At 39.2% G+C, this 44,049-nt stretch carries 41 protein-coding genes, 1 tRNA gene and 1 pseudogene; 12 read left to right on the top strand and 31 right to left on the bottom strand.

The window, feature by feature from the left end:
- Positions 1-754: 754 nt before the first annotated feature.
- Entirely contained in the window at positions 755-886 is a 132-nt protein-coding gene (locus FNW02_RS39695; RefSeq protein WP_263627836.1) for a hypothetical protein, read from the bottom strand.
- Between the two features lie 27 nt (positions 887-913).
- Here FNW02_RS39695 and FNW02_RS30565 point away from each other — a divergent pair, with 27 nt between their 5' ends.
- The gene (locus FNW02_RS30565) at positions 914-2,131 is read left to right on the top strand and encodes a DUF3466 family protein (protein WP_191761209.1); all 1,218 of its coding nucleotides are present in this window, start codon (positions 914-916) and stop codon (positions 2,129-2,131) included.
- Positions 2,132-2,170: 39 nt separating this feature from the next.
- On the opposite strand, the gene FNW02_RS30560 is transcribed toward FNW02_RS30565, so the two are convergent.
- A complete protein-coding gene (locus FNW02_RS30560; protein WP_191761208.1) occupies positions 2,171-2,329 on the bottom strand; it encodes a hypothetical protein in 159 nt (52 codons plus the stop codon).
- Between FNW02_RS30560 and FNW02_RS30555 the strand changes: the two genes are divergently transcribed.
- Together FNW02_RS30555 and FNW02_RS30550 are read left to right on the top strand one after the other, a co-directional pair.
- A complete protein-coding gene (locus FNW02_RS30555; RefSeq protein WP_191761207.1) occupies positions 2,328-3,065 on the top strand; it encodes an RNA methyltransferase in 738 nt (245 codons plus the stop codon). The two genes, FNW02_RS30560 and FNW02_RS30555, sit on opposite strands and share 2 nt — an antisense overlap.
- A gap of 174 nt (positions 3,066-3,239) precedes the next feature.
- Complete coding sequence (locus tag FNW02_RS30550) at positions 3,240-4,802, top strand: serine hydrolase (RefSeq protein WP_191761206.1); 1,563 nt, start codon at positions 3,240-3,242, stop codon at positions 4,800-4,802.
- Between the two features lie 37 nt (positions 4,803-4,839).
- Here the strand turns inward: FNW02_RS30550 and dprA are convergent, their stop codons facing one another.
- Positions 4,840-5,958, bottom strand: coding sequence for a DNA-processing protein DprA (gene dprA / locus FNW02_RS30545; RefSeq protein WP_191761205.1), 1,119 nt, complete (start codon positions 5,956-5,958; stop codon positions 4,840-4,842).
- 216 nt (positions 5,959-6,174) lie between these two features.
- Between dprA and FNW02_RS39690 the strand changes: the two genes are divergently transcribed.
- The 3 genes from FNW02_RS39690 (at position 6,175) to FNW02_RS30535 (ending at position 7,087) form a co-directional block, all read left to right on the top strand.
- The gene (locus FNW02_RS39690; protein WP_263627835.1) at positions 6,175-6,303 is read left to right on the top strand and encodes a hypothetical protein; all 129 of its coding nucleotides are present in this window, start codon (positions 6,175-6,177) and stop codon (positions 6,301-6,303) included.
- Positions 6,304-6,416: 113 nt separating this feature from the next.
- The gene (locus FNW02_RS30540; protein ID WP_191761204.1) at positions 6,417-6,776 is read left to right on the top strand and encodes a type II toxin-antitoxin system prevent-host-death family antitoxin; all 360 of its coding nucleotides are present in this window, start codon (positions 6,417-6,419) and stop codon (positions 6,774-6,776) included.
- On the top strand, positions 6,773-7,087 hold the full coding sequence (locus FNW02_RS30535; RefSeq protein ID WP_191761203.1) for a type II toxin-antitoxin system RelE/ParE family toxin: 315 nt from the start codon (positions 6,773-6,775) through the stop codon (positions 7,085-7,087). The genes FNW02_RS30540 and FNW02_RS30535 overlap by 4 nt, the downstream gene beginning before the upstream one ends.
- Positions 7,088-7,251: 164 nt before the next feature.
- Here the strand turns inward: FNW02_RS30535 and FNW02_RS30530 are convergent, their stop codons facing one another.
- The 3 genes from FNW02_RS30530 to FNW02_RS30520 all read right to left on the bottom strand — a co-directional run bounded on the left by FNW02_RS30530 (position 7,252) and on the right by FNW02_RS30520 (position 9,584).
- Positions 7,252-7,941, bottom strand: a complete 690-nt coding sequence (locus tag FNW02_RS30530) for a YdcF family protein (protein ID WP_191761202.1) — start codon at positions 7,939-7,941, stop codon at positions 7,252-7,254.
- Complete coding sequence (locus FNW02_RS30525) at positions 7,941-8,597, bottom strand: DUF2301 domain-containing membrane protein (protein WP_191761201.1); 657 nt, start codon at positions 8,595-8,597, stop codon at positions 7,941-7,943. The genes FNW02_RS30530 and FNW02_RS30525 overlap by 1 nt, the downstream gene beginning before the upstream one ends.
- 186 nt (positions 8,598-8,783) lie before the next feature.
- Complete coding sequence (locus FNW02_RS30520; RefSeq protein WP_191761200.1) at positions 8,784-9,584, bottom strand: SAM hydrolase/SAM-dependent halogenase family protein; 801 nt, start codon at positions 9,582-9,584, stop codon at positions 8,784-8,786.
- Positions 9,585-9,694: 110 nt separating this feature from the next.
- Between FNW02_RS30520 and pirA the strand changes: the two genes are divergently transcribed.
- Entirely contained in the window at positions 9,695-9,850 is a 156-nt protein-coding gene (gene pirA / locus FNW02_RS30515) for an arginine synthesis PII-interacting regulator PirA (protein WP_191761199.1), read from the top strand.
- Between the two features lie 218 nt (positions 9,851-10,068).
- Here pirA and FNW02_RS30510 read toward each other — a convergent pair whose 3' ends face one another.
- From FNW02_RS30510 to FNW02_RS30425, 18 genes are all read right to left on the bottom strand, one after another.
- A complete protein-coding gene (locus tag FNW02_RS30510; protein WP_191761198.1) occupies positions 10,069-11,136 on the bottom strand; it encodes an acyltransferase family protein in 1,068 nt (355 codons plus the stop codon).
- 149 nt (positions 11,137-11,285) lie between these two features.
- Complete coding sequence (locus FNW02_RS30505; protein WP_191761197.1) at positions 11,286-12,713, bottom strand: sugar transferase; 1,428 nt, start codon at positions 12,711-12,713, stop codon at positions 11,286-11,288.
- A gap of 303 nt (positions 12,714-13,016) precedes the next feature.
- Complete coding sequence (locus FNW02_RS30500) at positions 13,017-13,769, bottom strand: WecB/TagA/CpsF family glycosyltransferase (RefSeq protein WP_191761196.1); 753 nt, start codon at positions 13,767-13,769, stop codon at positions 13,017-13,019.
- 134 nt (positions 13,770-13,903) lie between these two features.
- On the bottom strand, positions 13,904-15,052 hold the full coding sequence (locus tag FNW02_RS30495; protein ID WP_191761195.1) for a glycosyltransferase family 4 protein: 1,149 nt from the start codon (positions 15,050-15,052) through the stop codon (positions 13,904-13,906).
- Positions 15,053-15,122: 70 nt separating this feature from the next.
- The gene (locus tag FNW02_RS30490) at positions 15,123-16,292 is read right to left on the bottom strand and encodes a hypothetical protein (RefSeq protein ID WP_191761194.1); all 1,170 of its coding nucleotides are present in this window, start codon (positions 16,290-16,292) and stop codon (positions 15,123-15,125) included.
- Between the two features lie 120 nt (positions 16,293-16,412).
- Entirely contained in the window at positions 16,413-17,300 is an 888-nt protein-coding gene (locus tag FNW02_RS30485) for a glycosyltransferase family 2 protein (protein WP_191761193.1), read from the bottom strand.
- Positions 17,301-17,379: 79 nt separating this feature from the next.
- A complete protein-coding gene (locus tag FNW02_RS30480) occupies positions 17,380-18,396 on the bottom strand; it encodes a hypothetical protein (RefSeq protein ID WP_191761192.1) in 1,017 nt (338 codons plus the stop codon).
- Between the two features lie 51 nt (positions 18,397-18,447).
- Positions 18,448-19,671: an O-antigen ligase family protein gene (locus FNW02_RS30475; RefSeq protein ID WP_191761191.1), complete on the bottom strand. Its 1,224-nt coding sequence runs from the start codon at positions 19,669-19,671 to the stop codon at positions 18,448-18,450.
- Positions 19,672-19,770: 99 nt separating this feature from the next.
- Positions 19,771-21,027 (bottom strand): glycosyltransferase family 4 protein, encoded by a 1,257-nt coding sequence (locus FNW02_RS30470; RefSeq protein WP_191761190.1) that lies wholly within the window; start codon positions 21,025-21,027, stop codon positions 19,771-19,773.
- 60 nt (positions 21,028-21,087) lie between these two features.
- On the bottom strand, positions 21,088-21,696 hold the full coding sequence (locus FNW02_RS39075) for an acyltransferase (RefSeq protein ID WP_263627834.1): 609 nt from the start codon (positions 21,694-21,696) through the stop codon (positions 21,088-21,090).
- 30 nt (positions 21,697-21,726) lie between these two features.
- Positions 21,727-22,566: a class I SAM-dependent methyltransferase gene (locus FNW02_RS30460; RefSeq protein WP_191761189.1), complete on the bottom strand. Its 840-nt coding sequence runs from the start codon at positions 22,564-22,566 to the stop codon at positions 21,727-21,729.
- Positions 22,567-22,624: 58 nt separating this feature from the next.
- Positions 22,625-23,542 carry a glycosyltransferase family 2 protein gene (locus tag FNW02_RS30455; RefSeq protein ID WP_191761188.1) on the bottom strand — a complete coding sequence of 306 codons (918 nt, stop codon included), beginning with the start codon at positions 23,540-23,542 and terminating at the stop codon, positions 22,625-22,627.
- Between the two features lie 17 nt (positions 23,543-23,559).
- Positions 23,560-24,657, bottom strand: coding sequence for a glycosyltransferase family 4 protein (locus FNW02_RS30450; RefSeq protein ID WP_191761187.1), 1,098 nt, complete (start codon positions 24,655-24,657; stop codon positions 23,560-23,562).
- Positions 24,658-24,731: 74 nt separating this feature from the next.
- Positions 24,732-25,940 (bottom strand): polysaccharide pyruvyl transferase family protein, encoded by a 1,209-nt coding sequence (locus FNW02_RS30445; RefSeq protein WP_191761186.1) that lies wholly within the window; start codon positions 25,938-25,940, stop codon positions 24,732-24,734.
- Between the two features lie 54 nt (positions 25,941-25,994).
- Positions 25,995-27,458, bottom strand: a complete 1,464-nt coding sequence (locus FNW02_RS30440; protein ID WP_191761185.1) for a Coenzyme F420 hydrogenase/dehydrogenase, beta subunit C-terminal domain — start codon at positions 27,456-27,458, stop codon at positions 25,995-25,997.
- Between the two features lie 52 nt (positions 27,459-27,510).
- Positions 27,511-28,998, bottom strand: coding sequence for a lipopolysaccharide biosynthesis protein (locus tag FNW02_RS30435; protein WP_191761184.1), 1,488 nt, complete (start codon positions 28,996-28,998; stop codon positions 27,511-27,513).
- Positions 28,999-29,029: 31 nt separating this feature from the next.
- A complete protein-coding gene (locus tag FNW02_RS30430) occupies positions 29,030-31,225 on the bottom strand; it encodes a GumC family protein (protein ID WP_191761183.1) in 2,196 nt (731 codons plus the stop codon).
- Between the two features lie 63 nt (positions 31,226-31,288).
- Entirely contained in the window at positions 31,289-31,705 is a 417-nt protein-coding gene (locus tag FNW02_RS30425) for a hypothetical protein (protein ID WP_191761182.1), read from the bottom strand.
- A gap of 1,507 nt (positions 31,706-33,212) precedes the next feature.
- Between FNW02_RS30425 and FNW02_RS40245 the strand changes: the two genes are divergently transcribed.
- Positions 33,213-33,470 (top strand): zinc ribbon domain-containing protein, encoded by a 258-nt coding sequence (locus tag FNW02_RS40245; protein ID WP_431356828.1) that lies wholly within the window; start codon positions 33,213-33,215, stop codon positions 33,468-33,470.
- Positions 33,471-33,757: 287 nt separating this feature from the next.
- On the opposite strand, the gene FNW02_RS30415 is transcribed toward FNW02_RS40245, so the two are convergent.
- Positions 33,758-33,830: transfer RNA gene (locus FNW02_RS30415), tRNA-Phe, on the bottom strand.
- 77 nt (positions 33,831-33,907) lie between these two features.
- The gene (locus tag FNW02_RS30410) at positions 33,908-34,777 is read right to left on the bottom strand and encodes a metal ABC transporter permease (RefSeq protein WP_191761181.1); all 870 of its coding nucleotides are present in this window, start codon (positions 34,775-34,777) and stop codon (positions 33,908-33,910) included.
- Positions 34,778-34,911: 134 nt separating this feature from the next.
- Here FNW02_RS30410 and FNW02_RS30405 point away from each other — a divergent pair, with 134 nt between their 5' ends.
- The gene (locus FNW02_RS30405) at positions 34,912-35,292 is read left to right on the top strand and encodes an ArsR/SmtB family transcription factor (protein WP_191761180.1); all 381 of its coding nucleotides are present in this window, start codon (positions 34,912-34,914) and stop codon (positions 35,290-35,292) included.
- 24 nt (positions 35,293-35,316) lie between these two features.
- On the opposite strand, the gene FNW02_RS30400 is transcribed toward FNW02_RS30405, so the two are convergent.
- Both FNW02_RS30400 and FNW02_RS30395 read right to left on the bottom strand, forming a co-directional pair.
- The gene (locus tag FNW02_RS30400; RefSeq protein ID WP_191761179.1) at positions 35,317-36,111 is read right to left on the bottom strand and encodes a metal ABC transporter ATP-binding protein; all 795 of its coding nucleotides are present in this window, start codon (positions 36,109-36,111) and stop codon (positions 35,317-35,319) included.
- A gap of 41 nt (positions 36,112-36,152) precedes the next feature.
- Positions 36,153-37,172, bottom strand: a complete 1,020-nt coding sequence (locus FNW02_RS30395; RefSeq protein ID WP_191761178.1) for a metal ABC transporter solute-binding protein, Zn/Mn family — start codon at positions 37,170-37,172, stop codon at positions 36,153-36,155.
- A 735-nt stretch (positions 37,173-37,907) separates the two neighbouring features.
- Between FNW02_RS30395 and FNW02_RS30390 the strand changes: the two genes are divergently transcribed.
- Positions 37,908-39,503 carry an iron uptake porin gene (locus tag FNW02_RS30390; protein ID WP_191761177.1) on the top strand — a complete coding sequence of 532 codons (1,596 nt, stop codon included), beginning with the start codon at positions 37,908-37,910 and terminating at the stop codon, positions 39,501-39,503.
- Positions 39,504-39,646: 143 nt separating this feature from the next.
- Here FNW02_RS30390 and FNW02_RS30385 read toward each other — a convergent pair whose 3' ends face one another.
- On the bottom strand, positions 39,647-40,360 hold the full coding sequence (locus FNW02_RS30385; RefSeq protein ID WP_191761176.1) for an Npun_F0296 family exosortase-dependent surface protein: 714 nt from the start codon (positions 40,358-40,360) through the stop codon (positions 39,647-39,649).
- Positions 40,361-40,982: 622 nt separating this feature from the next.
- Positions 40,983-41,906 (bottom strand): nucleoside hydrolase, encoded by a 924-nt coding sequence (locus FNW02_RS30380; RefSeq protein ID WP_191761175.1) that lies wholly within the window; start codon positions 41,904-41,906, stop codon positions 40,983-40,985.
- A gap of 15 nt (positions 41,907-41,921) precedes the next feature.
- Between FNW02_RS30380 and FNW02_RS30375 the strand changes: the two genes are divergently transcribed.
- On the top strand, positions 41,922-42,353 hold the full coding sequence (locus FNW02_RS30375) for a nucleoside deaminase (protein ID WP_191761174.1): 432 nt from the start codon (positions 41,922-41,924) through the stop codon (positions 42,351-42,353).
- 66 nt (positions 42,354-42,419) lie between these two features.
- Here the strand turns inward: FNW02_RS30375 and rbsK are convergent, their stop codons facing one another.
- Complete coding sequence (gene rbsK, locus FNW02_RS30370; RefSeq protein WP_191761173.1) at positions 42,420-43,355, bottom strand: ribokinase; 936 nt, start codon at positions 43,353-43,355, stop codon at positions 42,420-42,422.
- Between the two features lie 340 nt (positions 43,356-43,695).
- Here rbsK and FNW02_RS30365 point away from each other — a divergent pair.
- Positions 43,696-43,926, top strand: a pseudogene (locus FNW02_RS30365) (phytoene desaturase family protein); the annotation flags it as partial.
- Positions 43,927-44,049: the final 123 nt, after the last annotated feature.

The raw sequence follows: 44,049 nt of genomic DNA, 5'->3' as shown, positions 1-44,049 counted from the left end.
TGGGAGAAACAACGTAATAAGCAAAAAGCCAGTGTGTATTGGGGTTTCCAAACCAAAGACGCTCGCCGGAAAATGCAGCATTTATATCCGAGCTTAACCTAGCAAAGTTTGCTTGGTAGACTACTAGCTACACAATTTGGACACTCTGACAACAAGCGTAAATGATGGCGATCGCATCCCTGCGTTACCTTACAGCTATTTTTAGGTAAATGTACTACGTTTTTTTAATCTCACGCAGAGGCGCAGCGAAAAGTTTCCCGCCGTAGGAAACTTTTAAAGACAGAGCCACAGAGAGAAATCAAGAGTGTGGTCTAAAAACATGAAAATTGCTGTAAATTGCCATTCAATCTTGTGACAAGGCGATTCAGCGTCCTGCTGCTTGAGTTAATCCAGTAGGGATTAAATCATTTACCCGTAATATTTACTAATCGCTACGACCACTAGCAATAGCTCAGCACTAACAGAAAAACCACGGTGATTTTCAGGTTTTTAAGTAACTTATATTTTTAATATTTTTATACTATATATATTACGCTAAAGCAGTAAAACTACGGCTATTAAAATGCTCATAGCATAGTATATTCATGCTTTTTAAAAAAATTGGACGATTCATGATAGGGAGTATTTTATTACCCTATTATCCCAAAATTCTACATTTAACAATTGTGAAAAGTTTAACAAGTAAGTAAATTTTTCATGAACAGAGAAATTTTACTGAATACTAAATTTTATAATTCAGTTGTTATGAAGCTTTTTATCCACAGTGTGAGCGAAAGGAACTGGTAAATTTACCAGGTATTGCACCCGATAAATAGCGATCGCCATCTTCAATAAAACCAGAATTAAGCAAAATTGGTCTTGTTAGTATCTGGATTTTTGATTGCAAGTTGACATTTTACAAGGAGTAAGTTGTATGGTTCTAATAAATACATTAAAAACAACAGTAACAAAGTTACCAATTTTATGTGGGATGGCTGCCCTGATGACACTGGGGATAAACCCCTCAGCAATGGCAGCAATTCTCTATGACCTCACCGACGTCGGACAGGGTAGTGCTTATGGTCTCAATGATGTAGGTCAGGTGGTAGGAGCATTTTCTACTGGCAAGGGAAATCACGCTTTTGTGTGGAGTAAGAGTAGTGGCATGACTGACCTCGGTATCCTCCCTGGTGGCTCTTATAGCATTGCTAATGACATCAATGATGTGGGTCAGGTAGTGGGGCGATCGGGTAGTACTAAGGGTGAGCGTGCCTTTCTATGGAGCAAGAGCAGTGGCATGACCAACCTCGGTACTCTAGGTGGTAGGAGTGTAGCCACAGCTATCAATAATGCAGGTCAAGTGGTGGGAAGTTCAAACCTTGGATTAACCGATGACTCTCCACCGCCGACCTCTCGCGCCTTTTTGTGGAGTCAAAGCACTGGTATGACTAATCTCGGTACGTTAAGTGGCGAGGATCTCGGTAATTACAGTTTCGGTGCGGACATCAATGATGCAGGTCAGGTGGTAGGAACCACTACTGCTAACAATTCAGGATTTGAAAATGCCTTTGTATGGACTAGCAGCGGTGGTATGACCCTCATATCTAGATCTAAAGATGATGGCGCTAGTAGCGCTGCTATTGCTATCAATAATGTCGGAGACGTAGCGGGTAGCATCTATGACTATACTGGCCCTTATATCAGTAGCGCCGTTGTGTGGAGCGATGGTGATGAGATTGACCTTGGTTCTACTATCCCAGTCCCAGGTACAGACGAGAATTTTTATACTGGTATAGCCGCCTATGACATCAATGATGCAGGTCAGGTAATAGGAAATGGCTTCTTTTACCGTTATACAGATGGCCCCTTTGTTTGGACTAGTGATACTGGCGTCAGAGATCTCAATACATTGATCGACCCTAGTCTAGGTTGGAGGCTATCTGTTGTGAGAGCCATTAATAACAAAGGGCAAATTGTCGGAACAGGCACGGATAAGGACGGTAATGCAAGAGCTTTCTTGCTGACTCCAAAGTCTGCCGAACCTGTACCGGAACCGTTGACAATAGGCGCTACGTTATTGGCAGGAGCAGGGTTAACCTCTCTACGCTATCGTCAGCGTCAGTTGCATCGTTCGACAAATGTTGCAAAATAATTTGTAGCTAAAAATGCTGTGTTCTGGCATGCGACTATTCTACACAGCGACAAAATTGATATTCGTGGCGATCGCACCATACATGATCGCCACGAATATACCCGTCGTGTCACGTTTACAACTAGGAGAAAGACACACTTCTTTGAAAGCACCCTTATAATTATTATTTCTGAAGTGCGATCGCAGGAGGCAAAACATGAGCTTGGCTGGGTTAAGAATTGTGTTGGTAGAGCCAGCTGGGCCTTTAAATGTCGGGGCGATCGCACGGGTAATGAAAAATTTCGGGCTACATCATTTAGTATTAGTAAATCCACAATGCGATCCGCTGTCGGTGGAAGCTTTAAAGATGGCAGTCCATGCTAAAGAAATTTTAGAATCTGCGGTATTGGTAGCAACTTTACCAGAAGCGTTGCAAGGATGTGTACGGGCGATCGCCACTACCGGGCGCGTTCGGAGTTGGGAAATGCCCTTAGAAAACCCTCGCACTGCGCTACCTTGGTTACTGGAGGAACCAGAAAAACCCGCAGCCCTAATTTTTGGCAGGGAAGACCGGGGATTGAGCAATGAAGAATTAAACTATGCTCAGCGGTTTGTTTGCATTCCCACAAGTCAGGATTATCTATCTCTGAATTTGGCTACTGCTGTGGCAATCTGCTGTTATGAACTGGCACAATGTGCAGAGCTACCTAAGACTCAGATATCCCAGCCGGATCTCGCACCTTTGGATGTTGTGGAAGCATACTACCAGCAACTAGAATCGCTACTGTTGAAAATAGGTTATCTTTATCCGCATACGGCAGCTAGTCGTATGGAAAAATTCCGCCAACTGTATAACCGCGCTCACCTGGAAACAGGCGAAGTAGCAATGCTCCGCGGGATTGTACATCAGGTTGAATGGGCGCTTAAAAACCAGCATAATAGTGAAAACTTGTAATTCATTGTTTAATATGTATCCAATCATCCCCAAAACAATGAACATGGCTTAAACTTATAAACACCAAAATGCTACCTAGTAGCAGAGGGCGATTTGAGTATCAAAGTGTTTGAAGATTGAGTTTTGGGTCAGGAGTCTGCAAAGAAAAAGTTGAGCGGGTAACAAGGAGTAGCGGTGTCAGAGTCGAGTGACAAACTAACAGCTTTCTCGCGGCGTCAACCCTTAAATAGTCGCCAGCGTCCACTCATTCAAAAAGTAGGACAGAAGAAAGTGAAAAACCAGCAGCAGAGTGCTGCTGGTGGAGATGTAGGATTAACACGCCCAAAAAATGGTATCAGTCCTCCCTCAATCCCCACTGGTACACGCAGGGTCAAGGGGTTAGTCATGCCAGCAGCAGTAAAACCAATTCCGACTGCGAAGGGAAAGATTCCACCCTTGAAACCGGGTGCTTTCAAGTCAAAAATAGGGCGTGTAGAAAAGCAGTTGTTGCCGAAAAAAGGCAGACCAGTATCGCGTAAAACGCGGTTAAAGCCAATGGCAAGAACTATGTTGTATATCCTGCGATTATTAATTGTGGGAGTTGGTATTGGCGCGATCATCGGCACAGTGTTGTCAATATTAGACCCTGCTAATCGCATCAATACAACTTCGTCGGGGCAATCTAATACTAATGTTGGTGTTGGGCGATCGCAACCACAACCTAGCCAAAGCCCATCAAATTCCAGCTTATACCTCTCCCAAGAAATTACTCCCTTGAAAAATGCTGTACAAAATCTGGCAGCAGCTAACTCAGATCTAACACCTGGAGCGTTCTTAGTAGATTTGGATACTGGGGCTTATGTGGATGTGAATGGTTCTGCTAGTTTTCCGGCGGCTAGCACGATTAAAGTGCCGATTCTGGTTGCTTTTTTCCAAGATGTGGATGCAGGGAAAATCCGCCTAGATGAAATGCTGACCATGCAACAGGAAATGATGGCTGGCGGCTCAGGAAATCTGCAATACAAACCAGCAGGAACGCAGTACTCAGCTTTGGAAGTCGCAACTAAAATGATTACAATCAGCGACAACACAGCCACAAATATATTGATTGCCCATATGGGAGGTATGGAGGTACTGAACCAACGTTTTCGCAGTTGGGGATTGACAACCACAACAATTCGTAATCAACTTCCAGATTTACAAGGAACAAACACTACCAGTCCCAAGGAATTAGGGAATTTGATCGCTATTGTGAATCAAGGTAATTTGGTGAGTATGCGATCGCGTGATCAAATCCTTGATATCATGCGCCGAACCGAGAAAGATAATTTACTGCCATCCGGTTTAGGCGCAGGTGCAAGAATATACCACAAAACGGGCGATATTGGGACAATGCTGGCAGATGCCGGTTTGGTTGATATCCCAACTGGTAAGCGCTACATAGCTGCTGTTATGGTACAACGCCCCACCAACGATCCTCGTGCGGAAAAATTGATTAGCTCAATTTCTCGTGCTGCTTACGAACAGTTTAGCCAAAATGCTGTCACACCCAGTAATACGACAAGTCCTATACCCGGAGCTAGTTATCAACCCCCAATCATAACTCCTGCTGTACCCAACAGGACAACAACTAACATACCCACCAGCGGTTATCAGTCTCCAATAATCGCTCCTCCACCCAACAGCATGGGAAGTACTACACCCGCAAACGGTTATCCATCGCCAGTGACAAATCCCCAATATTATCCCCCAAGATAATTTAAGATTTGAGATTGTAGAATTATATTTTTGTCTTTTAACTTTTCTGATACCGCATTCCTGGGAGTTGGGAAACTAAACCCATAAGTTCCAACTGTAATAAAGCGCTGGAAACTGAGCCAGCAGCCATGCTTGTTTGTTGAACAATAATATCGAAAGTTAAAGCATCAAAAGTTAACACATCTATTATTCTTTGCAGTTCTGGCGATAAATTAGGCAAACTCAACTGTTCAGATGTGGGGGATACTTCCACTAGATCAAGTTGGGGGACTGCTCCCAACATGGTTAACAGTTCGTCTATTTCTTTAAGAATAAAAGAAGCTCCTTGATTAAGTAACTTTAAACAACCTTGAGCCGGGTTATCATCTAGTCTTCCAGGTAGTGCATAGACATCTCGACCAAATTCATTTGCATAGGTAGCTGTAATTAAAGCGCCAGATTTCAAAGGTGCTTCCATTACCAAGATGGCACGGCATAAACCTGCAATAATCCGATTACGGCGAGGAAAGTGAGTGCGATCAGGTGGTGTTTTTGCTGGATATTCACTTACGACTAACCCAGCAGTCAAAATCTGTTTGTACAGTTCTCGATTTTTGTGTGGATAGATGACATCTACACCAGTACCTAAAACTGCGATCGTGCGTCCACCTGCTTTCATCGCGGCGCTATGACTTTCTGTATCAATTCCTTGCGCCATCCCAGAAACAACTGTAAAACCATTTTTAGCCAAAGCTGTGCTGATTTGGCGAGTCCAACGGATACCATACTCAGATGGTTGACGTGTTCCCACAATCCCAACTAGTGGTTTTTGTCCCAGATTTTCTTGTAGTTCAACTTCACCGCGATAGTACAAAATCGGCGGTGGACTGGGAGTTTCCAGCAACAAACGCGGATAATCTGTATCTGCTGGTGTCCAGAAATGCGAGTTTTCTTGCTGGTGCTTGGTGAATATGTTTTCTGGGTGCAGACGCGATCGCTGTTGTACTACTTTTTCCAATGTCTGAAAACCAAAACCCTCAACTTCTCCTAACTGAGCCTTGCTAGCTTTCCAAGCTATTGCTAGCGTACCGAAATGCTGTTGCAGCCGTCGCAGCAATACCGGCCCAATCCCAGAAATTTGCGACCAAGCTAGCCAATATGCGCCCTCTTCCACCACAATTCCATCCTCACGCCTACTGGTTTGAGTATTCCCAAATTTAGAACTTGAAAAAGGTAGTCTTTGCCCTTAATGTTTTGCTGGCAAAGTTTGTTTAGTTTGGATGCGATCGCCTATCTGTCACCTACCCACAGGTATACCAAATCACAATACAACTAACTACTTATTGATAAATCTTACTATTATATCCTATAAATTATTAACCAAGTATTGACCATGACTCTGACCGTAAAACTGCAAGAATGGGACGAAACAGCCCAAAGTATTACATCTAGTCAAGGGTTGGAGCCATTTGAGTATGTATCCCAATTACCCCAACAATTCGGTCGAATGTTTGTTGGGTAAAAAATCAATTTCCGCTTCCTAAGTAGCCATTTTGGCATAGATGCTGATTGACAAAAACAGATACGAGCCATAGCATCTAATAAGATGTTTTATAAAATATATTATTCAATGCTATGGAAGTTAGAATTAATCTTGAAAATATTCAAACTCTCACCGACTTTAAACGAAACGCCAAGGACTATGTAGAACGGATAAAGCTTACAAAATCTCCTTTGGTGCTGACGGTGAACGGGAAAGCAGAGGTTGTAGTTCAGGAAGCGCAAGCGTTTCAAGACATGATGGATAGCCTTGAACGTCTGGAGGAAGAATTGAAAACGCTCAAACTTGAGATGTTACGACGAGAAATAGCCATTGGAATTGAGCAGCTTGATAGTGGTCAGTATACCGAATACGATGAAGAATCGCTCCCAGCTTTTTTTGAGGAAATCAAAACAAGAGGACGCAAGAGATTGGCGGAAAACGACGCTCCATGAAGCGATTTAAAATTTCTAATCAAGCAGCACTTGACCTTGAGAATATCTGGAGCTACGTTGCCAAAAATAACCCACGGGCTGCTGACAACCTTTTTGATAAGCTGCGAGAAAAGTTTGCCAAACTTGCCAAATTTCCGCAAATGGGAGAAGGACGCGAAAACTTAGCTTTTTCCCTCCGCAGTTTTCCTGTTGGAAGTTACCTTATTTTTTACCGCACTCTAGATGGAGGAATTGAAATCGTGCGTATTATTCATGGTTCACAAGACATAGAACAAATCTTTAAAGAAGTTGAGGATATAGAGGATATTTAAAGCTTTTAGCACGCTAAATGTCAATTTTTGTTAGTCTACTTCGATCAAGGATGTGCGATCGCCTAGCTTTGATATAGAAAGTGCTGCAAATTGTTGACTTCCCCTATCACGGAACAGCCAAGCGGATGATTATATCGCTGTCTAGTTCGTGCTCTGCTGTTTTCTTATGCTTTCCAATTTAAAAACCGTGCATAAATATAAGCGATGGTTTCAGACATGATTGTTCGCACACCTTCGCTAGAAACCCACCACTTACTTGGATCGTAATTATTATTTTTGGCTGCAATTACACCTACTTGAATTTTGGGAGCAAGTATTTGTTTAAATAATAGCCAACTTCTGCGGGAATGAACGTCCCAGGAGAGAAGATTAATTGATTCTATTTTGACATCTGAATTAGATAGCCAGCGGCGAAATTCGGCAGCAGATGCATAACTGCGATCCTTGATAACAGAAGGTGTAGGAACGGCTATGACTTTCTCTGATGCTAAACCGAGCTTTTTGAAGGTAGCGGCTGAAACTTCTGCAAAGTTTTTGTATCCAATCAAATAACTTCCTCTCTCTATGCTGCTTCCTGTAGTAATAATTAGGTGATAAGAACCATTATTAAATTCAGTCAAAGCTTGTTGTATTCCATAGTCTGGTACCCATCCTTCAACAACTAATGCATCCGCTGTTTTGATGGGAGAATTTACGGCTAGAAATGGGTGGATATGAGTAATTGTCAAGAATGTTAAATAAGCAGTAATAACCAGAAATATCAACCATCCCTGAGCCGTAAGTGTCCAGATTTGTTGGCGTTTTAGCAGATGGAATTTAGGAAGTTTTAAAGACTGGCGATATCTTTTCTGCATTAAACCTTTTCTAAGCTTTGTTTTTTCAAATAAGCAAATACAGATTTATCACCAATATCAGGAGGAATTTCTTGCAGTGCTTTACGCAAAGCGAATACTATAAACAAAATTGCCCAAACTCCTAATAAAATCTGTTCGGCTTGAGTTGGTAAAATACCCACTAAATGTCCTAACAATAGTAGCGGTACAGTAATAGTTAATACCTTGGTTTCTAGACGATTAAAGCAAAAAGCTTCTTTGAAATAAATGCCTGTCAAAGCAACGAAAGTAAAACCAACTCCGAATAAGGTAAGGGGGTGATTATAAACAGTAATAGCCAATGGTTCACTACTCGATAGTGCGAAGGCTATAGCTGCAATGCTACCGATCGCCCAAAAAAGCTGCAACAATCGGTGTAGTGATGCCATATAAATATGAATGGTCAATAAACTGACGCCGAGAGCGAGACTAAAGCAGGCATATAAAAGCGTCAGTGTCGTAAAAATATTCGGATTATTGTTGAGCAAAACCAAAACGCTGCCGATGGCAAAGCTAAGTGCAGCTACCATTAAACCAGCACGGTAGATAATTACGCCAGTGCGATCGCTCTGAGTAATTGTAAATTCTCCGAACTGACCTTGATAGACTTCTGGTGTGGATAGTGTTTGCGTAGTCATATAAAAGCAATGAGTAAGGATAGCCAGTAGTTTGCGCCGCTGGTACGCAGACAGTGGTAATGATTCCCTTGTTAAGTGCGAAGGGAATTTTCTGACTGGTTACTTTTATTATGATGGGCAATAAGACTAACGTAGCATCACAATATTTCTTCGCCTGCAACAGGCACTTTCGATCTGAGTGATTTCTCACAAAAACAAGACTTGTAATGCATCTTGCCAGTTTATCTGTAACTGTAAATGAGCATTACCACTATTAATGGAAATTTCTACCCAGCCATGACTGCCAACTAAAGCGATCGCTTCTCCAACATTGACATCAGTGTAAGTTTCACACCCAGGTATAGTCAATCCAGCAGCTTGCACACACCAGATTTTGCTTTGTACGTAACTCCCTGGAATGTTGCTTACTAAGTTACCAAAGTGGTCAATGTATTGGATGCAACCCGCCACACCTGTTGTTGTTTCGTTACAATAGTTTATATCTAGTTGTACTAAATCTGTGGGATTGATTTCTCGTCCAAGCTGTTTGAGAGGAACACCACTAGCAAGATTGGCTCCTACTGGTGCAAAGATATCTCTAGCGTGAAAAGTCTTGCTTGGTTGACGCGTTCTCCAATAATTAGGGTTTGTAAGTTCAACGGCGGCGAGCGCGGGGCTTTGACTTAGTACCCCACTGAAGATACCATTATCTGGGCCTACTAAAAAACCTTGAGCAAATTCTACTGCGATCGCCCGTCGTCTGCCTCCCACACCTGGATCTACCACAGCCACATGTACTGTTCCAACTGGGAAATATGCATAAGCATTCATTAAGCAAAACCTTGCTGCGGCGATGTTTTGCGGTGAAATCTGGTGCGTCAAGTCCACCACAGTTAAATTGGGGTTGATTTGAGCTATGACTCCTTTGATCACGCCTACATACACATCGCGATCGCCAAAATCGCTTAGCAGGGTGAGGAGTGGTTGATTTATCTGCTTTTCAGACATAGCTGGCTCAGCAAATTACAATAAATAATATTTTTCTGTAACAACAGCTACTAAATTTATGTTATGTTAGGATTACGAGACATAAAGATAAAATTAAAGAGGTAATCATTATGGCTAACAGCAGACTGCAAGCTACAAGAAAAGCAAAAGAAGTTCACAGAGTGAATATTCAAAGAAGCCTAGAGCACCGCTTACAAGTTGCTAGAGCACAGGGTGACGAAAGCCTGATTCGTCAGCTAGAAGCTGAAATGAAGTATTTCAGCTAACCCAAGTTTTTATTGTTCATAGTTTTGTTGTGTTTGACCCGCTAAAGCGGGTTTTTTTGTTTTTAGGGTGGGAAACTAGTGGTCTGTTGCAAAAGTTTTGAGAGGTTCGTAGTAAGCTAGTGCTTAAAAAATCAAGGACTAAAGTCCTTACTACAAACACGTATGACCATGAAAATTAATGAGACAAACCACTAGTTCCATGCCCTTTTTGTCTAATACTATTTAGTCTCACCGATGGAATATCGGAAAAGTTTACTTCTTTTGTGTAAGAACCTGTAAATCAATATAGGCCCTAATGTGGAAGCAATATATCCAAGAGTAAATTGTATTAATGGGTAAGTTATGCCAATTTTGACCAAAATGATTCTAGTAGTCGAGCCAACAAGGATATGAAGTAAATAGATACTCATACTAAGCAGGCCGAAGTAAACAAAAATGTCTGCAATCGATTGTGAAAATCGAGTCAACCACTTAAACATAGGAAATGGTTGATTCCAAGTGGAAAGTATATACATCAAGGTAAAACCTATGATGCCATTCATAAACTTTGTAACTAAGCCATATTCTCTACCTAATAAATAATTAATGCTAAGCATCAAAAAAGTACAAGTTAATAAGAGTAAGAAAGTTAAAATAGACGGTGTTTTCTCTAATCTGAAACGAATGTTTTTGATATATGGTGCAATAGCAATTCCAAAAGCATAGAAGATATTAAAATAGCAAATTTCTCCCAGCGGTTCTTTCAGGTTAAATGAAAGTGCAAACAGGGCAATTGAAATTGCGTAATAAACTAATTGGGAACCAAGTTTTTTGATTGTAATAAAAGATAAAAGTGTGGATAATAATAATGCATGAAAAAACCAGAAAATAAAGTTAGGATAAATTACTGATTGAATCAAGCCAATGAAAGAGAATTTAATACTACCAGATAAAGAGCGAAAAATATAATAAATGGGGGCCCAACAAACTAAAGGAATAAGTATCCTAGTAAATTTAGAATTTATAAATTTGGCATAACTATTGTTGCTGCTACTAAAAATACTAAAGGAAATGCCAGAAATAATAAAAAATATTGGCATGTGAAAAGTGTAAATAAAATTATATATCCACCCCATGTATGGTATATCTTGCTCATACAATTGACGAATACCGGAATCTCGATTTCCAATTACATGGCCTAGAGCTACAAGAGCGATCGCAATCCCTCGGATAAAATATAAATCTTTTGACAGTGTTGCTTTGATATTAGAATTAGCTTCTTGTTTAACAACTAAAGATTTTTCCATTTTTTTATCTATCAGTGAAAAATACCGATTTTAAAGTTTAATATTTCAACACTAGAAATCTGATGATGATAATTTACTTATTTAGAAGAATATGCGATCGCTTCTTTATAAATAGTTAGCGATCGCATCTTATAGTTCTACTTGGTTAATTAGTAAGCGCCAGTCTTTTGCAGTACAACACTTACAGTTTTCAGCAAAATTTTCAGGTCTAGCCAAAGCGACCAGTTTTCAATGTAGGTGATATCTAATTTCACCCCATCTTCAAAGTTTTCAATGTCAGAGCGACCAGAAACCTGCCACAATCCGGTGATCCCAGGCAGAACTTCTTGTCTAATAAAGTGAGTTGTTTGGAACCTTTCTACATCTCTAACAGGAAGAGGACGGGGCCCAACTAGGCTCATTTCCCCAATTAAAACATTAAACAGTTGTGGTAATTCGTCTAGACTGTAACGACGCAGGAATTTGCCAACTCGTGTCACACGAGGGTCATCTTTGAGTTTAAACAAAACGCCATCTTTAATTTCATTCTTTGCTTCTAGAGAAGCTTGTAACTTTTCTGCATTTGCAACCATTGTGCGGAATTTCCAGATTTTGAATTCCTTACAATGCAGACCAATTCGCTTCTGCTTGAACAAGATTGGCCCAGGAGAATCTAACTTAATCAGTAAGGAAATCAACAAATAGATAGGTGCTAGCAGCAATAATAAAATAGTTGCACAACAAAGGTCAAAGCCACGCTTAACCCAAAAATCACTACCTGCAATAATTGGTGCAGGAATTGTCAGACATGGTACTTCACCAATCATCCACAATACAGTTTTAGGCGGTAAAACTTCCCTTTCTGTTGGCAAAATGCGGAGGGTAATACCAGCACTCATGAAATGCCAGGAAATGTACAGGCGGTTTTTAATCGCATTCCAAGAAACGAAAGCCTCAACAATACCTTGATTGCGAAGGAACTCTAAAGTTGACTCTCGCTTATATCTATCTAAAGAGCTAGCCTCAGCCACTCCCATCAAGTTGTAGCAATTCTCTTTTTCAATTAATCTGATGCTACTTTGTTGATCTTCTGCATCTGTGATCAGAAAAACGGGATAACGAATTGCTCCTTTTGTTCGCACCAAGTTGGTAGCAACATCAAAGCTCAAACGAGCCACACAGATGAAGGCTACAGAAAACAACCAAAATAGGATAAAACTTGAGCGTGAGACATAACGACTTGGTTCGTAGAGAAACGCAATCAGCAAGAGGAAAAATTCTGACAGAGAAACTGCTTTGATCAGGCGAGCATAATTACGGCGGTGAATGCCTGCCTCATATAGGCCTTGAGCTGCCATCATTCCTATTGCTACTGCGAGAGTTAGCAATTGAAAAGATGATCTTTCAGTCCAAGGAGAATCTAATGGGGTTCCATAAAATATTGCTAACTTCCATGCCAAGGTTAGAGACATAGCATCAAGTAGGATAAGTGTGATTATCCGAAGTACTCTCAGAGCTAATCCTCTCTGTATCCTTGTGCCTTTAGCTGATCTTAAGTCTGGCTTGAAATCTATTAATGGGAGGTATCTGGATGTCATTATTCCTATACTCTCTGCGTTTCAGATGGAACTGCACTCTGGATTTGATAGATGATTCAGTCATGATTGACTGGCAAAGTCTATTGAAGTAGACTGCAATGCTTTACAAAGCTAGTTTCAACGTTTTAGAGCATGATCAAACGCTTTCGTTATAGCATTCCATACCAACTAGAGTTTGAGCTTTGAATCTAGTAGTAAGGGATGCACTGGCAGAGAAATATATGTGGAATAGACATAGCGCTATCGCTACCCCCAGTTAATACTGCAATCATGAGAATTTGCCGCCTAGTCACTAATAGGTTATTAAGCACTGAGAATTTCCTGTAATAAGAGTCTGACTACAAACCAAGGCTCTAGTAAGTAACGCCTCCAGAGTCTTCGTGGCTCACTAAACAGGCGATACAACCACTCCAAGCCCAACTTACCCATCCAGCGAGGTGGAGTGGGAACGGCTCCAGCTACATAGTCAATACAGGCTCCACTAGTAAGAATGGCATTGGTTTGGATATGCTCTAGGTTGTCTAGAATCCAGTGTTCTTGGCGTGGCATACCCATACCTACCATTAATATGTGGGGTTGATAATCGTTAATTGCTGCTAGGGTGGCAAGGTTTTCTTGATTAACTCCTGTATTGATGTAGCCGTGAGCTGTAGCAATCTGTAAACCAGCAAACTTCTCCCGCAAAATCCTAGCTCCTTTTTCTGCTACTCCTGGCTTGGAGCCAAGATAGAATACACGCCAGCCTTGCTGAGCTGCTTCAGACATTAAAGGCCATACCCAGTCAGCATAAGTAACTCTTTGCTCTCGCTTTAGTGGGAAACCAAGCAATTTTCCTAAAAACACCAAAGGCATACCATCGATATGAACATAGTCTGCTTTGGCATAAAAAGCTCGCATTTTATGGCTGTGATGATAAAGATAAAGACTATGGAGGTTGTGATTGGCAATGATCCATTTTTTATCTTGATCGATAGATTCTGTAATCAATAAATTTAGTTCAGGTATGGCAAGTGCGTCTACTTGAACACCAAGAAATTTGTATGGCGATCGCTTCATGGTAATTTGTTCTAAATTAGCAAAGGCAAAAAAAATGCCCTTAGAAAAGTTTTGGATAAACTTTGTTCTAAGGACTACTTAAATAAATTTTTTCTACTTGATAACTTTTAATAAACAACAGCTTTTCTCAATTATTACTTAACTGCCTGTAAAAGCACCTCAGCAACCATTTGTGCTTTTGCACTCCAAGAATATTTATCTTGAATTAGGCTGTGTGCAGTTTCTACAAGTGGCTCATATTTATTTAGATTCAAAGTTGCCTCCAAAACTGTGTTAGCTACCTCTTGGGCAGAGTCTCCTGAAATTAACAGATGTTTTTGATGATGAAATTCCTCTAAACCTCTCAAGCCTTCGGGTGTAGATATAACTAACTTTTTACTAGCAAAATAATCTAGTGCTTTATTACGTGCTCCGCCAGCAACCGCATGCTTGGGGAATGGCAGAAGACCTATATCTGCATATTTGAGATGTGTAATAAAATCATTTCGGTTTGGCAAAAAGCCTACAAATGTTATGTTTGATGGTAGTATTTCTTCTATTTCCTTAGCATCACGCCCAATCACAACAAAATGTACTTTTTCTTGATGATTTTCTAGATATTTAGCTGCCTCAATAGTCATAGATACAGACATATCGTTGCTTGGAAACTGAAATGTTTTAGGAGCCACAACAACAACTATTTTTGCTGGTCGCAGCGCATGATATGGATCTATTTCAGGAGTATTTTTAATATTTATTATGTCTTCAGTAACACCATTTCCTATGCAATAAATTTTATGAGACTTTTTACCGTACCACTGCTTAATTAGTTGTGGAGTTGACTCACCAGCGGCAATAATTGGATTACCAGAAAATATAAGTACACCCTGAGCAATATATGTTTTAATAAGTTGTAAAAATTCCTTGAATGGATTAGCAACAGAAAATAAGCGGCTCCAGTACTCAAAAGCAGAAAAAGTGTGGAAATCTAATACAAGAGAGCAGTTTTTCTGTTTCTTAAAGGTGAGTGAAATTAGAGCAGCTAATCCTGGCAGTGTTTCTTGAGCATATATTATATCTGGACAAAAATCTTCTATACAATTTTGTACTGCTCTAATATATGAACTCAAACTTCTTGAACCAACAGATACAGAGGGTGCATAATCAACTGCGGAACAATTTAAGCCCAGGTGATATACCTCAAAATATTTGAGGAGATATTGTCCAAGGTAAAAAGGTCTAGTAAACGCACCAAATGGTTGAGTTGAATCAAGAGTAGAGACTATCAATAAACGTTTACCCATATTAAGTAGATATCCTCATTTATTAAAAAAATGTGTTCCTAAACTATGGGTTTTACCACAGCAAAATAAACTAATTTAAGATTTTAGGCTTATTCAATACTTCATCGAAAAATTGAGCAACATTCCTACTTTGAGATTCAAAACAATAAGATGTATGAACTTTCTCCATATTCAAGCGAAGTGAAGTCAGCATTTGTTTATTGCGAAGAGATTGTACTAAGTCCTCAACATCAGAAAAAGTAAATCCGAAAGGCATATCCTTCCAATACTCTTTAACAAACTTACTGGTTTGAGTCACAGCTAATGGGGTAGTAGAGGTTAGAGAAGAAGCAAAGCGAGTAGATAAACCTGAAGTAACCCAATTACGCATTGTACTGTTGTACTCGTTGTACATAACTAGATGAGCGTCAAATTGCGAAATATATTCAGCAAATTGGCCTTCAAATATCTCATCATTAGAAAAATCGGGGTATAGGTGAAGATTAGGAATATTTTTTGTATCTGCTTGCGATGGCAGAAAAATATGAATATTTTGCTCTGCTAATTGCTGAAAAAACGAACCCAGAGCATCCCGACAACTATGAGCTTTAAAACCGAAATAAGAGTTTTTATGCCATAGTTCACTAGCTCGTCCAGTAAAGATAACATGAGGGTTATCATTAAATCGATAGAGTGGTGGTGTATTATTAGATTTAATCTTGGTGTTTGAGAAATAGGCTTTTTTAAAAAATGGCTCAACCATTACTAAATAAGGTTTATTCTCTGTATTAGGAATAGCTTTTATAAACATATTTCTTTGTGTATGTGAATAAAATATATAACTTTCAATCAGCGAACTAACATTACGATAACGCCAATTCATGCGAATTTCAGTTAATTTATTAACGGCATTGGGATAAGTATTAACGCAATGAACAATTTTAGCTCTAGAGTATATTTTTTTCACCATTTGCAGGGGTTTTAAAATCAATGCCCCCTCCCAAGAAAATAAGATATCTGGTTTCCCTCCAAGGAAATTCTCTACCTTTTGTTGCTTCTCTGTGGAGAAATCATCCCAGATATGAAATATAGGAATTTCATTTTCCTTAAATCCCCAATTCTTAACTTCACTCTGGGTTGCCGCAGACTTTTTCCAGTCTAAAACTGCAACGTTTAAGCCTAAACTTTTAAGCCCTTGTATCCAATTTGTACAAGTTGGATTTGCTAGAAAAGCTATAACAAGAATTTTGATTTCAGACATTTTTTTATCTATTTAATCAGAATTTATGCAAAATTAGGTTATTTAGTAAAAGATTGGAAAAAATCCTAAGTTAAGGATATTATCTTTGAATCAACAACGAATCAAGTATTTTTTGTTTATTCAATTAATTTCCTCCCTGAAAGTAGAAGATACATTTAAATTTTTATAACCCATTACCGCACGTAAATAAGGCAAGAACCAATAAAGAAACCAAAACGAGCCAGAATGCCGCATGGTAAAAACAGTCCATGCCTTTATCGGAAAACTTTTGATGTCAAACGCTCTTTTTAAGCGTTCATTAATCGGGAGATTAGCATCCACCCAACTCCCTCTAACAGAGTTTTTCGAGCAAGTACCTACATATCCTGGTGCTATCCATATTGAACACCCTAGCTTACGTGCTCTAAGTCCATAATCCAGATCCCCTAGATTATGAATAAAAGCTGGATCTAAATTACCTACTCTTTCTGCAACAGAACGGGGAATAAGGATGCAGTTTCCATACATAGTGTCGCATTCTTGAAGTTCCTGACTAGGCTGCACAAATTCGTACTTATTCGAGTACCAATGCTTGGAACGGACAGCGCCACCGTAAGTCGGTTTCCCTGTAACTGCGTCTTGGGTTGAACCAACAATTATAGAATTTGGATTATTATGTTCTGTGAGGTAATGGTGGGTAGCAAGCAGTTTACTCAAAGCATTTGATTCAATTATAGTGTCATCATTAAGCCAAAGATAATAGTCATAATTTTTTTTCAAAGCCTCAGCAAAAGCTAATCTCATACCTCCAACCCAAAATAAATTTCCATCACCTTTAAGAACTTGAACTTGTGGATAAGAAGATTTGATTGCATCTGAAGTACCGTCAGAACTACCATCATCGGTTAAATAAATATCAAAAGGTTTCGTTTGCTGATATAACGCACACAGACAAGCGAGAGTTGTATCACGCCTGTTATAACAAGTCATGATGACTGCCAATTTATGCTTTATAAGTTCATTAGTCATAGGTTAAATCTGGCCTAAATAGACTTGGAATGCAAAACAAACCAAATGTTGAAAACAGAAATTTTATTACTTAGATACTTTAAAGGTTGGTAATGCGTTTTATCAAACCACTTAAATTCACATCAATATTAAAGCTACGTAATTTCTTCTCGATTCTTATAAGTTCCAACACATGTCGATGCAATACTGATTTATATGGCATGTTATGTTTAACTATTCTTTCTATTAACCATTGATATTTCTCTGAGGAACTATCAAAATTACTTAAGTTTGTTAGTTGTTTATGCCAATCTTTATAAGCAAACATATTGAAATAATGAATTGATACAGTTTCGTCAAAACTATTTAGTTTATATTCTTTAGCTAAACGATTGTGCAAAGGCAAAGGATAGCTGTAGGATGGAGAAAATGTATATAAACTTTCTGCCATTGAGCAGGCAGTAGCAGATAGTACAGCCATCTCTGTAAAATAATTTCCTTGAGGTGGCTCAAGCTTTTGTTGCATAACTTTCTCAAAATTATTTTTCCAAGCTGTAAAAAATCCCGCTTCTTTTCTTGCAGCTACTATCCCACTATTCCAATAGCCTCTAATTTTCTTGTTAGCAATTGGGGTTTGAACAAATATTTCTTGCTTGATATCAAGTAATTTATAAAGTTTTTGCCAGTAATCGTCTTGAATATCATTTTTACCTTCAGAGCCAATACCTTTTCCATATTCAGGACGTAGCCCTATATTGTAATCTAGTGGTAATAAAAACTCTTTTGGCTCAGCAAAAAAGCATTTGTCGCTATCTAAAAAAACTAAAAACTTTGCATCTATATTCTCTTCCGCGTAAGCAGAAGTTACAATTTTATTTGCTAAGTAATAGTCATGATACTCTATGTTCAGTATGATTTGTTGATGACAAACTTCTAAGGAATCAAATAGCTTTGTAGTTTGGCTAGAAATAGGCTCGCCTTTCCGAGGATGGAAACTAGATATAGGAGTATCTTTCAACTTACCACCGAATTTGCGGATACTTTCTACCAATAGTAAAGATTGCTGCTCTAGACGACCAGGTTCAGTACAAATTAAAAAAACTATATGATTTGACATATTTATTATATGAAATCTCAAATAACTAATTTAATTAAAAAAATTATATGTTTAATTATTCACATGAGTTAGAGTTTTATTTTTTATCTGTTCAAGCTCTAAAATAAGGGATAGCGATATTGATATATAATAAACCCATAAAAAATTAGGAGTTAACAGTGTATTAAGTTCAAAAATATTGAAACATAGCATCAAAAATATCATATTAAACATCCAAAAACATTCTATTTTCTTACTTATGAACAATAAATATATAGCCTTGAAAATAACTTTTAAAAAATTCAATAATAACAATATTAATCCCACTATACCCAATTGAAGAAACATATCAATAAAACCATTATGAGAATGATTTGCATTCACTTCTTGACGTATCCATAAACCTTTGGCAACTTCTAAAGATATAGGCGAACTCCAAAAACCAGCGTATCCATATCCAAACCAAGGTTGACCACAGCCAACTTCAATTGCTCTTTGCCATAGAGGTAAGCGTCCGTTGAACTCTAGGTCTTTACCCATTATGTCAACCACTATGGTTTCTAGATTACCTAGAATTAACATAGCTACAGTACTGTTAAGCATAAAAGCAATAGCCAAAATTGTTTCCCGAATTCTGAATTTTTGCTTGGCTATTTTATAAAGAGGCATAATATATATGCACAGTAAAAGGAATCCTATACCTGTTCTACTAGTACTCATCCATAGCAGTAATAACATAATGAATAGTATTACTAGCTTGAGCCACCAATACTTTCTACTAACTAATAAATCTATGAGAAAAACCATAGAGCCTACAGTCATAGCTCTAGCTAAATATTGCTTGTGTGCATATATACCTTGCCACACAAAAACATTATTTGAGATAGCAGTTCCATAGGATGGCATTGCTACAGCAAACACTAGACTTAGAATTGCTGCTATACCTATTACCCAACTTAGCAAGCGCATTTGTTCTCTAGGAGAGTAACGTACAGCTAAATACGTACCGAGCAAAGTTGTACGAAATAAAGCTTTAAGTTGAGTTGCGGTTTCTTGTGTATTCTCAGTCCACAAGATTGAAGAACAGGCAAAGAAGCATAATATTATTAAAGACCAATCTCTTGTAGCGACATATGCTACTCTTCCCAGTGGTTGTCTAATAATTAATAATGCTACCGTTGGATAACTGGCAATTTTAACAAGTTGATCTAATAGTGGATGCAGTCTACAATCGCTAGTTAAAATTAATAAAATCACACTAAATGTTTCTAGCCATTTTATTATGGAGTTTTTCAAACTTTATTCTCCAATTAATTTCTTTTTAAGAAAAATACATATAAGAAAAAATCATTTTATTATTTTTTATAAGTTTCAATTATTTGAATTTATTCCAAATTAATTTGAGACTATAAGTTCATTAAAGATAGATAAGTAGCGATTTGCTTGAATCTCCGATGTGAATTCTTGTTCTGCTTTTTGGCGGGCCCAGTAAGATAGTTTTTGATACCTATCATGATTTTCTAGTATCCAAACAATACCTTGAGCTAAATCCTCAACTTTATAAGCTTGAGCTAAATAACCATTTTTTTGATGCTCAATCATATCTGGCATACCGCCAATATTGAAGGCGACACAGGGGATACCACAAGCAGTTGCCTCCATCACAGTATTCGCCAAGTTTTCCTGAGTAGAAGGTAGAACAAATATATCTGCTGCTGAATACAATAAAGCTAAAGATAAATCATCATTCAACGTACCTAGATAATGAGACTTAAAACCAAATTCAGGAGGATTATTAGGCTGAGATGAGCCGAAAATAACTATCTCTAACCTATCTAACCAGCCAGCTTTGCTAAGATGTTGCAGAGATGCTTGCAGCAAATGAAATCCCTTACGTTTATCACTGGTTGACTGTAGCGAACCGAATAAAATTAGTTGTTTATCTTGAGGTAAATTTAGTAGTTCTCGTGCTATCTCTTTATTAATAGGTTTATACGTTTGAGTATTAATCCCATTTGGAATTACTTCAATTCGTAGATCCTTAAAAAGTGAGCTGGCACTAGCACACTTAGCTAACCAGAAGCTAGGCGTAACTATAGTCAAGTTAAGATTTTTCCAAGCTTTAGCTTTGCGTTGCCACACCCAACGAGATAAATCCCAATCTTGAGAACTATGAAGTTGCGGACATTTACCACAAGCATCAGTGTAGCGAGTACAGTCTTGACTGTAGTGGCATCCCCCTGTAAAAGCCCACATATCATGGAGAGTCCAAACGATTGGTTTAGCTAATTTAGCTACTGATTCAATCAGTAAGTATCCATTATTGACCCAATGTATATTGATGATATTTGGATTCAATTGGCTAATTCTAGAAACGAGGGTATCTGGAAGCCATTGAGGTGAATGAGTAGCCTGATCCCGATTAATGTAAAACTTTAACGGTAGCTGGTCTAAAGTTAATCTCAAACCAGTAACAGCTTGTGCAATTCCAGAAGAAGCTTGTGAGCCAATGACATCTCTATCATCACTTTTCTTAAGTTGCACAAGCATCTGTGTAGGTATATCAAGATTCTGAAGACCTTGATGTAATCGATAGGCAGCACGAGCTGCTCCACCTTCAATATCAGAACTATTAAGCAATAAAACTTTCATTATTAATTTAATTATCTATAAAAAGTCGTATTTTGTAATTCCAAATTATCCGTTAGTTTCCTATAGTTTATAACTAAGACTTTCAGACTTATAACAATTGATATCCTTAATTTTTTTAGCTGGTACACCAGCCCACACCTCATTAGCTGGAATAGATTTAGTAACGACACTTCCAGCCCCAATTACTGAATTTTTTCCAATACGACAACCAGGAAGAATAGTTACACCGCAACCAATCCAAACATTTTCATCTACAAATATACCCGTTTTATTTTCATCCCAAGGTAAGTCTCTATATGGCTTTTCAGACGATATTGTATGATTACAAGCAATTAGAGATACATGCTGTGCAATAATGCAATTTTGCCCTATGTATATTTCTCCCCCAGCAGCACGAATATTAGCATGTGAACCAATAACAGCACGTTTTTCGATAATTAATCGTCCTGAAGTATTGCTAAATGGAGATTTAGCTACAACAACAACTTCTACAAATTCTCCTATATTAACTTCCGGGCTAATCTTGATAGCATTGATATCGTCATATTGCAAAACTACAGATAAAGGTATATCTATACCTTGATTTTGCTGTAGGATATGCAGGTAGTTCAGCCAATTTCTCACTAATTTTTGAAATATTTTAATGAATATTTTTACAAATTGCAACATAAACATAAGTTTTCATAGTACCTAAAATATCTAGTTTTTATTTTGTAAAAACAGCTTTTTCAAACCTTGATAACTCGATTGAGATCTACTCAAAAAAGGGAATAAAGCTTTTGATATTTTTTCTTGAGTGCGGATTTTTTTCCAATTGACTGGTTCTTGCCTTATCTTCTTATATATAGTGGCGTGACTACCATTGCAGGAACCAATAGTATCAAGTCCCATAAGATTAGTAAATTGATTAAAGCTATAGCGAAGATGAAAAGTTTCAGGTAGATGGCACTTAATTACGGGATAAAAACAATTGGCAATTACTAAATAACCATCAATTTTAACGCTCTCGATCATTTCAGCCAATAAGCTTAAAGGGTCAGGAACGTGTTCTAGAACATCTGTGCAGACTAGACAGTCATATTGTTTTTTTAGAGAACTAATGAAATTAACGCTAGAGTAGGCTTTTATCTTCTCAAGAGCAAGCTGACTAGGGTGCGGTTCGTAAATATCAACTACTACCTCTTGATTTTTATCTGCAATTAAACGAGCCAGTGTACCAAAACCGCCGCCATAATCTAGAACCGATATAATGTCGTTACTATTTACATTAATCCAATTAGCGATCGCGTGGCGGTGGAGAATGGAAACATCATGCTGCTCAATAAATAAACCATTCAGTAGCCAAACTGGATGACTGTAAAATAAACTAACTTTTTCTGGCTCATTTATGTTATTACATCCTAAACTATCCCAAACGTCATCCATTAGCTGCCAAATTTCTTCAACTTCCATTGGTTGACGTTCAACATCTAAAAGTATGTTTTCAATTTCTTTCTGGATATCATCTGACAGATTGGGTGAGTCTATGTTCTTTTTCATGGTATTTTTTAACCGTTTAAATTCCAATAAATGATTTAATACTTATTAAACTATGTGATTAATTAGATAACTTATTAGCAAAATGTTTAATTTTTTGTTGAAGAACTACAGATATTCTAGAATCATAAAAATTGTTTCTTTGAGTAAAGAGATCTGCTTGAGAATTGCGAATCATAAATAGTGGATGCCGAAGCGGAAAATCTATAGATCCTACTGGCATATTGGCAAAATCATTATAATTTTTAACTGTGTGAGTTGCCTCTAAAGAATATCCAATATTAGAGACTAAATTGACGTTAGGAAGAATACTTAAGCCGTTTTGAATCCAGCAGCTAAATGTCCATGCATAAGCCCAACTATTGATCTTCTCTTCATAGGTATATTGAAAAATATTCTGCCAAAATTTGACCGCAGAAAGGTCTAATAGAATGTCTTTTAGCCAGTCTTCATCGCGAATTTTAGGCCACAGCTTCATTTGATGATCATAGTGTTGCCATGCTCGTCGCCAAGTAGCCCATCCCCAACAGTGATTGTAGCGTGAAAAATAGTAACTATCTTGATTCCGAACTCGACCATATTGAAAATTATTACCCGCTACAACCATGATTCTATTGTCATCTCGGTATTTATCGAGCAATTCATCACAAAATTGGAAGAAAGTAGAATGCGGTAAACAATCATCCTCAAGAATTATGGCTTCTTCAACCTGACTAAAGACCCAATCTAAGCCACTAGAAACACGCAATCTACACCCTAAATTAATGTCAGAGTAGTTAGTTATAACTTCGCAATTCCAATCAACTTGCTCAATAATTGCACGCGTAGCTTCGCAATTTTCTGTCTCCCCAGGACGGTCGGCACGTGGCCCATCTGCAATTACAAAAAGTTTTGGTGGTTTTGCCTGACGAATTGCTTCAAATACTTTTTCAGTAGTATTTGGTCGTTTAAAAATTATTAAAACTACTGGAGTTCTCATAATTAATACTTTAATGGCTAATCTTTAATACCTAAACATTGTTGATAAACATTTAAAGTTTGCTCAGAGACATAATTCCAATTCCATTTCTCGGCAATTTTGAGATTATATTTTCCCATCTCTGCTAACCTAAATTTATTGTCTACAGTGCATTTCATTGCCTGTAATAACCCATTATCATGATTTGAATTATAGAGAAAAGAACCAGATTCATCCAATACATCATTAAAGAATCCCATGTTTGGAGCAATGCAAGCTCGACCGTATGACATTCCTAATATAGCGACACCGGAAGTGGTAAATACTTTATAAGGAACTACAAAACAATCACATGCATTTATATAAACTTGAATTTCATCATTTGGAACTACTTGATGAAAAAATAAAATGTTATCATGACCCTGAATTTTTTCCAGTATTATTTCTTCTAATTCAGTCTCGTAACACTTCCCTGCAACTAACAGATATGTTTCAGGCTGTTGTAGCTTTTTAAAAGCTTCAATTGCTTCTAAAACTCCTTTATAACGATAAATACTACCAAAAATCAGAAAGGTTAGACCTTCTAAGGATATACCTAAAATTTTTCGAGCTTCTATCTGACTAATTGTATTTTCGTAAGTGCCTATATAATTACCATGTGGGATTACAAAAACTTTATTTTTATTTTTTAGCTTAAATGCTTTAGTAATTTCATTTTTAGTTGTTTCACAATGAGTAATAATAGCATCAATAAATTTACCAATAACTGCTGATTGGGTTGAAGAAATATTTTTCTGACCATCATCCATCTTGTCATGCCATTCGTGTACAGTCCAAACCACTTTTACATGTAGCAGGTTGAGGATAAATATCTGACTAATAAATATTAAAAGTTTTATTAATTGGGAAAAGGAATTTTTACCAAGAATGAAAGGATGCAAGGTATGAAAGTGTAAAATATCAAACTTACCTTGTCTCAAAACTAATGGTAGAAAAAAGATTCGTCCAAAAACGTTTTCTACTTTGGGTAAACATTCTTTCACCTCAACTCCTTGAGAGTTTAAGTTATTAATTAATAGAGTTTTATAGGGATTACCAAACCAATCAGATACAAAAATTATCTTCAACTGCTTCATGTGAATTATTTATTATTAAATCACTGCGTTTGTTGTAACGAGTAATCAATTGAGCTAATTGAAAAAAATCATTTTTACTTCAAGATTTCCATAATCATATCGAAGTTATTCACAGCATCTTGTGTCACTCTGGGTAACGCCTCTTTAAGTTGTTCAGTGACCTCTTGACGACGATGCCAAGCGGTACGGATCGTCGCACAGGCTGAGTCAGAATCGATAAACTGTTCAATTGAGATTAGTAAGCCATTGTTGACTGACTCATTTCCTAGTAGATCAGTCATAATCCCTTCAGCTTTAACGGAATAACCGACGACAACAGTGCAGATATTGCTGGAAAGTCCAGCGATCGCAGCATGCATACGTTCAGCAATCAATAGATCACAGTTACTAATTAACCCCTTAAACTCTGAGGCAGAGTGATCTGCACCCGCAAGATGAATCCTAGGGTGAAAATCAAGGCTTTTATGTAGATTGGTAGCAATGAAGCGATCGTCATTACCCAAGCTGGTACTTTGTGCATGAGGGATGAGCAGCACTTGGGCATCGAATTCATTAAGGATCATATTGATCACCTGAAGCCAACTCTTTAAGTGCTGCTCGTCATCACAGTTTGAGAATCTAGTTATACCTTGACTAGGAGCAATTGCAACAACTGGGCGGTCTTGCGTAACCCCGTAAGATTTTAGTAAGTTATTGACCTTATCTGGTGGTGGTGGTTGAAGCAGAAATGCTACATCAGCGGTATGTTTTACTAGATTTGGCGAAAGACCCAGGTCTTTCGTCAAATACTTGTAGGAAAATTCTTCTCTAACAGTAATCAACTTGGAACGACGAGCAACACCTAACCATTTCTGTGCATCATCATTAGTCTTAAATGCGATTGATTGGCCTAGAAAGACTACAGGGACTTCAGCGTGTAATGCTAATTCCAAAGGGCGGAGGTGAAAGCCAAGCGCTCCAGGATAATCAGAAGTAAATAGATCTCCACCAGAAGCAATAACAATTGATGCTTCCTTAAATAGACAGTATTCAGGGGCTAGGGACTTGTTAAATTTGGAACCCTTAACACGCAGCTTTTGCATCAAATCTTTGTGTTTGGTTGCCATATTGAGCAAGTTGATATTATCTTGCTGTAATCGCTTTTGGTCATAATCTGGTGTTTCAGTAAAAATGTCTATGGTTAGGTTGGGGTGTCTTTTGAATAATTGATCAACAGTAGTTGTTAGTAGTGCTTCGACACCTCGATTGCGTAGTCCTGTAACTCCTGTAATTAATGCTTTCATGCGAAATTAACTTTCCTGACTGGCTAAAAAGAATAAAAAGGTGGTGCTTAATACTTATTTATGTGATGTTTTCTTACCTGTTAGTAGATTTTTCACAAACCCCTTGATCTGCCAAACCATTCTCTTCAAGAGAGGATCATCGTACAAGGCGCGATATTGACGAAGTAATGGCTCAATCTTCTGGACAAAGACGGAAAAATCCCGATCTCTAACTGCATCTTTAAAGGCGATGTGGCTCTCTGCTGCCATTAATATCCGTAATGACTGTCGCTTTTGAAAATTTTTACTTAAACCCTTCAGGCTTGCCTTGACTCGTTTTGGGGGATGCCACTCACCCTTACTTTCAGCTAAGTGTAGGCGGTATGCTAGACCCTCACGTCGATGGCGGAATCCTGAATTTTGTGAACTAGCAACTTCTTGAGCATCGATGCGCTCAAGATGTAACTGACCTTTAACTACAGCTTCCTCAAGCATGTTGCGAATTATCGGGTGACGCACAACAACCACATTTGTACCCTGACTATCCTGAACGTATTGAGGTAGCCAAGCGTCACCAACAACAACATCAGCTGTCTCGGCAACCACATCATCGCAGTAGTCACATGCTTTGTACTTGAAAAAGCCAAGTCCCCAATCGTAACCGTACATAACATTAACCGGGCTGGTTTTTGTGACTACTTGATCATCTATGATGCCAGTAACCTCAACACCATACTTACTAGCATCTCTACCAGGTAGTTTTTTGCGAAAGTCGATCGCTAGAAGTTTGCTAGGCTCTATGCCACACTGCCAGGCAAACATCTCTGCAAAGTGTATACTTTTGAGATGTCCACAAACTAAACCTATACAGAATTGGATACGTTCTGCTAGTACAGAATCAGCTCGCATTAACAAGCGGACTGCCTTAATAAAACAAGGAATACCAACGATCGCATAGCGTCCAGGTTGAGTGCGCACCAACTGCATTACTTCGGACATCTCAATGGGGTAATATCGAGACTTAGCACCATCCCGCACCTGTTCTGGAGTTGTAGACAAATGGTATTGAAACAGCCTGGGATCACTTTCCGAAGGACGGCGTTGATGGATGTGAATTACACCATCGACTAAACCTTGACTAAGAAGATTGCTGACAATCCAGGTTCCCATACCACCAGAACTGCCGCGATCGCGGAAATCATCCTCAGATACGTAGCCTGCATAGGTTGCCAGATGATAACCAATTTTGTCGTTGTATTCGCATTTGTTACCAAATAATTCCTGCCCAATTTGAGTTTCGTTGAGACTACTACTTGAGAATGGACACACACTTTGTACTGAGGTGCTTAGAGAAGACTGAACGGCAGATTGATCAACGGTAGCTTTGAATCGACCATAATCGTCTAACTTCATCTGAATAGGTGAGCCACTTACTGAAGCACAAGCACCACAGCCGATGCAGTAGCCGCCATCAACTACGGTATTAAATAATGTGGCGATCTCTCCAATGTGGTCTTGAGTTATTTCTTTAGTCACCATAAAGTTAAGTACACACAAGTAATTGTACGTAAAAATAATTTATAATTATCGTTCAATTTTTTATTTTCAAGACAGACTGTGGTAAAAACGAACGAAAAACATCTATAAATTGCCGAAATTCTTTGGGGGCAATTAAGATAATTGTGACTGGATATACTATGGCCCCAACTAATATAGAAATTAGCAGTAAAATAGGCAAATTTATGAAATTGCTGAGGAAATATTTAGTCCCTAAAATAGCAGCGACCATTGCTACTGAGCCGACCATCGGAGCAATATATTGTTGTAGATAAGTAATCAAATTAATCCGAATTGTCTTTTTTAAAAACCACAAAGTCATACCTGACATCAGATAACCAGTTATTACATATCCTGCTGCAACAGCTACTATTCCCCAACGAACCGCTATGGCAAAAGCAAGAAAGTATCCGATAGTTTTAATAAAATCTAGCCGCAATTTCCAGGCAGATTTTCCAACAGCCATCATCACCGGGCCGTTAAAGTAAAAGCCAGTATACAAGATACCAATAAGGTTTAAAATTTGCATTACAGGTATGCTTGATATCCATTTTTCCCCAAAAACAACAATTACTAGCTCAGAAGATAAAGCAGATAAACCCAAAAATATAGGAATCCCAATAAAATTGCTTAACTGAACTGCTCTATAAAACGCTAAGCGAGTTTTTTCTATATCCTGTTGCAAGCGAGAAAATAGAGGCAATGCAATTGGAGTAATAACCCCAATAAATAGTTGTGTTACTATCTCCAGAAGTCGGTAAGCAATGGTGTAATAACCTAATGCTACAGGGCTAAGGAAGTAAGCAATTAAAAGGTTATCACTTCGAGTGCTGATAAAAGAAAGTAGATTAATACCAACTACATTGATTCCAAAGGAGAACAGTTCTCGAAAGTGCTTATATGAAAAACTAAGTCTTGGTCGCCAATCGCTAGCCCACCAGATAAGCAAAACCCGAACCAAACCATTCACTAACTGCTGACTAACAAGGCTCCAAATTCCAAACCCCATATAAGCCATAGTCACGCCAACCAAGCCACTAGTAGATACCCCTACAAGTTCTCGTACCGCTAAAGGTTTGAAATCAAGCTTACGTTGGAAAATTGCCTCCTGTGTACTGCTCAAGGAAGTAATTATAAAGCTGAGGGATAACCAGCGAATGACTGGTGTTAACTCTGGTAGTTTAAAAAAGTTGGCAACTCCTCCAGCCATAGCCATGCTCAAGACTGTCATCATTAAGCCGATGCTAATGTTAGTCCAGAAGGCAGTATCTAAGTGTTCTGGTTCCAGTTCCTTACGTTGTATGAGAGCTGCTGAAAATCCCTGGTCAAGGAAAATTCCAATCAAACCCAGGAAGATACTGGCCGCAGCGACTAGACCGAAAGCCTCTGGCCCAAGCAGACGAGCAAGTAGGAAGAAAACAATAAAAGCGATCGCTTGGCGACCCCAATTCTGAATTGCAGACCAAACTACACCTTTAATCGCCTTTTGTCGAAAACTTAATGACTCTTTAGGTGATTCCATTTAGAGGAAGTCTCTATTAAATGAGATTAATTTATTTTTGTCTGCTGATAGCTGGAGATTTCGCTGACACAGAACCAGGCTCAACCGATTCTCTAGAATAGTAAAAGTAGCTGTCAGGCTCTAACTTGATATTCACACCGTTAATCACCATACCCAACACTTGTTGGCCTGACTGTTTGAGAAACTCTTGAGCAGCATTGGCACTGGCATAGTTAATTACCCCAGGGCGAACTACCAATAAGATGCCATCAGCCAACTTGCTTAACACAGCTGCATCTGCCGTCCCTGCTAATGTCGGCGTATCAAAAATTACGAAATCATAATCCTTTGTAAAAGAGGCAACTAATGCAGCCATCCGCTTGGAATCTAATAGCGCTACTGGGTTAGGAGGTACAACCCCAGACGGTAGAACGTAAAGGTTGAACATTACTTCTTGTACGGCAGCATCAAGAGTCACTCGGTCAACGATGACATTTGATAACCCTACGGCATTTGTAATTTCCCAGATATGATGCTGGACTGGATGGCGCATATCGGCATCTACCAACAGCACCCGCCGCCCTAACTGAGCCATTGTCACAGCTAAATTTGCAGCTACCTCTGACTTGCCCTCTTTGGCCACAGAACTGGTAACTACGATCGCTTTAAGCTTTTTATCTGAACTCAAGAAATTCAAGTTGGCTTGCAGCATTTGGTATGCGTCACCAACAGGGAAGTGCGGAATGTCTCTGCCAATTACTCTCGGAATCTGTTTATCTATTGGCGGATAAGAACTCTTTCTGCCATTCTTATTTACTGAAGGAATCACCCCCAGCAAGGTATATTGGAACAATTCTCTAGCTTCTTTGACTGTCTTTATCGAGCGGTCAATCAGATCCAAAGTGAAAGCAGCAATTATACCCAGCATCACACCGAAAACTCCTCCACCCACGATAATTAGGAGCTTGCCAGAACCAATTGATTGATCTGGAACTAAGGCAGGAGAGATGACGCGAGCATTCCCAATATTTTGATTTTCAGCTACTTGGACTTCTTGCAGTTTTGTTAAAAGTGCTTCATACGTTGTCTGAGCCGCTTTTCGCTTCCGCTCAAGCTGTCTTTGTACCTGTTCTAGCCTAGGCAAAACATTTGCTCTTTGTTTGTAGGCAGACCACTCATTCGATAATGTAGTGATTTGTTCAACTAAACCAACTCGTTGTGCCTCAGTACGAGCAAAATCTTCAATAAGGTTTTGTCGCAATTCCCCAATCTGGACATTTCCCATTGAGACTTGTTCATTACTGACAACTGCTTGCTCTATTCGCCCTTCTAGCAAGCTTTTGAGAGCGACGATTTTTTCTTGCAAATTGATAATAGTAGGGTGCTCTGCCTGCAAACGGGTTTGCTCAACTGTCAGCTGGTTTTGCGCTTCTTGAAGTTGAGCAAGCACTTGTTGAATTCCGGGTATTTGACTTAACGAGGCAAAATTTACAGATTGCTGCGAATCAATGTTGGCTTGGTTTTGTAACTTTTGTGATTGAGCAGTGACATAAACTAATTGAGCTTGAGCTTGATAAATTTGTTGTTCTAAATTAGAAATTGTCTGGACTGCTACCTCTGATTCTGCTTCTAATGTGATTATTTTGTGTTCTTCTTTGAATTGACGCAGAGTTGATTCAGCGTCTCTTACTGCTGTTTCAGTGCCAGGTATTTCTTCTAAAATAAACTTGCGGGCTGAGACTGCCTCAGCTCGATTTGCTTCTATATTATTCTTGGTATAAACTTTCATCAGTTGGTTGACAACTGTTGCAGCCAAAACTGGATCTTTATCTGTATAGGAGATTTGCAAAATCTCAGTTCCTTTGGCATTTTCTATCTTCAGTTTTTTGGTCAAATCCTGTATTGTAAAGGGTTCGCCTTTACTATCTTTTAAGTTAAGCGTTCTAATGGTTTCCTGGATAACTGGAACAGATGTAACTATCTTTGCCTGAGTTTCTAAAGGATTGTTTGTAGTAGTTAAAGAATCTAGTCGCCCTATAGCTTCCCCCAAACCTGTTAGTGAAGAAGTACGATTTGTCTTGATTAACAAACTTCCTTCTGCTTTATATGAGGGTTTTAATGAGAACGCATACAAGAATGCAAGAGTAACAACTACTCCAAAAAATCCTACTGCTGGCATCCAGCGTCGTTGCACAATAAGTAGGTATTTTTGAAAATCTACCTCTTCCAAGTTTGATTTAGATTCCATAATGGCAGATATTGATTGATCGTACTAATACATTCAATTTCGACTGCAACTGTCTTAATCTCTTCACTGGAAATACTTACTATTGTTATTGCCAGCCATCCGGGCTTGCGTGCGAGTAAACTCTCCGACAGAAGGATTTCCTGCGGGATGAATGACTCCGCTTGCTTGTTGCCAAAGTTCTACAGATGCAACCGAAACTTCATAGGTGCGATCGCATTTTTTGACGTGATACCAATTTGTTTGCTCACATTGATCACACCAGAATGCTTCCAACCATTCACCCTCTAGAGAAACTGCGGTCTTCGTTGCCACTAAAATTAGTGCTCTTTGCCGCCCTATCCCTCTTTCTTGCAATTGTCCAGCACTATCGGCATACAAATTGTACTTTTGACTCACGCTATGCAGGTAGCATCTATGAACTGGACAATAGATAGCCCGCCGCTTTGAACGTTTCCGGTTTTGGTGACACTTATTCTGCAATTCGACCTCACTTATCAGCAGATACACCACAGACAAGGACAAGGTTGCGTTGGAGGGACTGAGATCTAAAAGATCGTCAAAGCCCAACTCCTAAATCCAATATCAGCTATTTAATTAAAGTGAGATTGAGTGATTAATTAAAATCAATCCACTATCAATGTTTGAGGTGTTTTTACCTCAGTCTCATAGAAGAGTTAAAGTCTAACTTTTTAACTCCAGTTTTAAGCGAAAACTTTTTGGTAAAAGCACTTTATAGAGAGCTTGGACAGAGTGCAAATCTTGGTGCTTACTCTTACTTGACTATTCAGTATGCTCCTATAAGTAGATAACAGCCTAGTGAGATATCATATTGATTTCGATTAGTAATTAAATCCCAAAACTTTTGAAATTAATTTGCTTTGGTAATTTGTAACTCATCAAAATTAATACGACAAAGCACTACTCAGTAGGGAGATTGATCGACAGTATCAATTACTGCACTCATACAAATTATCTGAACATTGTAATTACTCGTTACTTGATAACTAGACTTAGTTTGTCAGTAAAACCTTCCTGACACATGCTTCTCCTAATAGCAGAGTATTTTGGGTATTGTTTATCACAACTATTTCAAAGCTTAGTAGCGCTTTGATATGTAAGTATACAACAAGTTATGTTTTTTTGGAAGTATTTAGATTAACTTAATTTTCAAAATGTCTCAGCACTTACCCAAGAGACTACTAGCAGGGTATTATATGGAGCGATAGCTATAGCTATCACTATCAGTCGCTAAATCCAGCTTAAGAGCATGATTAATTAGTTTGAGTTTTTAATGTAACGTTTAAAACTTATACTAACTAATGCTAATCATCCACAGTACAAAATGCAGTATTTAGTTTTACTTATACGTACGTGTTGTTAAAAATACAGTACTTAAATAATATTTCGTAATCTATGACTGATACAGCTCAATCAATATATATAGGATTTACGCAAGATATAAGCGAAAACATAATTTTTAAGTAGTGGTAATTCAATAATTACCGCTACGCATAGCCAATGAAGAATGGCGATTGGAACTAATTACTGAAGGATAGTCAATAATCATACCGCAACTAGGTTTAGGACTTACGCACTGAAGGCTGAAACCTAGATCCCCCCTAGCCCACGCCAGTCGCTCATGGGGAGCCACCCCCTTGCGGAGGTTCCCGACGCTCAATGACTCGCTCTAAGCGTTGGCGCAGCCTCTCGTAGAGAAGCCATGCCGTTGGCCAAGCCTCTCGTTCACGAAGTGTCTCCGATAGGAGAAGAGAAGGCTTTACGCTGCGCTATCCGTTTTGGGGAGTGGCGTGGAAACCCCCTTGGCGCAGCCTCAAAGTAGAGAAGACCGCGCTGGCTCCCCTTAAAAAGGGGGAAATTTCTAAAGCCCGCTTTTTAAGGGGGTTGGGGGATCTGAGTGCGTAAGTTCTGTGGGTTGAAAGCGGCATTAGGAATGCTGATCTAACGACAGATTTGAACTTATAGAATCGTGAAACAAAGCTGGGAAAGATCTTTGACTCCTCAACTGAGTTTCATTTGCCTATGCTTCTCCAGTTCAAAAATCTATTCTAAAATCAGTGAGATGTCATTGGATGTGAGGGAATGGACTTGTCCCCATTGTCGAACTCATTATGATTGTGATTTGAACGCAGCGATCAGTATTAAAGCAGAAGCTATCAGAATTCTAAAGGCGGAAGGTGACGCTCGTACCTCTACGCTTAAGCAAGCTACGCAAAGTGTGCCGTAGGCAAGACTCGCTAACGCTTTGCTATCAGCCGTCTCTGCTGTAAAAGGGGAGATCATACGAAAGTCGCGGCGGCACTACCCCGTGATTACCGAAGCTCAGACTTCAGCCATAGGCACGTCTGAGTCGTTTATCCTGTGAAATTATCAAGGATAATAAGGACTAGGAATAAGCGATCGCTCCTCTATTTTTTCCAATTACACAAAATGATGATTTAAGATTAATTTCCTCAAATCATATTTAGTAAAAAAACTTTACCTAGTGACACTTGAGTTTACTTTTCCAATAAATGCCAGGAACCAGACTTGAACTGGTGACACGAGGATTTTCAGTCCTCTGCTCTACCAACTGAGCTATCCCGGCGGCTGGGACTTATCTTAGCCACGATTAATTAATTTAGCAAACATATAAGAATTTAGCAAGAGCTTGAAGAAAAAAAATTATGCTGCTTTCATCCTCAACTTAACCCAGATGAAAACCGCAACAAATAGCAAAAACTGGACAAGAACGATACTAGGGCCAGAGGCAAGGTTAAAAAGACCAGATACAATCATGCCAGCAATGCTGCTGCTAGAACCGACAATCACCGACAAGATAAGAAAGCGGCTAAAGTGGTGACTCATCAGTTTAGCTGTAGAGGCGGGAATTACTAAAAAGGCGTTTACTAGTAAGACCCCAACAGCTTTAATCGCTACAGCCACAGCTAATGATAGCAAAACCACAAACCCATAGCGATATAATTGAACTGGAATACCTTGAACCTGGGCAACATCTGAGTTAAGTGTCAACAAAATTTGCTGCCGCAGAGTTGATAGTAAAAATATGCTGCCTCCCACAAGTATGAGCAGCGTCAAAATTAAATCTGTAGTGTCTATCGCCAGAATATCGCCAAACAGCACTGCCATCAAGTTGCCGCGATACCCTTTAATCAAGCTAGTGAGAATCACGCCGATCGCTAATGCTCCTGATAGCACTATACTAAGTACGCTATCGCTACCCAAATCGGTTTTGTCGATAAAGTAAAGGACAATAACACCAAAAACTAAGGTAAAAGGTAACAGCATCCAAGTGGGATTAAACTGAAGCAGCACACCTAACGCTACACCTACTAATGCCGCATGACCTACGGCATGGCTGAAAAAAGATAGTTGGCGTAAGGTGACAAAACTACCTAACATACCGCCCAGTATTCCCATTAAGATAGCACCTGCGATCGCCCGCTGCATGAAGGGAAATTGCAACAATTCCACTAAGTCATTACTATTATTGATGGCTAGCCAAATTGTCTGGCAATTATTGAATATATACATATGTAATATTTTCAACTTATTAGCAGTTATGCTGATAACAAATAGTCTTTATTTTTAGCTTATGGCAGGGAGTATTTCCCACGTTTTTGTCAAAAATCTTGTAATTTTTTGTTATTACTAATTTGATTTATAAAATGGGAATAATTCAGTATAATCCGAGATGCACTATAGATAGCGATATTGTGCAATCTCTTCCAGATAAAGTTCTCAGCAGTCAAAAAGCTCAGCAAATGGCGGAGTTTTTTAGCTTCTTAGGAGATGCTAATCGCCTGCGAATTCTCTCCTTTTTGGCTACAAAAGAACTGTGTGTTAGTGATTTAGCAACATTATTGGATATGAGTGAATCTGCTGTATCGCATCAATTGCGAAATTTAAGGGCGATGCGCTTGGTAAGTTATCGTAAGCAAGGCCGTAATGTATTCTATCGCCTACACGATAGCCATATTTTCCAACTTTATCAGGCTGTTGCCGAACACTTAGATGAAAGTGAGGAGAAAATTGGGAGTGAAGAATAAAAATATCAACTCTTGACTCCCAACTCAATTGTGGTGATGCTGATAGCGACTGAACCCCGGGCCGTAAGTTGCTAAAAGGTTTTGCGGTGAAAGAGCAATTTCGGGCTTACCAGTACAAACAAGGGTTTGATTGAGGCAAAGGACGCGATCGCAATGGCGGCTTACCATATCAATATCATGGGAAACCTGCAATACCGTCCAACCCTCCTCCCGCTTTAATTCATTCAGCAAAGCATAAAAATCTGCTGTACCTTGGACATCAATCCCAGCAAAGGCTTCATCGAGTATCAAAAGTCTCCGAGGACTGACTAGACAATAAGCTAGCAGTACCCGCTTAAGTTGACCACCACTTAGAGTACCAATAGCTTGGTGTCGCAGATGATAAGCATCGGTTCGCCGTAAAGCTTCTGTTACTGCTGCTGATTTCTCTGTGTCTTTTCTCCACAGGCCAAAGAAAAATAAATTCTTCCTTTTCCCTTTTCCCTTTTCCCTTTCCCCTTTAATTACCCATCCCAGTCCGACTAATTCGCTGACACAAATAGGAAAACTACGATCAAAAATGAAGTTTTGCGGCATGTAACCCAACAGATGACGTAAATGCCCCAGCCTGACAATTGGACAACCAAATATTTCGATTTTACCAGCACTTCGAGGCATCAAATCTAAAACCGCTTTTACCAGGGTACTTTTACCTGCACCATTAGGGCCAACTATGGCTGTGTTTGTTCCTGACCACAATTCAAAGGAAACATCTCGCACAGCTAGATAGTTGCCTTGATATACAGTTAGTCCTTCGACTTTTAAAATAGGCGATGTCATTTAACTAATTCAAAATTCAAAATTAAGAAGTTCAATTAAACCTATTTACAAGCAGTTTCTAGAGTTTGCAAATTAGCTCTCATTGCTTTGAAATAATATTGCGGATCTGTTTCACCAGTTTCCAGAGAATCCAGTGGACGCAGAGTTAATTTTAAGTCTTGAGAAAGACTGGTTAGCAATTTGTTATCTACTCCAGGTTCGCTAAATAAAGCTTTAACTTTATACTTTTTTACAGCATTCACTGCATTTTGCACATCTGTCGGTGAAAGTTGATCTTCAGGAACTTTTACCACAGCAACTTGCTTGAGTTTATATCTTTGGGCTAAGTATGGAAACGCATCATGAAAGGTAATAAAAGTGCAGTTAGGATTTTTCTGCAAAGTCTGCTGAAATTCGCCGTTTAAACTGTCTAATTCTTTAATATAAGTAGCAGCATTTGCCTCATAAGCAGCTTTATTCGCCGGATCAGATGCAATTAACCCATCACGTATATTTATTACCTGCTGTTTTGCCAAAACTGGATCTAACCAAACGTGAGGATTACCTGCTGTGTGGTCGTGGTCGTGGTCTTTTTCTGCTTTCGCTGTTTCCTCAACTGGTGAAATTTCATTCAAGAGCTTAATACCTTTACTGGTATCAATTTCAGTTAATTTAGGATTTTGAGCATTTTTAACAGTATCTTTCAGAAATTCTTCTAACCCCAAGCCATTTTTTACTAACACATTTGCAGTGGCGATCGCTTTGACATTTTCTGGTGTTGCTTGGTACTCGTGTACTTCAGTACCCGGTGGGACTAAAATTTCTACGTCTGCTACATTGCCTGCTACTGCTTTAGTAAACAAATACATTGGCAAAAACGTTGTCACCACTTTAGTTTTTTCTGCTTGCACTGATGGGGTGGATGCAGCCTCTTGTGCTTGCGGTGACTGTTGAGAAGTTGTTCCTTGATTAGTGTTCGATTGGTTACAGCCGGCTGCAATTGATAACGTGAGCAGAGTAATTAGGGGCAGAATGCCGCATCCTTCTTTACCTATTTTACGTCCTATACAAGTCCAAATCACGGTGTTTTCTCCTCCACAAAGATGCTTGTGCCTTTGGCAAAATTTTTGTTGGCAATAAGACTTCTTTAGGACTTACGCACTGAAGGCTGAAACCTAGATCCCCCCTAGCCCACGCCAGTCGCTCATGGGGAGCCACCCCAAGGCGGAGGTTCCCGACGCTCGTTCGCGCAGCGTGTCGCAGACAAGACTCGCTCTCAGCGTTGGCGAAGCCTCAAAGTAGAGAAGCCATGCCGTAAAGCCTGCGGCATGGCTTCGCTTAAGGCGAAGCCTCTCGTTCACGAAGTGTCTCCGATAGGAGAAGAGAAGGCTTTACGCTGCGCTATCCGTTGTGGGGAGTGGCGTGGAAACCCCCTTGGCGCTAGCCTCTCCCTTTGGGAGAAGACCGCGCTGGCTCCCCTTCAAAAGGGGGGAATTTATAAAGCCCCCTTTTTAAGGGGGTTGGGGGATTTGAGTGCGTAAGTTCTGTTCTTCTATATTTTATATTATAATAATTCTCATTCTCATGCAATCTAAGCAAGATTATTCTTAGGTTTACTGTGTAAGAAATGACAAGATAATTATTTGGGGGTTCTAGTGTCTACTATCTAGCCTTTCCTAAATAATTAGGATTTATTGACTTAGTTTTGTTAGAAAATTTGCTTAATTCTGATAAGATTATTGAAAAACTTTCTCATAAAATACGCGTTTAAAAAAGCGCAATGTGGTTGTGAATTGTAATTGAGTGTGAGGAAAAAAATGCAAAAATTCTGTAAATATTTGCTGGCTAGTCCAGTAATTTATGCTGCAATACTTTTTGTCAATACTGCTGCATTTGCAAGTGAAACATCAACTACAGCGGAAATTAATCAAGCTGAAGTTACACAAAACAAGGTAATGGCGCAAGTTACCTCGGTATCTCAGTTGTCGGATGTGCAACCAACAGACTGGGCATTCCAAGCATTGCAATCGCTGGTAGAGCGTTATGGCTGTATTGCAGGATATCCAAATGGGACTTATCGCGGTAATCGAGCAATGACGCGATATGAGTTTGCTGCTGGTTTGAATGCTTGTCTTGATCGGGTTAACGAACTCATTGCTACCGCCACTGGTGAACTGGTAACAAAAGGGGATTTAGCTCAACTGCAAAAGCTACAAGAAGAATTTTCCACAGAACTAGCGACACTACGAGGTCGAGTCGATGCAGTAGAAGCACGCGCTGCTGAGTTGGAAGCGAATCAGTTCTCAACCACAACCAAACTCCAAGGCCAAGTTGTCACAGTCATTAGCGATGTTTTGTCGGGTGAAAACGTCAACGGTGCAGAAATTGTAGATCAGAATACAACTCTGGGAGTACGAGCGCGTGTTGAATTTGTAACTAGTTTCACAGGGGAAGATACACTGTTCACTAGAATCCAAACTAATAATATTGTTAGCCCTAACATTAATACCCCAGAAGGCAACTTGTTTTTTGCAAGTGGTAATAGTGGTGCAGATGCGAACAACGATGCTGGCATAGATGCACTGTGGTATAAATTTCCTCTGGGAAAAAATACACAGGCGATCGCTATTGCTAATGCAGGTGCAGCAGATGACCTAACCAGTACTATCAATATCTTTGATGGTGATGGTGCATTTGGTGCTTTGTCAACCTTTGGCACACGTAACCCAATTTATAACCAGATAGGTGGTGCGGGGTTGGGAGTAACCCACGAGTTTGGTGATAAATTAGCACTCAGTTTAGGCTATTTGAGTGGTACAGCGAATAACCCTGCTCCTAGTAATGGTTTGTTTGATGGTGCTTATGGGGCGCTGGCTCAGTTGACCGTGAAACCAAGCGATCGCATTTCTATTGGTTTAACTTACATCAATTCCTACAAACAGCCACTACTCACAGGTAGTAATGCGGCAACTTTCACGAATTTAGCAGCTGACCAGGGTTTAGAAGAAGTAGCATTTTCCAGCAATTCTTATGGTGTCCAAGCATCTATTGGCATCAGTGATAGATTAGTCTTGGGTGGTTGGGCTGGGTACACAAACAGTCGCACCTTGAGTGGAAACCGTGGAGATGTTGATATTTGGAACTACGCTGTAACTCTTGGCTTCCCTGACCTTGGTAAAAAAGGTAATTTAGCTGGTATTATTGCTGGAGTAGAGCCGAGGGTAACAAGTTCCAGTGTTGCCGGATTAGCAGAAGATGACGATACTTCTTATCATATTGAGGCATTCTACCAGTACAAGCTGAGTGACAATATCACCATTACTCCAGGCGTCATCTGGTTAACATCCCCAGATCATAATAATGACAACGATGATGTTGTGATTGGTGCGCTCAGAACTACATTCAGTTTCTAATTATCATAATTTTACGAAAAGACGCGAAGGAAAACTTCGCGTCTTTTTTGTGCATTATATTAAAATTAAAACCTAGCATTGTTGCCAGGCTTGATATCTCAAAACAATATTTTAAACTTTTCAGAGAGTCTGAACGGACAATTTCAAGCTGTCTTTGATTTCCGTTTCATAAATGAGCCAGCACTCAAAATACCGAAAGCTAGTAAACCTAACGTAGAACTAGATTCAGGAACACTAGCTAGCCTATAGCTATGGTTATCAGTTTCAAATGCACGACCTGTCGATCTCAAAACTACCTTGTCAAAAGTTTCTCCTTTAGTGGTATCAGCTAACAAATTAATGTATACATTATTTGTACTACCACTCTGCTCACCATTAGCTGGAGCACCAGGAACATCTGCGCCATTGAATGTTTTTAGCAGCGTACCCCCGCTATAAACATCGACAAAGTTATATGTGTCTATTGATCCCCAGTAGAAACCAAAGTAATCAAGATTCTGAGCAAAGTTAATAGTTACATCACCAGAGTTGCCTGCAAAATCCTTATCATCAACTTTCTCACCTGTTGGAGAAATTGTTAGATATTTGCTGGTGTTATTAAAAGGGGTAGCATATTGACCGCTTACAGACCCTTCTACAATTCCATTGGTTGCGGAGTAAGTAACAACTCCAGAAGAAGGTGCTACACCGTCATTAAAGTTGATAGTTTGAGCACCTTGAATATTAGTGTATTGACCTTCTCCTGCAACAGGTGTGGAACCGCCTTGGGTTAAGCTAACAGCACCGGCTGGGTTAGCACCCATAAAAATAACTGTTGCTCCGACCAAGGCGAATGATAGATTTTTTAGAGTAGACATTGATTTATTGTCCTAATCATTTGATATCCATAGACTGGCACGTAAGCTTGGGATTTGTGTAGTGATTAAGAATTGTTTTTACCAAAAAAATGTATTGACTGAGTGAATCTAAAGTTGGAGAAAAGCTGTTGCAAACAAAGGATTTTAAGACAACTATTTCATATAAAATATCAATAGATATACGTAGTAAAAATTTGAGATTGTATAGTTAATTATTTACTGAGAGGCGATTTATAAGTATAGTTAGCTATTTTCAAATCTGTTGGGAGGAAGGAAAGTAAAATTTATAGTGGATTTAACGGAGTCGAAAAAAATAAATTGTGGAAATTACTGAAAAATTTCCACAAAATTTAGTATTTTCAGTGATTAAATTTTTTTGAAAATACTTTTCTGAGGCATCAGTCTTAGAAAGACTGAGGGAGTTTTTAATCGTGGATTATCGAAGATTCTGTGCAAGTTGGGAAGGTGGCTGAGCTAGTTTTTGCACGACTTTAATCAAGCACATCACTCGTTCTGCTGCGTATGTTAAAAGGTCAGGTGGGGATTGCGATCGCTTCAGGTAGGGTACAGAGTTTTCTAAGAATCGTTGAAAAAGAAGTAATGAAGTTTAATTTTTAATTTTTTATCTCGCCCATTGCTGCAAAATATAAGCATAAAAAGCTGCTTTATCCACCTGATCCATTGCAGAAATTTTACGACCGCCAGAAACTACTTGAGTACACCCCTGGCCAAGTCCTGTGGTGATAATTTTTGTTTCCCATTCTCGCAATTGATAAAATTCTGGATGTCCCAGATAAGCTGTTGCCAATACATCCCAGAAATAATAATCTTGCGGGATAACCAATGCATAACATTGTCCTGCTAAATCAGAGATGGGATAGTGGCGCTGTCGCCCCATTTTCTGTACTAATTCTGATGTGACTGGGACATTATTAGTCAGATCCAAAGGACACATAATAATTTCAATCTGAGTTTGCCACACTTGCGCCGCTGAAACTGGATCCCAATAAGCATTCCATTCTGCGGAACCATCTTGTCCTGCTTCTAAACTTTTTTCTACATTGCCAAAGACATTCAATGCACCACCCATCCAGACAATCTTTTGAATCTTCGCTTCAATGTCTGGTGCTTTGTCTAGAGCCACTGCAATCGTGGTTAGAGGGCCAGTTACCATCAACGTTACTGGTTGAGATGCTTCACGCAACACCTTGATCATAAAATTTTGACCTGTTTCGGCAACCAAAGGCGTGTTGATGGTTTCGCTCTGATTGAGAATGGGGAGATGATCAACGATAAAGGAATCGCGGCGATAGAGACTAGGAAATGGATTAATACCACGCACTGTGCTTTCTGCAACCGGGATATGAGAAAATCCCATCAAATCGAGAATTTTACGTGTAGCGCTAACGGCTGGTTGAATATAACAATCGGCTGGAGTGACGACGACACCGAGAAGTTCGATATGATCCATCGTCAACAGCAGCATAGTTGCTAGATAATCATCTACACCGCCATCGTGATCCATTAATACGAGTTGTTTTGACATAAAAGGAGAATTAATATGGATGAGTTTATGGAAGTTGCGATCGCACAAGCAAAACAAGGCAGACAAGAAGGTGGAATTCCCATTGGTTCTGTTCTTGTTAAAGATGGTCAAATTCTCGGCAAAGGACACAACAAACGTGTGCAAGATAGCGATCCTGTTACCCACGCCGAAATTGATTGTCTCCGCAATGCTGGTAGAGTTGGTAGCTACAGAGGTACAACACTCTATTCAACCTTAATGCCGTGTTACCTCTGCGCCGGAGCAGTTGTACAATTTGGTATAAAAAAAGTCATCGTCGGAGAATCAAGAACTTTTCCAGGCGCTAAAGAATTTATGGTATCTCATGGTGTGGAAGTAATTGATCTCAATCTTGACGAATGCGAGAAGATGATGAACGAATTTATTGAAACTAATCCAGAACTTTGGAATGAGGATATTGGGAAATAGTCATTTGTCATTTGTCATTGGACATTAGTTATTCTTTGTCCCCCTGCTTCCCCTCCTCCTCAGTGCCTAATCCCCAGTCCCCAGTCCCCTCTCTTTGAGAAAAGCATCAAACGTAAACCTATCTGGTAGCGAAGTTTGTGCGCCTGGTCTTGTTGTTGCCAAAGCACCCGCCGCCGTACCCCAAATAACTGCTTGTTTTAGAGAAAATCCTTGAAAAAGTGCTGCTGCTAAACCGCCATTAAAAGCATCACCTGCTGCAACTGTGTCAACTGTATGAACTGGAAACGCGGGTACAAAGAATTTTTCCTCAGCAGTAGCACAGAAAACACCCTTAGCACCCAATTTGACGATCGCACATTTCACACCTCGTTGCAATAAAACCGTAGATGCTTCTGCTGCTTTTTCCTCTCCATCTACAGGAAAACCCACCAATTGCCCAGCCTCAACTTCATTTGGGGTAATAATGTCTACTAGTGGGTAAAGTTCAGCAGGTAAATCAGATTGTGCGGGTGCAGGGTCAAGAATTACTTTGATATTTGCATTTCGTGCTGCTTGAGCAGCTGCAACTACAGCAGCAATAGGAATTTCTAGTTGTAAAAGTAGTAATGTAGCTTCTGGCAATAAGTGAGACAATCGTTTTACATCTTCTTGATTAACGCGCCCATTTGCACCAGGAATCACAATAATTTGATTTTCACCAGCATAATCTACGGTGATGATAGCAACTCCAGAAGTAACATTTTTATCTACAAAAATATTGTCAGTTTGCACACCAGACGCTTGCAAATTGTTGACAAGTTCCACACCAAAATTTTGTGGCCCTACACGTCCCACCATATGAGTAGGAATTCCTAATCGCGCTAGTGCTACAGCTTGATTTGCTCCTTTACCTCCCGGAACTTTAAAAAAATCTTCTCCCAGCAGCGTTTCGCCTGCAACTGGCAACCGGGGTGCTGTTGCTACCAGGTCTATATTGATGCTGCCGAAGACGATAATACTCATTATGCTGATTTTTGTTTATCTTAAATCTATTCAGCTTGATATTACATACTACCTGAGTATGAGGTGAGGGAAAATTCAATAGATTGGAATACCGATTTGTATACTAATAAAGTAACAATTTTGTTGTTTATAGAAAGTTTTTATGATAAGCAGATATTCGCAGGAGATCAGAAAGTTTTTTCTTTTACTTTTCCAAAACGGGTAATTATATTTGCTGAAATATTATAAGGATAAATTTGCGATCGCTTCGATGACTATTAAAAATATAACATATGCTAGTTAACAGCAAGGTTGTACAATTCTGGTTATTGTGTTTACAAAAGTAGTAGAGAGACAAACCTTGTTTCAGGTAACATCGAATTCAAGCGATCGTCAAACAGATATAGTTGTTATTGGTAGCGGTATAGGTGGTTTAAGTTGTGCTGCTCTTTTGGCAAGGTATGGTTTTGATGTCATAGTCTGCGAGAGTCATTCTATCCCTGGTGGTGCTGCCCATGCTTTTGAGCGCAATGGATTTAAATTTGACTCAGGCCCGTCACTCTACTCTGGGCTATCTTACAGTCCCTCGATACCGTTGGCGAATTCCCCAAGCAGCTAAACTGAACCGATTAGTTCAGAAATGAACCGATTGAGAGCCTTCTGAGCAGTTTTATACCCAGTAGCTTGCTTACCTAACTTCAGTTGGGACAAAATG

The organism is Komarekiella delphini-convector SJRDD-AB1 (genome assembly GCF_014831675.1).
Lineage (GTDB): Bacteria > Cyanobacteriota > Cyanobacteriia > Cyanobacteriales > Nostocaceae > Komarekiella.
Note: the sequence above shows the minus strand (reverse complement) of the source record. Positions and strands in the feature narration are given on the sequence as shown.

Excerpts from the sequence above, each read along its gene's own strand:
- FNW02_RS30565 (WP_191761209.1), top strand. The coding sequence starts at position 914 with ATGGTTCTAATAAATACATTAAAAACAACAGTAACAAAGTTACCAATT.
- FNW02_RS30555 (WP_191761207.1), top strand. The coding sequence starts at position 2,328 with ATGAGCTTGGCTGGGTTAAGAATTGTGTTGGTAGAGCCAGCTGGGCCT.
- FNW02_RS30560 (WP_191761208.1), bottom strand. The coding sequence starts at position 2,329 with ATGTTTTGCCTCCTGCGATCGCACTTCAGAAATAATAATTATAAGGGT.
- FNW02_RS39690 (WP_263627835.1), top strand. The coding sequence starts at position 6,175 with ATGACTCTGACCGTAAAACTGCAAGAATGGGACGAAACAGCCCAAAGT.
- FNW02_RS30540 (WP_191761204.1), top strand. The coding sequence starts at position 6,417 with ATGGAAGTTAGAATTAATCTTGAAAATATTCAAACTCTCACCGACTTT.
- FNW02_RS30535 (WP_191761203.1), top strand. The coding sequence starts at position 6,773 with ATGAAGCGATTTAAAATTTCTAATCAAGCAGCACTTGACCTTGAGAAT.
- FNW02_RS30530 (WP_191761202.1), bottom strand. The coding sequence starts at position 7,941 with ATGCAGAAAAGATATCGCCAGTCTTTAAAACTTCCTAAATTCCATCTG.
- FNW02_RS30525 (WP_191761201.1), bottom strand. The coding sequence starts at position 8,597 with ATGACTACGCAAACACTATCCACACCAGAAGTCTATCAAGGTCAGTTC.
- FNW02_RS30520 (WP_191761200.1), bottom strand. The coding sequence starts at position 9,584 with ATGTCTGAAAAGCAGATAAATCAACCACTCCTCACCCTGCTAAGCGAT.
- pirA (WP_191761199.1), top strand. The coding sequence starts at position 9,695 with ATGGCTAACAGCAGACTGCAAGCTACAAGAAAAGCAAAAGAAGTTCAC.
- FNW02_RS30510 (WP_191761198.1), bottom strand. The coding sequence starts at position 11,136 with ATGGAAAAATCTTTAGTTGTTAAACAAGAAGCTAATTCTAATATCAAA.
- FNW02_RS30505 (WP_191761197.1), bottom strand. The coding sequence starts at position 12,713 with ATGACATCCAGATACCTCCCATTAATAGATTTCAAGCCAGACTTAAGA.
- FNW02_RS30500 (WP_191761196.1), bottom strand. The coding sequence starts at position 13,769 with ATGAAGCGATCGCCATACAAATTTCTTGGTGTTCAAGTAGACGCACTT.
- FNW02_RS30495 (WP_191761195.1), bottom strand. The coding sequence starts at position 15,052 with ATGGGTAAACGTTTATTGATAGTCTCTACTCTTGATTCAACTCAACCA.
- FNW02_RS30490 (WP_191761194.1), bottom strand. The coding sequence starts at position 16,292 with ATGTCTGAAATCAAAATTCTTGTTATAGCTTTTCTAGCAAATCCAACT.
- FNW02_RS30485 (WP_191761193.1), bottom strand. The coding sequence starts at position 17,300 with ATGACTAATGAACTTATAAAGCATAAATTGGCAGTCATCATGACTTGT.
- FNW02_RS30480 (WP_191761192.1), bottom strand. The coding sequence starts at position 18,396 with ATGTCAAATCATATAGTTTTTTTAATTTGTACTGAACCTGGTCGTCTA.
- FNW02_RS30470 (WP_191761190.1), bottom strand. The coding sequence starts at position 21,027 with ATGAAAGTTTTATTGCTTAATAGTTCTGATATTGAAGGTGGAGCAGCT.
- FNW02_RS39075 (WP_263627834.1), bottom strand. The coding sequence starts at position 21,696 with ATGTTGCAATTTGTAAAAATATTCATTAAAATATTTCAAAAATTAGTG.
- FNW02_RS30460 (WP_191761189.1), bottom strand. The coding sequence starts at position 22,566 with ATGAAAAAGAACATAGACTCACCCAATCTGTCAGATGATATCCAGAAA.
- FNW02_RS30455 (WP_191761188.1), bottom strand. The coding sequence starts at position 23,542 with ATGAGAACTCCAGTAGTTTTAATAATTTTTAAACGACCAAATACTACT.
- FNW02_RS30450 (WP_191761187.1), bottom strand. The coding sequence starts at position 24,657 with ATGAAGCAGTTGAAGATAATTTTTGTATCTGATTGGTTTGGTAATCCC.
- FNW02_RS30445 (WP_191761186.1), bottom strand. The coding sequence starts at position 25,940 with ATGAAAGCATTAATTACAGGAGTTACAGGACTACGCAATCGAGGTGTC.
- FNW02_RS30440 (WP_191761185.1), bottom strand. The coding sequence starts at position 27,458 with ATGGTGACTAAAGAAATAACTCAAGACCACATTGGAGAGATCGCCACA.
- FNW02_RS30435 (WP_191761184.1), bottom strand. The coding sequence starts at position 28,998 with ATGGAATCACCTAAAGAGTCATTAAGTTTTCGACAAAAGGCGATTAAA.
- FNW02_RS30430 (WP_191761183.1), bottom strand. The coding sequence starts at position 31,225 with ATGGAATCTAAATCAAACTTGGAAGAGGTAGATTTTCAAAAATACCTA.
- FNW02_RS30410 (WP_191761181.1), bottom strand. The coding sequence starts at position 34,777 with ATGTATATATTCAATAATTGCCAGACAATTTGGCTAGCCATCAATAAT.
- FNW02_RS30405 (WP_191761180.1), top strand. The coding sequence starts at position 34,912 with ATGGGAATAATTCAGTATAATCCGAGATGCACTATAGATAGCGATATT.
- FNW02_RS30400 (WP_191761179.1), bottom strand. The coding sequence starts at position 36,111 with ATGACATCGCCTATTTTAAAAGTCGAAGGACTAACTGTATATCAAGGC.
- FNW02_RS30390 (WP_191761177.1), top strand. The coding sequence starts at position 37,908 with ATGCAAAAATTCTGTAAATATTTGCTGGCTAGTCCAGTAATTTATGCT.
- FNW02_RS30385 (WP_191761176.1), bottom strand. The coding sequence starts at position 40,360 with ATGTCTACTCTAAAAAATCTATCATTCGCCTTGGTCGGAGCAACAGTT.
- FNW02_RS30380 (WP_191761175.1), bottom strand. The coding sequence starts at position 41,906 with ATGTCAAAACAACTCGTATTAATGGATCACGATGGCGGTGTAGATGAT.
- FNW02_RS30375 (WP_191761174.1), top strand. The coding sequence starts at position 41,922 with ATGGATGAGTTTATGGAAGTTGCGATCGCACAAGCAAAACAAGGCAGA.
- rbsK (WP_191761173.1), bottom strand. The coding sequence starts at position 43,355 with ATGAGTATTATCGTCTTCGGCAGCATCAATATAGACCTGGTAGCAACA.